40 protein-coding genes (1 of these 40 cut by a window edge) are annotated in these 43157 nt (G+C 64.6%); 11 read left to right on the top strand and 29 right to left on the bottom strand.

The window, feature by feature from the left end:
• Positions 1 to 221, top strand: a 221-nt coding sequence (locus LD110_RS17970; protein ID WP_225500691.1) for a hypothetical protein, incomplete at its 5' end; no start/stop codon positions are given.
• A gap of 234 nt (positions 222 to 455) precedes the next feature.
• Here the strand turns inward: LD110_RS17970 and tyrS are convergent.
• Together tyrS and LD110_RS17960 are read right to left on the bottom strand one after the other, a co-directional pair.
• Positions 456 to 1766, bottom strand: a complete 1311-nt coding sequence (gene tyrS, locus LD110_RS17965) for a tyrosine--tRNA ligase (RefSeq protein ID WP_225500689.1) — start codon at positions 1764 to 1766, stop codon at positions 456 to 458.
• A gap of 57 nt (positions 1767 to 1823) precedes the next feature.
• A complete protein-coding gene (locus LD110_RS17960) occupies positions 1824 to 4052 on the bottom strand; it encodes an AAA family ATPase (RefSeq protein WP_225500687.1) in 2229 nt (742 codons plus the stop codon).
• Positions 4053 to 4212: 160 nt separating this feature from the next.
• Here LD110_RS17960 and LD110_RS17955 point away from each other — a divergent pair, with 160 nt between their 5' ends.
• Positions 4213 to 4806 (top strand): GNAT family N-acetyltransferase, encoded by a 594-nt coding sequence (locus tag LD110_RS17955; protein WP_225500685.1) that lies wholly within the window; start codon positions 4213 to 4215, stop codon positions 4804 to 4806.
• Positions 4807 to 4948: 142 nt separating this feature from the next.
• Here the strand turns inward: LD110_RS17955 and LD110_RS17950 are convergent, their stop codons facing one another.
• Positions 4949 to 5578, bottom strand: a complete 630-nt coding sequence (locus LD110_RS17950; RefSeq protein ID WP_225500719.1) for a DNA-3-methyladenine glycosylase — start codon at positions 5576 to 5578, stop codon at positions 4949 to 4951.
• 146 nt (positions 5579 to 5724) lie between these two features.
• Here LD110_RS17950 and LD110_RS17945 point away from each other — a divergent pair, with 146 nt between their 5' ends.
• Complete coding sequence (locus tag LD110_RS17945) at positions 5725 to 7389, top strand: DNA-3-methyladenine glycosylase 2 family protein (protein WP_225500683.1); 1665 nt, start codon at positions 5725 to 5727, stop codon at positions 7387 to 7389.
• On the opposite strand, the gene LD110_RS17940 is transcribed toward LD110_RS17945, so the two are convergent.
• From LD110_RS17940 to argC, 9 genes are all read right to left on the bottom strand, one after another.
• Positions 7386 to 8123, bottom strand: coding sequence for a maleylpyruvate isomerase family mycothiol-dependent enzyme (locus LD110_RS17940; RefSeq protein WP_225500681.1), 738 nt, complete (start codon positions 8121 to 8123; stop codon positions 7386 to 7388). The genes LD110_RS17945 and LD110_RS17940 overlap by 4 nt on opposite strands.
• Before the next feature lie 112 nt (positions 8124 to 8235).
• Positions 8236 to 9699, bottom strand: coding sequence for an argininosuccinate lyase (gene argH, locus LD110_RS17935; RefSeq protein WP_225500717.1), 1464 nt, complete (start codon positions 9697 to 9699; stop codon positions 8236 to 8238).
• Positions 9700 to 9704: 5 nt separating this feature from the next.
• On the bottom strand, positions 9705 to 10910 hold the full coding sequence (locus LD110_RS17930; RefSeq protein ID WP_225500679.1) for an argininosuccinate synthase: 1206 nt from the start codon (positions 10908 to 10910) through the stop codon (positions 9705 to 9707).
• 71 nt (positions 10911 to 10981) lie between these two features.
• The gene (locus tag LD110_RS17925) at positions 10982 to 11518 is read right to left on the bottom strand and encodes an arginine repressor (protein WP_225500677.1); all 537 of its coding nucleotides are present in this window, start codon (positions 11516 to 11518) and stop codon (positions 10982 to 10984) included.
• A complete protein-coding gene (gene argF / locus LD110_RS17920; RefSeq protein WP_225500674.1) occupies positions 11518 to 12510 on the bottom strand; it encodes an ornithine carbamoyltransferase in 993 nt (330 codons plus the stop codon). Before argF ends, LD110_RS17925 begins: the two co-directional genes overlap by 1 nt.
• On the bottom strand, positions 12507 to 13784 hold the full coding sequence (locus LD110_RS17915) for an acetylornithine transaminase (RefSeq protein WP_225500672.1): 1278 nt from the start codon (positions 13782 to 13784) through the stop codon (positions 12507 to 12509). Before LD110_RS17915 ends, argF begins: the two co-directional genes overlap by 4 nt.
• The gene (argB, locus tag LD110_RS17910; RefSeq protein WP_225500670.1) at positions 13781 to 14752 is read right to left on the bottom strand and encodes an acetylglutamate kinase; all 972 of its coding nucleotides are present in this window, start codon (positions 14750 to 14752) and stop codon (positions 13781 to 13783) included. Before argB ends, LD110_RS17915 begins: the two co-directional genes overlap by 4 nt.
• A gap of 10 nt (positions 14753 to 14762) precedes the next feature.
• The gene (gene argJ, locus LD110_RS17905; protein WP_225500668.1) at positions 14763 to 15929 is read right to left on the bottom strand and encodes a bifunctional glutamate N-acetyltransferase/amino-acid acetyltransferase ArgJ; all 1167 of its coding nucleotides are present in this window, start codon (positions 15927 to 15929) and stop codon (positions 14763 to 14765) included.
• Positions 15926 to 16957, bottom strand: a complete 1032-nt coding sequence (gene argC / locus LD110_RS17900) for an N-acetyl-gamma-glutamyl-phosphate reductase (protein WP_225500667.1) — start codon at positions 16955 to 16957, stop codon at positions 15926 to 15928. The genes argJ and argC overlap by 4 nt, the downstream gene beginning before the upstream one ends.
• Positions 16958 to 17175: 218 nt before the next feature.
• On the opposite strand from argC, the gene LD110_RS17895 reads away from it, so the two are divergent.
• The 3 genes from LD110_RS17895 to LD110_RS17885 all read left to right on the top strand — a co-directional run bounded on the left by LD110_RS17895 (position 17176) and on the right by LD110_RS17885 (position 23755).
• Positions 17176 to 18141, top strand: coding sequence for a quinone oxidoreductase (locus tag LD110_RS17895; RefSeq protein WP_225500665.1), 966 nt, complete (start codon positions 17176 to 17178; stop codon positions 18139 to 18141).
• Positions 18142 to 18279: 138 nt separating this feature from the next.
• Positions 18280 to 22266 carry a Pls/PosA family non-ribosomal peptide synthetase gene (locus LD110_RS17890; protein WP_225500663.1) on the top strand — a complete coding sequence of 1329 codons (3987 nt, stop codon included), beginning with the start codon at positions 18280 to 18282 and terminating at the stop codon, positions 22264 to 22266.
• A 157-nt stretch (positions 22267 to 22423) separates the two neighbouring features.
• Positions 22424 to 23755, top strand: a complete 1332-nt coding sequence (locus tag LD110_RS17885; RefSeq protein WP_225500715.1) for a M1 family metallopeptidase — start codon at positions 22424 to 22426, stop codon at positions 23753 to 23755.
• A 25-nt stretch (positions 23756 to 23780) separates the two neighbouring features.
• On the opposite strand, the gene LD110_RS17880 is transcribed toward LD110_RS17885, so the two are convergent.
• Genes LD110_RS17880 through pheS form a run of 3 tightly spaced genes read right to left on the bottom strand, consistent with a single transcriptional unit; the run spans position 23781 to position 28104 of the window.
• The gene (locus LD110_RS17880) at positions 23781 to 24470 is read right to left on the bottom strand and encodes a 4'-phosphopantetheinyl transferase superfamily protein (protein WP_374200364.1); all 690 of its coding nucleotides are present in this window, start codon (positions 24468 to 24470) and stop codon (positions 23781 to 23783) included.
• A 26-nt stretch (positions 24471 to 24496) separates the two neighbouring features.
• On the bottom strand, positions 24497 to 27040 hold the full coding sequence (gene pheT / locus LD110_RS17875) for a phenylalanine--tRNA ligase subunit beta (protein WP_225500659.1): 2544 nt from the start codon (positions 27038 to 27040) through the stop codon (positions 24497 to 24499).
• Positions 27041 to 27042: 2 nt separating this feature from the next.
• On the bottom strand, positions 27043 to 28104 hold the full coding sequence (pheS, locus tag LD110_RS17870) for a phenylalanine--tRNA ligase subunit alpha (protein ID WP_225500657.1): 1062 nt from the start codon (positions 28102 to 28104) through the stop codon (positions 27043 to 27045).
• Between the two features lie 308 nt (positions 28105 to 28412).
• Here pheS and LD110_RS17865 point away from each other — a divergent pair, with 308 nt between their 5' ends.
• On the top strand, positions 28413 to 29042 hold the full coding sequence (locus LD110_RS17865) for an SIMPL domain-containing protein (protein ID WP_225500655.1): 630 nt from the start codon (positions 28413 to 28415) through the stop codon (positions 29040 to 29042).
• Here the strand turns inward: LD110_RS17865 and LD110_RS17860 are convergent.
• Positions 29008 to 29649: a pyroglutamyl-peptidase I gene (locus LD110_RS17860; RefSeq protein WP_225500653.1), complete on the bottom strand. Its 642-nt coding sequence runs from the start codon at positions 29647 to 29649 to the stop codon at positions 29008 to 29010. The genes LD110_RS17865 and LD110_RS17860 overlap by 35 nt on opposite strands.
• Before the next feature lie 117 nt (positions 29650 to 29766).
• On the opposite strand from LD110_RS17860, the gene LD110_RS17855 reads away from it, so the two are divergent.
• Positions 29767 to 30909, top strand: coding sequence for an Rv2578c family radical SAM protein (locus LD110_RS17855; RefSeq protein WP_225500651.1), 1143 nt, complete (start codon positions 29767 to 29769; stop codon positions 30907 to 30909).
• 43 nt (positions 30910 to 30952) lie between these two features.
• Here LD110_RS17855 and LD110_RS17850 read toward each other — a convergent pair whose 3' ends face one another.
• Positions 30953 to 31387, bottom strand: coding sequence for a (deoxy)nucleoside triphosphate pyrophosphohydrolase (locus LD110_RS17850; protein WP_225500649.1), 435 nt, complete (start codon positions 31385 to 31387; stop codon positions 30953 to 30955).
• Between the two features lie 216 nt (positions 31388 to 31603).
• Between LD110_RS17850 and LD110_RS17845 the strand changes: the two genes are divergently transcribed.
• Positions 31604 to 32818, top strand: a complete 1215-nt coding sequence (locus LD110_RS17845; RefSeq protein ID WP_225500647.1) for an MFS transporter — start codon at positions 31604 to 31606, stop codon at positions 32816 to 32818.
• A 3-nt stretch (positions 32819 to 32821) separates the two neighbouring features.
• On the opposite strand, the gene LD110_RS17840 is transcribed toward LD110_RS17845, so the two are convergent.
• A complete protein-coding gene (locus LD110_RS17840) occupies positions 32822 to 33739 on the bottom strand; it encodes a cation diffusion facilitator family transporter (protein ID WP_225500645.1) in 918 nt (305 codons plus the stop codon).
• A 276-nt stretch (positions 33740 to 34015) separates the two neighbouring features.
• Here LD110_RS17840 and LD110_RS17835 point away from each other — a divergent pair, with 276 nt between their 5' ends.
• Positions 34016 to 34282, top strand: coding sequence for a GlsB/YeaQ/YmgE family stress response membrane protein (locus LD110_RS17835; RefSeq protein WP_225500643.1), 267 nt, complete (start codon positions 34016 to 34018; stop codon positions 34280 to 34282).
• A 107-nt stretch (positions 34283 to 34389) separates the two neighbouring features.
• Here the strand turns inward: LD110_RS17835 and LD110_RS17830 are convergent, their stop codons facing one another.
• The 4 genes from LD110_RS17830 to infC form a co-directional block, all read right to left on the bottom strand.
• Positions 34390 to 35307 carry an RNA methyltransferase gene (locus LD110_RS17830; RefSeq protein WP_225500641.1) on the bottom strand — a complete coding sequence of 306 codons (918 nt, stop codon included), beginning with the start codon at positions 35305 to 35307 and terminating at the stop codon, positions 34390 to 34392.
• 26 nt (positions 35308 to 35333) lie between these two features.
• On the bottom strand, positions 35334 to 36005 hold the full coding sequence (gene rplT / locus LD110_RS17825; RefSeq protein WP_225500639.1) for a 50S ribosomal protein L20: 672 nt from the start codon (positions 36003 to 36005) through the stop codon (positions 35334 to 35336).
• A gap of 119 nt (positions 36006 to 36124) precedes the next feature.
• Entirely contained in the window at positions 36125 to 36319 is a 195-nt protein-coding gene (gene rpmI / locus LD110_RS17820) for a 50S ribosomal protein L35 (protein ID WP_225500637.1), read from the bottom strand.
• Between the two features lie 116 nt (positions 36320 to 36435).
• On the bottom strand, positions 36436 to 37398 hold the full coding sequence (gene infC, locus LD110_RS17815) for a translation initiation factor IF-3 (RefSeq protein ID WP_374200363.1): 963 nt from the start codon (positions 37396 to 37398) through the stop codon (positions 36436 to 36438).
• A 447-nt stretch (positions 37399 to 37845) separates the two neighbouring features.
• Between infC and LD110_RS17810 the strand changes: the two genes are divergently transcribed.
• Complete coding sequence (locus LD110_RS17810; RefSeq protein ID WP_225500635.1) at positions 37846 to 38232, top strand: DUF1844 domain-containing protein; 387 nt, start codon at positions 37846 to 37848, stop codon at positions 38230 to 38232.
• 78 nt (positions 38233 to 38310) lie between these two features.
• Here LD110_RS17810 and LD110_RS17805 read toward each other — a convergent pair whose 3' ends face one another.
• The 7 genes from LD110_RS17805 to LD110_RS17775 form a co-directional block, all read right to left on the bottom strand.
• Positions 38311 to 39696 carry an MFS transporter gene (locus LD110_RS17805; protein WP_225500633.1) on the bottom strand — a complete coding sequence of 462 codons (1386 nt, stop codon included), beginning with the start codon at positions 39694 to 39696 and terminating at the stop codon, positions 38311 to 38313.
• Between the two features lie 55 nt (positions 39697 to 39751).
• Positions 39752 to 40690, bottom strand: a complete 939-nt coding sequence (locus LD110_RS17800; protein WP_225500631.1) for an SseB family protein — start codon at positions 40688 to 40690, stop codon at positions 39752 to 39754.
• Positions 40690 to 41436 (bottom strand): bifunctional 1-(5-phosphoribosyl)-5-((5-phosphoribosylamino)methylideneamino)imidazole-4-carboxamide isomerase/phosphoribosylanthranilate isomerase PriA, encoded by a 747-nt coding sequence (gene priA / locus LD110_RS17795; protein WP_225500629.1) that lies wholly within the window; start codon positions 41434 to 41436, stop codon positions 40690 to 40692. The genes LD110_RS17800 and priA overlap by 1 nt, the downstream gene beginning before the upstream one ends.
• 72 nt (positions 41437 to 41508) lie before the next feature.
• Positions 41509 to 41670, bottom strand: coding sequence for a hypothetical protein (locus LD110_RS17790; protein ID WP_225500627.1), 162 nt, complete (start codon positions 41668 to 41670; stop codon positions 41509 to 41511).
• Positions 41671 to 42423, bottom strand: a complete 753-nt coding sequence (gene hisH / locus LD110_RS17785) for an imidazole glycerol phosphate synthase subunit HisH (protein WP_225500625.1) — start codon at positions 42421 to 42423, stop codon at positions 41671 to 41673.
• The gene (hisB, locus tag LD110_RS17780) at positions 42420 to 43046 is read right to left on the bottom strand and encodes an imidazoleglycerol-phosphate dehydratase HisB (protein WP_225500623.1); all 627 of its coding nucleotides are present in this window, start codon (positions 43044 to 43046) and stop codon (positions 42420 to 42422) included. Before hisB ends, hisH begins: the two co-directional genes overlap by 4 nt.
• Positions 43047 to 43092: 46 nt before the next feature.
• Positions 43093 to 43157, bottom strand: the final stretch of a protein-coding gene (locus LD110_RS17775; RefSeq protein WP_225500621.1) for a histidinol-phosphate transaminase. 1054 nt of this gene lie beyond the right edge of the window; only the last 65 of its 1119 coding nucleotides appear in the window; its start codon lies beyond the right edge, outside the window — the gene reads right to left on this strand; it ends in the stop codon at positions 43093 to 43095.

Here is a 43157-nt window from a genome sequence, read left to right as displayed (position 1 = left end):
GCCCAGCCATTTCAACCAATCAAAAAATCGGTATCAACAAACATGGCACACTATTGAGTTCTCAAACAACAGGCACATTCGAATTATTATCCGGAATTCAATTTCATTTTCCGGTTTTCATCGCTGCGGTGTTTCAAGCATATTTCATCCGAATTCACTTTGCAAATCGAAGAAATTCTCCGAATGTTCATGAGCCCGAATGGATTCCTCCATTTATTTAGATTCCAATGAAAGACACAAATGTGCTTCTTCCTAAAAGGAATTTCGACAAATTGGAGGATTTCCGTCGCCGCCCTATCGGCGGCGCCCAAGAAACATTACACGCTCCTTCACGGGCGCGCAAGTCGTCCGTGAAGGAGCGTGCCGAAGGATGTGTGGTTGTCATGGCAGGGTGTGCCTCCATCCCCTAGCACGGCCCCCGGAGGCTGGGATTGGGAGGCTGGGGCGGAACCAGCCTAGGGAGCTACTTCCACCGTTGCCAGGCTCTTCTTGCCGCGCCGCAGCAAGAGGTACTTGCCATGAAGGAGCTGGTCGGCGCCGATCACTGCATCCGGGTCTGAAACCTTGGCGTTGTTGACGTACGCACCGCCCTCGCCAATGGTCCGCCGGGCTGCAGACTTGGAATCAGACAGCCCTGAAGCAACCAACAGGTCAATGATGCCCAGCTCAGACGGCTCGACAGTTGCCGACGGCAATTCCGCGGTGGCAGCTGCGAGGGTCTTCTCGTCCAGGGCGTGCAAGTCTCCACTTCCGAAGACGGCAGCCGAAGCGGCGATGACCTTTTCCGTCGCCTCGACGCTGTGCACCAAAGACGTGACCTCATAGGCAAGGCGGCGCTGCGCTTCGCGTGCAAACGGACGGTCCGCCACCTGTGCTGCCAGTTCCTCAATTTCGGAGCGGCTTAGGAAGGTGAAGATCTTGAGGCGGTCGATCACGTCAGCGTCGGCGGTGTTGAGCCAGAACTGGTAGAAGGTGTACGGGGTGCACATTTCGGCGTCGAGCCAGATGGCGTTGCCCTCGCTCTTGCCAAACTTTGTTCCATCAGCATTGGTGATCAGCGGCGTTCCGAAGGCGTGAACCACTTTCCCGTCCACCTTGCGGATCAGTTCCGTACCGCTAGTGAGGTTGCCCCACTGGTCAGAACCGCCGGTTTGCAGCACGCAGCCGTATTCACGGTTGAGCTGGAGGAAGTCCATACCCTGAAGGATCTGGTAGCTGAACTCGGTGTAGCTGATGCCTTCATCCGAGCTGAGCCTGGATGCCACGGCGTCCTTGCGCATCATGGTTCCAACACGGAAGTGCTTACCGATGTCCCGCAGGAAGTCGATGGCGCTTAGGGGCGCGGTCCAGTCAAGGTTGTTCACCAGGCGTGCGGCGTTGTCTCCATCGAAGCTGAGGAACCGCTGCACCTGCGACTGCAGGCGACCAACCCACTCGGAGACAGTTTCCTTGGTGTTCAGGGTGCGCTCAGCTGTGGGCCGCGGATCCCCGATAAGCCCGGTGGAACCACCCACAAGGCCCAGTGGCTTGTGTCCGGCAAGCTGAAGGCGGCGCATTAGCAGGAGCTGGACAAGGTTGCCGAGGTGGAGTGACGGCGCCGTGGGATCGAAACCGCAGTAATAGGTCACAGGCTCACCCGAGAGCAGCTTTTCCAGTTCAGTTTCGTCAGTGGAAACGTGGACCAGGCCGCGCCATTTGAGTTCCTGCCAAATGTTTGCAAAGGCAGAATCGTTGTGCTGGGACTCGAGCGTATTTACATGTGACACGGCTTCTAAGTTAGCAGGCTTGGACGCGGCGGCTTTGTCGCCGCGTCCAAGGCGAACTTAACGCTCGATGCCCGCCGGTATCTTGCCTGATGCGATGAGCCGCAGGCGTTGGGTGGGTCGCGTCATGGCCACGTAGAGGTCGCCGACCTTTCCGTGCTCATGGTTGAGCATTGTTGTAGGCTCCAGAACCACAACGCCGTCGAACTCCAGGCCCTTGGCTTCCTGCGGGCTGATCACCACGATGTCCTGTTCGTAGCTGCCGGCACCGGCTCCGATCCTGTGCCCGTACACCTTCCGCAGTGCCGCTGCGGCCTCCCCGCGCAGGTCACCGTCAGCGATGACGGCCAGCAGGCCGCCGTCGACGGCTTCCAGCTCTTCGGGCAGCACGGCGACCAGCTGCTCCACCAGGGAGTCCTGGGCGACGCGATCGATGACCGGCGCCCAGCGGCCCTCACGCACAGCCTTCGGAGCGGAAACCACCAGGCCTGCACGATTGGCCATGCGAACTGCTGCCTCCGCGATCTGCGACGGCGTCCGGTAGTTAACCGTCAGCTCTTCCAGCGACCAGCGGTCGCCGAAGAACGGCGTCATGGCACCCTGCCATGAGTTGGCGCCAGCGGCTGAACTCGTCTGGGCAATATCCCCAACGATGGTGAATGACTTCAGCGGGCAGCGCCGTACAAGAAGGCGCCACTGCATCGGGGACAGCTCCTGGGCCTCGTCAACCACTATGTGGCCGAATGCCCACGTCCGATCGCTCGTGGCACGTTCAGCGGCAGTCAGGCGAGCCTCGCGCTCCTGGTTCTGCTCCACCAGTTCCTCAGCGGTCATCAGCACGTCAGCGCCCGAGGCTGCCATGTTTGCCAGGGTCTGGCGTGCGTTGGCGAGATCGCGTGCCTTGTCGTGCTCCCGCTGTGCCAGACCGCGGCCTGCGGCGGCGTCCAATTCACCCAACAGCTCTGCGGCCTCATCGAGGAGTGGGACATCGGCCTCGGTCCAGGGCGCATCCACCGGGCGCAGCAGTAGCTGGCGTTGCCCAGGCGTCAGCTGCGGGGTGCAGGCTTCCAGAATGGCGGGCTTGCTGAACAGCTCGGACACCAGTTTTTCCGGAGTGAGCGGCATCCAGCAAAGGTTGAGGGCGATGCGTACGTCGCGGGCGCTGCGGACGTCCTCCGCGAGGTATGCGCGGTCAGCGTTGTTACCCACGTTGGTGGCTTCCACCATCTCGGTGAGCTGTTCAGTTAGCTCCCTCAGCAGGATCTTGACGAACGTCAGGCGGGCCTCGTTGTGGGGCTTGCCCGTTGCCCGGGCCTTCTCCCTGGCGCGCCGCACCTGGCGAACCGTCAGCTTGAGCTTCCGGCCATCGACTTCGAGGATCCGGTCCTCGGCGGGCGTACGCTGCCGATTTGCGACGGCGTTGGCAATAACGTCTGCCATGTCCAGCCTGCCCTTGAGGGCCGCTACCGCATGGTCCTGCTCTGGGACGGCATGGATACCCGGCATCAGCCGTCCGAGGCTGGCCATCACGACGCCGGTCTCGCCGAGGGACGGCAGCACACGTTCGATGTAGTGCATAAACGACGACGACGGACCGACCAGCAGGACGCCAGCCGACTTGAGCCGGTCACGGTGGGTATAAAGAAGGTAGGCGGCACGGTGGAGGGCGACGGCCGTCTTACCGGTTCCAGGACCGCCCTGGACGACCAGCGCACCAGACATCGAGGAGCGGATAATGCGGTCCTGCTCGGCCTGGATGGTGCCGACGATGTCCGACATGCGGCCGGTTCGCTTGGAGTTCAGCGCCGCCAGGAGGGCCCCCTCGCCCTGGAGGGACTCGTCGCTGGACAGCATGGTGGTGTCCAGGACGTCGTCCTCGATCGCCTTGACCTCGCGCCCCTGCAGAATCAGATGACGACGGCGGCGCACGCCTTGGCGGTCGAACGCCGTCGCCTGATAGAAGTGGCCGGCTTCGGGGGCGCGCCAGTCCACCATGAGACGCTGTAGCTCGGCCGTGGAGAGGCCGATACGGCCAATGTATCGGGCCTCGCCGGAATCCAGGTCCAGCCGCCCGAAAACGAGGCGGTCATCGACGGCGTCGAGTTGGGCCAGGCGGTCCTCGTAGAGGGCCGCGAAGGCGTCCCGCTCGGAAACGTTCTGCATGGTTCCGACGGCTCCGGCACGCCTCACCTGGGCTAATTGGGCCCGTTTCTCCTCGCGTAATTCATCAAGACGCGCATAGAGACCAGCAACGTATGTGCGTTCATGGACCAAATCAGCGTCGTGCATCAGAAACGTACCCCTATCGCAGAAGACCGACCGTCCATTCTACCGCTATTTTGGCCACCGCACATGGGCTCACGGGGCCCCGCATCACGTAACCCAATGTTCATCCACGGCGCGCCGACTACCCATGTTCGACGGCCCATCTCGGTGCTTCAATACTGCAATGCAGCACGATGTTGCCCTTTACGGACACGGGATCCGCCTTGTGCCCCTGTCCCCTTTGCACGCCGGTCCACTGTTCGATTTTGTGGATTCGGGAATATGGGCTGGAATGGCCGCCAAGCAGCCACTTTGCCCTGAGGAACTGGCCCAATTGTTCGCGGCCCGGCTGGACGACGCCGCCTGCATTCCCTTCGCCGTGACGGACGACCTGACCGGCTCCCTGCTGGGAACAACGTCCATCTGCGATTACGAACCAAAACACCAGCGGCTGGAAATTGGCGGAACCTTCTATGGCCGACAGTTCTGGGGCAGCCATGTGAATCCGGCCAGCAAGCGCCTGCTCCTGGAATATGCGTTCGAGGTACTCGGCATCCATCGCGTGGCCTTCCGCTGCGACGCACGCAATACGCGCAGTGCCAGCGCCATCTCACGGCTCGGTGCAACGTATGAAGGAACCCTCCGTGGCAACCGCCCGTCCCACGACGGCGGGTGGTCGGACACGGCTGTCTTCTCCATCTTGGAGAACGAGTGGCCAGCCCTACGCGGGTTGCTGCAGGAACGCCTGACGGTATCCTCCGCTGGCTGGGCGGCCTGACCCCAACAAGCTGGCCGGACCCGGCTGTCTTCTCCGTCTTGGAGAACGAGTGGCCAGCCGTACGCGGGTTGCTGCAGGAACGCCTGGCGGTATCCTCCGCTGGCTGGGCGGCCTGACCCCAACAAGCTGGTCGGACCCCGGCTTACGTCGCAGGTCCGGATCTGGGGCGGGCAGCTTTGTAGCGGGAGACGGTAGGGTCGCCGTCGAGCCAGAAACGCCAGGGATAGTCCATGGACCCACCCTCGCCAGCCACACCGACGCGCGGACCGGAGACCACGACGTCGTCCGGCGCGGGTTCCCTGGCTAGCTCGAGGCCGAATGGTGGCGCCAGGACATCACGGCCGCTGTCCGCCGTCGTTAGTCCCAGGGCTGAGGCGAGGCGGGCAGGGCCGCTGGCGAGGTCGCTGTGCCTGCGGGAAGCACTGCGCCGGCTCGCGGCAAGGCTGCTTCCTGCCACAACTTCTCCGGCGCGAAGCAGGATCGCGGACGCCGTACCCTCCGGGCCGCAAACGATATTGGCGCAAAAGTGCATGCCGTACGTGAAGTACACGTAGAGATGGCCGGGCGGACCGAACATTGGCCAGTTTCGCGCAGTCTTGCCCCGGTAAGTGTGCGATCCCGGATCGGGGTCGGCTGAATCCCGGGGACCAAAATAGGCCTCGACTTCCGTGAGCCTGATGGTCACACTGCCTTCCGGCGAGTGGTGTGTCACGAAACTGCCCAGGAGCAGCTTGGCGACCTGCCGGCCGTCCTGTGCGAGCGTCTCCCGCAGGGCACGCCCGCTGAGCCCGGAGGCGCCGCCTGCCGGGCGACCGGTGAACGTATGTCCGGTGGCCACGTTTAGACCCTAGCAAAGGACCCAAGGCTGATGTCCGATTTCCGCTAGCCGGGGTCCGGTCCCACTGCGAGGATATTTCCATGGACTTTTGGCAGCGTTACCGCGCCATCGATGCGAGGGAATCCCGCTTTGACGGACAGTTTGTGACGGCGGTGCGTTCCACCGGCATCTATTGCCGCCCGTCCTGCCCTGCCCGCACACCAAAGGCCCGGAACGTGGTCTTCTTCGAGACCTCGGCCGCGGCGCACGAGGCCGGGTTCAGGGCGTGCAAGAGATGCCTGCCTGAGGCCGTTCCCGGGACGCCGGCCTGGAACCTGCGCTCGGACGTCGCGGGCCGGGCCATGAGGCTCATCGGCGACGGAGTAGTGGATCGTGAAGGCGTGGGCGGCCTGGCCACCCGGCTGGGCTACTCGACGCGGCAATTGAACCGCATCCTGGGCCATGAACTGGGTGCCGGACCCCTGGCCCTCGCGCGGGCCAGCAGGGCGCAAACGGCCAGGACCCTTCTGGTGTCCACCGAACTTGGCATTGCCGACGTGGCCTTCGCCGCGGGCTTCAACAGCGTGCGGCAGTTTAACGACACCATTTCCGAGGTGTTCGCACTAACACCATCAGAGATGCGATCGGCGGCTAGCAGCGCGCTGTCACGCTCCCCCTTGGCCATGATCCCCTCGGCCGCGCATCCATCCACAGCGCAGTCCGCTGTCGCCGCGCCACCGTCCGCCGTACAACCGTCCGCCGTGCAACCGTCCGCCGCGCTGACAGTCACCCTGCCCTGTCGGGAGCCCATCGATGCCGGAATCTTCGCGTTCCTTGCAGCGCGTGCCATTCCCGGCATTGAAGATGCCCAAACAGCCGACAGTGGCGACGGCGGGACGGCGCACTACTCCAGAACATTGCGTCTTCCCCATGGCGAGGCGGCTTTTCGCGTCAACTTCAAGCCTGCCCAGGCGGGTTCTCCACTAACGGCTGAACTGCGGACCACGGACCTGCGTGATCTGCAACCCCTGCTGAGCCGGATCAGGAGGTTGTTTGACCTCGATGCGGATCCAGTCGCCGTCGACGATGTCCTTCGCGGCGACCCGCGCCTGAAAAGTTCGGTGCGGCGACATCCGGGCATCCGGGTGCCGGGCGCCGTCGATCCCCAGGAACTGCTGATCCGGGCCATGGTGGGCCAACAAATCAGCGTCCCTGCCGCGCGGACGGCGCTGACGCGGCTTGCCGGATCTGGGTCACCAGCGACGGCGGGAGCGGCACTCGGGGCGGTCAGCGTCGCCGGCCCGGACATCAACGACGGCGGCTCAGTCGAGGAAGCCGATAACTCGCCGGAGCATGTGGACGCGCCGCTCACCCGATTGTTCCCAACTGCCGCCCAGATCGCGGAATTTGGCAGCGAGCTACTCCGCGGTCCGCGACGGCGGACGGAGTCGGTGCTTGCCGTCGCCGAAGGTCTCGCCTCGGGACGACTGGACATTGGGTACGGCGACGAATTGGGCAGCCTGCGGGCCAAGCTCCTGCCTGTACCGGGCATCGGTCCGTGGACAGTGGGCTACGTGGCCATGCGGGTCCTCGGAGCACCGGACGTGTTCCTGGCTAACGACGCGGCCGTTCGCAACGGTGCCAGGAGGCTGCCCTTCCAGGAGTCACTGAGCCCCGAATTCGAAGAGTGCAGTCCGTGGCGGTCATACGCCACGATGCACCTGTGGCGTGCAGCCAGCGGCGCCGTCGCAGCCGAGCGGAGCTAACTGGCTGCAGGCACTCCGGCAGGCCAGGGAAGCAGCTCAGGCAACTCGACGCCGTCGGCCGCGGCAGAAGCGCGCAGGCTGCCCAGTGATGGCGTACGGCCGGCCAGCCAGGCCGCGATGTCTGTCAGCATGCCAGTAACCACAATCGAGGTGTGGCCGGTACCGATAGTGCTCTGGGGCAGGCCCGTTGGCTGCAACACCAAGCGGTAGTCGGCTGGGACCCGCGCTTCAAGGAAACGCACAAGGTGTCCGCAGAAGGTGCGGCTCCATGTCTCCGGGCCGCGCCCAGTCCCCAAGTCGCTGGCATGGATGACGAGTTCACGCCAAAGGGCCAGTCCGCCGTCGAACACCGTGCCGTCACAATAGCTGATTGGCCTGTTCCAGCCAGATTCATCCAGGGCGTCGAAGGCGTTCAGCGCGCGGGATATGCCTTCTGAAACAGCCGCCCGGTGCTCCTCGAGACTGTGCCCCGCGGCGAGCTCAATGGCTTTGGTCCGCCCTTCATAGCCGCCGTCGTATAGCTCTATCCGTTCTCCGCGCGCAGCGAACTCCAACTGGCGCGCCATGGCGTTGGAGATTCCCGCGATATGGGCGAGCACGTGGCCACGGGTCCAGCCGGGCAATTCGGAGGGGGCTTTGATGGCATCATCGTCGAGTTTGCCGACGATGCTGATGACGACGCTGGCAGCTTCGTGGAGCGCGTCACGGAGGGCGGTGCGTGTGATCTCAGTCATGCGGCCATCCTAGCTGGCACTGGACAGCGGCATGCCGGTCAACGGAAGAGCGCTTCGCGGCAGTGTTTGGGGGCAAACACTGCCGCGAAGTGCTCACTCGCGGTGGGCTGCCTTAGCCGGCGTATTCCCGGGCCGATTCCAGTTCCGCCTCAAGTGCCGCGAACTGGCGGTCGACGGCGGCAGGCGCCGTTCCGCCCTGTGACTTGCGGCTGTTGAGCGACCCCTCCGTGCTGAGGACGGTGCGAACCTCAGGCGTCAGGTGCTCCGAAATTGCCGCGTATTCCTCGTCGCTCAGGTCCCAGAGCTCGACGCCCCGGCCCTCGGCCTGCTTGACGGCGGCGCCCGACAGCTCGTGCGCCTCGCGGAACGGCACACCCTGGCGGACCAGCCATTCTGCGATGTCCGTTGCGAGGGCAAACCCTTGCGGCGCCAGCGATGCCATGCGTTCGGTGTTGAACGTGAGCGTAGCGATCATGCCGGACACCGCAGGAAGCAGAAGCTCCAGCGTGTCGGCGGCGTCGAACACCGGCTCCTTGTCCTCCTGCAGGTCGCGGTTGTACGCGAGCGGCAGGCCCTTGAGCGTCGCCAGCAGGCCGGACAGGTTGCCGATCAGGCGTCCTGCCTTGCCGCGGGCGAGTTCGGCAACGTCCGGGTTCTTCTTCTGCGGCATGATCGACGATCCCGTGGAGTACGAGTCGTGCAGGGTCACGAAGGAGAACTCCTTGGTGGCCCAGAAGATCACCTCTTCGGATATGCGGGACAAGTCCACGCCGATCATGGAGCACACCCAAGCGAACTCGGCGAACACGTCACGCGAGGCAGTGCCGTCAATCGAGTTGTGCACGGCAGAGTAGAAACCAAGGTCCGCCGCGACGGCCTCGGGGTCGAGCCCGAGCGACGATCCTGCCAGGGCACCGGAACCGTACGGGGAAACACCCGCGCGCTTGTCCCAGTCCTGCAGCCGCTGCACATCACGGAGCAGGGCCCAGGCATGGGCAAGCAGGTGGTGGCTCAGCAGGACGGGCTGGGCGTGCTGCAGGTGTGTCCGACCGGGCATTGCCACACCATGGTGGGCCTTGGCCTGGGCCACCAGGGCGTCGATGGTGTCCAGTACGCCGCGGGCGATGACTCTTGCGTGCTCTCGCAGGAACATGCGTCCGAGCGTGGCCACCTGGTCATTGCGGGAACGTCCGGCGCGAAGCTTCCCGCCCAACTGGGGCCCTGCACGCTCGATCAGGCCGCGTTCCAGGGAACCGTGTACGTCCTCATCCGATTCGGCCGGCTGGTAGGCTCCGCTGGCAACGTCCTCGTCCAGCTGGCTGAGGGCTTTGAGCATGCCTTCCAACTCGGCGTCGTCAAGGAGTCCAGCCTTGTGCAGCACCCGGGCGTGAGCCTTGGAACCGGCAATGTCGTACCGGGCGAGCCGCCAGTCGAAGTGGGTCGACTTGCTCAGCGCCGCCAACGCATCAGCGGGGCCGCCTGCAAACCGGCCTCCCCAGAGGGCGCCTTCGTTGGTTGCCGAACGCTCCCCAACCTCGCTTGGCTCGGCCGGGGACCCCGGTGTCCGTGGGTCCACGGAAGTCACTTGCCCTCAACCCGCAGGTCACGGCCGGAAGCAACCTTGGACGCCATGCCCCAAATCTCGATGAAACCCTTGGCGTTGGACTGGTCGAACGTGTCGCCGGTGTCGTAGGTGGCCAGGGAGAAATCGTACAGCGAGGTCTCGGAACGGCGGCCGTTGACGATGGCCTGGCCTCCGTGGAGGACCATGCGGATGTCGCCGGAGACATACTTCTGGGTGTCGTCGATGAACACGTCAAGTGAGCGCTTCAGCGGGGAGAACCACTGGCCGTCGTAGACCAGTTCGGCCCAGCGCTGGCCCACCGTCGCCTTGAAGCGGGCCTGCTCGCGCTCGATGGTCACGTCCTCGAGGTGCTTGTGGGCGGTGATCAGCGCCATTGCACCGGGTGCCTCATAGATTTCGCGGGACTTGATGCCTACCAGGCGGTCCTCGACAACGTCGATGCGGCCAACACCCTGGGCACCGGCGCGGCGGTTGAGCTCCTGGATGATCTGCAGCGGAGTGTGTTTGACGCCATCTACGGCTACGGGGACACCGGCCTCGAAGGAGATGGTGACCTCGTCTGGTGCCGGCGGGAATTCCGGTGTGGCGGTGTAGTCGTAGATGTCCTTGGTGGGGGCGTTCCAGATGTCTTCCAGGTAGCCGGTTTCAACCGCGCGGCCCCATACGTTCTGGTCGATGGAGTACGGGTTCTTTTTGGTGGTCTCGATCGGCAGTCCCTTTTCCTCTGCGAAGGCAATGGCCTTGTCGCGGGTCAGGGCCAGGTCACGAACCGGTGCGATGCACTTCAGGTCCGGTCCCAGGGTCTGGATGCCGACTTCGAAGCGGACCTGGTCGTTGCCCTTGCCGGTGCAGCCGTGGGCCACCGTGCTGGCGCCGAATTCGCGGGCGGCCTTAACCAGGTGCTTCACGATGACCGGGCGGGAGATAGCGGACACCAGCGGGTAGTGGCCCTGGTAAAGGCCGTTGGCCTTCAGGGTCGGCACGCAGTACTCGTTGGCGAACTCGTCACGGGCGTCGGCAACGTAGGCCTCGACGGCGCCGCAACCGAGAGCGCGCTGGCGAATCGTCTCCAGCGACTCGCCGCCCTGTCCGACGTCGACGGCAACGGCGATGACCTCGGCGCCGGTTGCTTCACCGATCCAGCCGATGGCCACAGAAGTATCAAGGCCACCGGAGTAGGCCAGAACAATGCGCTCAGTCACAGGAGTGCTCCTTTGTTGTTTCTTTGGACTTGTTGATTATCAATGCTCAGGTGCGGCTGCGGCACAGCCGGCTACGCGCCGGTGCCGGCTTCTTCGGCAAACCGCAGGAAGCGCGCCGCCAGGTCCGCTCCGCCGTCGGGGTCCCGGGCGACCAGCAGGATGGTGTCATCCCCCGCTATGGTTCCCAATACGCTTGGCATCACCGAGTGGTCGATGGCCAGGGCCAGGAAGTTAGCCGCGCCGGGCGGTGTGCGCAGGACCACCATATTCCCCGATGCTTCGGCGGTCACCAGGAGCTCTCCGCACAGCCGGCTGAGCCGCGCGTCCAGGATTTCCTGGGTGACGCCACTCCGCGCGGCGCGTTCGCCGCCTTCCCCCGGGACGGCGTAGACGAGTGCGCCATCTTTTCCGCGAACGCGAACGGCACCGAGTTCCACGAGGTCCCGCGACAGTGTCGCCTGGGTGACCTGGACGCCGTCGTCGGCAAGCAGCGCCGCGAGCTCGGCTTGCGACCGCACGGACTCACCGGTCAGGATCGCGGTGATCCGCGCCTGCCGCGCCGTCTTGGTGGCCGGGCTGGCTCCCGGCGTCGCCGGTTGGGTAGTCACTACTGGGCGCTCTCCTGCACAAGCTCAACCGGCGCGAGGCCTTCGACGACGGCCAGTCCGGAGTGGTGCATCAGCCAGGCCATCAGTGCCTTCTGGGCGTGCAGGCGGTTTTCCGCCTCGTCCCAAACGATGGACTGCGGTCCGTCGATGACACCGGCGGAGATTTCGTAGCCGCGGTATGCGGGCAGGCAATGCAGGACAACAGCATCAGGTGCGGCCTGGGCCATGGCGGACTCGTCCACTGAGTAGTCGCGGAATAGCTGCAGCCGGGTCTCCTTTTCCGCCTCCTGGCCCATGGACACCCACGTGTCCGTCGCAACCACGTCGGCACCTGCAAGGGCCTCGGCAGGGTCCGTGGTGATCAGCACCGAGCCGCCGGTCTCCGCCGCGCGCGCTTCCGCGGCTGAGACGATATCCGTTGCCGGCAGATAGCCTTCCGGTCCGCAGATCCGGACGTGCATACCAGCTGTGACACCGGCCAACAGGTACGAGTTGGCCATGTTGTTGGCAGCGTCGCCGAGGTAGCTCATAGTGAGGCCCGTAAGGCGGCCTTTGTATTCCTTTACCGTGAGCAGGTCCGCGAGCAGCTGGCAGGGGTGGTAGTCGTCGCACAAGGCGTTGATCACGGGCACGCGGGAGTTCGCAGCCATGTCCACCAGACCCTGGTGCGCGCCCGTCCGCCACACGATGGTGGACACCATGCGCTCCAGCACCTTGGCCGTATCTTCGACGGACTCCTTGTGCCCGATCTGCGCCTCGCCCGGGTTGATGATCAAGGCGTTGCCACCCATCTCCGCGATGCCGGCGGCGAACGACACCCGCGTCCGGGTTGAGGTCTTGTCGAAGATGACGGCAACGGTCTTGCGCCCGGCGCCGTCCGCCGCGAACGGCTGCACGCTGTAAGGCGCCGCCTTCATGCGGGCTGCGAGGTTCAGGACCTCCTCCTGCTCGGCGGGGGTCAGGTCCGTGTCCTTGAGGAAGTGGCGGGTCACTTGGCGTCCTTTGTGGTCTGGGCTTTCGCCGTAGCGATCAGTTCCGGCAGGGCCGCCAGGAAGCGGTCCGCTTGCTCCTGCGTCAGGATGAGCGGCGGGGCGATCCGGATTGTCCGCGGCCCCGGGCTGTTGATGATGAAGCCGGCTTCCAGGCCGGCGGTCACCATGGCGGGGGCGATGTCGGCGTCCAGGTCGAACCCGATCAGGAGGCCGTCACCGCGAACTTCCGTGACGCCGTCGACGTCGGCAAGCTCCCTGCGCAGATACGCACCGACCGTGCGGACGTTCTCCAAGACGCCCTGGCTTTCGACGGCGTGAAGCGTCGCCAGAGCAGCGGCTGTGGCCACCGGGTTTCCGCCGAAGGTTGTGCCGTGCTGCCCCGGCGTCAACAGCGACGACGTCTTCTCGCCGAACGTGATGAGGGCACCGATCGGGAAGCCGCCGCCGAGTCCCTTTGCCAGCGTGATCGCGTCCGGAACGATGCCGGAATCCTCGCTGGCCAGCCATTTGCCGGTGCGGCCGATGCCCGTTTGGACTTCGTCCAGGATGAGCAGCGCACCGGCGGCAGTGGTGACCTCTCGGGCGATCTTCAGGTACTCCGTGCTGAGCGGCCGGACGCCGGCCTCACCCTGGATCGGCTCCAGGAAAACTGCCGCGGTGGTGTTATCGACGGCGGCACGCAGGGCATCGATGTCGCCGAACGGGATGTGTACCACACCGCCGGGAAGTGGTTCAAACGGCGTCCGATAGGCCTCCTTGGCCGTCAGCGCGAGGGCTCCCATGGTGCGGCCGTGGAAGGCGCCCTCCAAGGCAATGATCTTGGTGCGAGGCGTTCCGCCCGACTCCCCCGCACCACCGTTGCGACGGGCAAGTTTAAAGGCAGCCTCGTTTGCCTCGGTTCCGGAATTCGCGAAGAACACCTTGGAACCGGCTGGCGCGTTGCTGATGGCCAGCAGCTTCTCGGCGAGCGCCACCTGCGTGGGGCTGGTGAAGAAGTTGGACACATGGCCCAGGGTGGCCAACTGGCTGGAGATGACCGAGGTCACGAAGGGGTGGGCGTGGCCGAGCGCGTTCACGGCGATACCGCCGAGCAGGTCCAGGTACTCCTTGCCGTCCGCGTCCCATACGAGGCAACCAGCGCCACGGACCAGCACCCGCTGGGGTGTGCCGAAAACCCCCATCAGGGAAGAGGAGTAGCGGGCAAGCCATTCGGATCCTGCATGCCCGGTGGTTTCTACCAGTTCGGTCACCGGCGACTTTTCTATGGTGTTCATGCGTCAACTTCCTCGTCGGGGACCACCTGTGTGCCTATCCCGGCGGTGGTGAAGGTTTCCAGCAGCATTGAGTGCGGGAGGCGTCCGTCAACGATGTGTGCGCGCTCCACGCCCTCGTCGATAGCTTTCAGGCACGCCGCCATCTTGGGGATCATGCCGGACTCCAAGCGCGGGAGCATCTCCCGAAGCTCCGAGGCGGTCAGGGAGGAGATCAGCGACGACTTGTCCGGCCAATTGGCATAGAGACCTTCGACGTCGGTCAGGATCACCAGCTTGGACGCGCCCAGGGCGGAGGCGACGGCGGCTGCCGCCGTGTCGGCATTGACGTTCAGAACCTGGCCCGTGGTCTGGAATCCGTGGCCCGCGGGTGCCCCGGAGGTGGCCGTCACGCTGTCCTCCGTGATTTCCGGGGCGACCGTTGAAATCACCGGGATGCGCCCGGCGTCGAGGATGTCCACGATCCCCGCAGGGTCTACGCCGACCACCTCGCCCACGAGGCCCAGGTCTACCGGCTTACCGTCAACGATGGTTCCCGTCCGGACCGCGCGGAGCAGGCCGCCGTCTTCGCCGGACATCCCGACCGCATACGGGCCATGGGAGTTGATGAGTCCGACAAGTTCCCGGCCCACCTGTCCAGTGAGCACCATACGGACCACGTCCATGGCTTCCGGTGTGGTGACGCGCAGGCCGCCCTTGAATTCGGATTCGATGCCGAGCCTGCCGAGCATCGAGTTGATCTGCGGGCCGCCGCCGTGCACCACCACGGGGTGGATTCCAACGTGGTGCAGGAACACGATGTCCTCGGCGAAGGCACGGCGGAGCTCGTCATTGACCATGGCGTTTCCGCCGTATTTGATCACCATCGTGGTGCCGGCAAAGCGCTGGATCCAAGGCAGCGCCTCTATGAGGGTGCTTGCCTTCGCCTGGGCGTCCGCCATGGAGGTTGTTTCCCGGGTCTGGGTGCTCATGGTTTCCCGTTCAGCTTGAGTACGCGCTGTTTTCTTCGACGTAGTCGTGGGTGAGGTCGTTGGTCCAAATGGTGGCCTCGGCGTCGCCCGCCTGCAGGTCGATTTCCACCAGGACTTCGCGCTGCTTCAGGTCGACCAGGCTGCGGTCCTCGCCGATGCCCCCGTTCCGGCAGATCTGCACGCCGTTCATGGTGACATTCAGCTGGTCTGGCTCGAACACCGCGTCGGTGGTGCCAACGGAAGAGAGGACGCGGCCCCAGTTGGGATCGTTGCCGAAGATTGCGGTCTTGAACAGATTGGAACGTGCGACGGCGCGGCCCACGATCTCTGCGTCACGCTCGCTGGCCGCGTTGAAAGTACGGATGGCGATATCGTGGCTGGCTCCTTCGGCGTCACCGATGAGCTTTCGTGCCAGCTCCGCACATACCTGCGTGACCCCCGCGCCGAGGGACTCCGCGTCGGGTACTGCACCGGAAGCTCCGGAGGCCAGCAGCACGACGGTGTCGTTGGTTGACATGCAGCCGTCCGAATCGGTGCGGTCAAAGGTGACCCTGGTGGCGTCGCGCAGGACGACGTCCAGGAGCTCTGGCTCAACCTCGGCGTCCGTGGTCAGGACCACGAGCATGGTGGCGAGACCCGGTGCCAGCATGCCGGCTCCCTTGGCGATGCCGCCCACGGTGAACTCCGTGCCTTCAGCGTCAGTGCCCGTAAAGACGGCCTGCTTGGCAACGGTATCCGTGGTCATGATCGCCGTAGCGGCAGCGGGCCCGCCTTCAACGGACAGCGCTTCCGCCGCAGCGTCGACGCCCGGCAACAGCTTGTCCATGGGCAGCTGCTCACCGATCAGCCCGGTGGAGCAGACTACAACATCTCCCGCGGACAGGCCGAGCACGGCGGCCACCTTCTCCGCTGTGGCGTGGGTGTTCTGGAAGCCCTGCGGGCCTGTGCAGGCGTTGGCTCCGCCGGAGTTGAGGATCACGGCGTCGACTCTTCCGTCCGCGACCACCTGCCGGGACCAATGCACCGGCGCAGCGGCCACGCGGTTGGAGGTGAAGACCGCGGCTGCTGCTTTCAGGGGGCCGTCGTTGACTACGAGTGCCAGATCCGGGTTGCCTGCGGCCTTGATGCCTGCCTTCACGCCTGAGGCACGGAAGCCCTTGGGGGTTGTAATGGTCACGGTGCGACTCCCTGGAAGTTCAGGCCGGCGGTTTCGTCCAGGCCGAGGGCGATGTTCATGGACTGCACGGCACCGCCTGCGGTGCCCTTGGTCAAATTGTCGATGGCACACGTGACGATGACCCGACCGGTGTGCTGGTCGAACGCGAGCTGCATCACAGCGTGGTTGGATCCCATCACGGCCTTGGTGGCAGGCCATTGCCCTTCGGGCAGCAAGTGCACGAACGGCTCATCGTCGTAGGCCTCCGCCCAGGCGCGCCGCAGTTCGGTGACGCCGACGCCGTCCCGGACTTTCGCCGTCGCCGTCGTCAGGATGCCACGAGCCATCGGGGCAAGGGTCGGCGTGAAAGACACGGTCACCGACTCGCCTGCCGCCTTGGACAAGCCCTGCTCGATCTCCGGGGTGTGGCGGTGTCCGCCACCCACGCCGTAGGGGCTCATCGAGCCCATGACCTCTGAGCCGATCAGGTTGACCTTGGCCGCTTTGCCCGCGCCGGAGGTGCCGGAGGCCGAAACGATTACGACGTCGTCGGGGGCCAAGAGCCCTGCCGCGAAGCCGGGCGTCAAGGCGAGCAGGGCCGACGTCGGGTAGCAGCCTGGTACGGCGATGCGCTTGGCGCCCTTGAGGGCGTCGCGCTGGCCTGGAAGTTCGGGAAGCCCGTAGGGCCATGTCCCGGCATGGGCAGAGCCGTAGAACTTCTCCCAGGCAGCGGGGTCTTCGAGGCGGTGGTCAGCGCCGGCGTCGATCACCACGGTTCCCTCCGAGAGCTGGGCAGCAATCTCGGCCGAAGCGCCATGGGGCAGCGCGAGGAACACAACGTCGTGACCCGCGAGGTTCTCCACCGAGGTGTCTTCGAGAATCCGGCTGGACAAGCCATGGAGATGCGGCTGCAACTCGCCTAGTCTGGAACCGGCGTTGCTGTGTGCCGTAATGGCGCCGATGGTGACATTGGGATGCCCGGACAGGAGGCGCAGCACCTCGCCCCCGGCGTAGCCGCTGGCCCCGGAAACGGCAACAGAAATAGTCATGGCTAGAACTATACAGCAAGAATATTCATTCTTGCCGATATTTATGCATGCTCGGCGCCTAATGGCTCAGCCCCTAAAGGTTCGCCCTCATGGCTTAGCCGCGGATTGCCCACCCCAGCGCAGCGTCGAGCGGTATGCCGCTCCCGGAATCCGTCACGGGCTATCCCTAGGATGGTCAAGGAGACCAGGCCGGATCCACGACCTGGGGAAGGAGAACCATGACTCACGCCATCATTGCCCCGCAAGCGGGAGGGCCGGAGGTCCTCGAGGCCGTTGAGCTTGAGACGCCGGAACCCGGTCCGGGCGAACTGCTCGTCAGGGTCTCGGCGACAGGCGTCAACTTCATTGAGACCTACCAGCGCAGCGGTCTCTATAAGGTCCAGTACCCCTTCGTGCCGGGGGCCGAGGCGGCCGGCACCGTGGAGGCCGTCGGCGATGGCGTGGTCGATTTTGCTGTGGGCGACCGGGTGGCAACCGGCGAAGGTTCCCACACATATGCCTCCCACACCTTGGTGGCGGCAGAAAAGGCGATCCGCGTGCCGGACGGAGTGGACGACCACACGGCCGCGGCGCTGCCGCTGCAGGGCATGACGGCCCATTACTTGATCAACTCGTCATTCCGCGTGGAACCCGGGCATACAGTGCTGACCCACGCTGGAGCCGGCGGTGTGGGGCTCCTCCTCATCCAGCTCCTGAAAGCCCGCGGGGCCCGGGTCATCACTACTGTCTCCAACGACGAAAAGGCGGAACTGGCCCGCGCAGCCGGAGCCGACGATGTGTTGCCCTACGCGGGATTCCCGCACAAGGTGAGGGAACTGACCCATGGCGAGGGCGTCAACGTGGTTTATGACGGCGTCGGAAAGGCAACATTCGACGGCTCCATGTCGAGCCTTCGCACGCGCGGAACGCTGGTGCTCTTCGGCGCTGCCTCCGGACCGGTGCCACCGCTGGATCCACAGAAGCTCAACGCTGCAGGCTCTTTGACCCTGACACGGCCCAGCCTGGGCCATTTCCTGCTCAACGCCCGGGAAAGGCACTGGCGCGCCACGGAGATCTTCGAAGCAGCAGCCAACGGCTCACTCAAGGTCCGGATCGGCGCCACGTACTCCCTCCGCGAGGCAGCACAGGCACACAGGGACCTTGAAGGACGCCGGACCACAGGCAAAGTATTGCTTATCCCCTAACGGAAATACGCCATAAACCTTCTGGTAGCCCTAGTGGAAAAGCCGGGCCCGGGTCCAAAATTTGATGGATCCAGATTTTGGTGGACGTAAAGCATCCCAGGACACAGACCGTTCACCTGTCTTCGAAATGATTGAGACGTGACACAGCACCCCGAACTTGGTGATCCGCTGCCTGCCTCCAGCGCGGCCACCGTCCACGCGCCCCAACTTCCCGGCGCCGAAGCAGCACCGCCCGCCCGTACGCTGATTGACATTCTGGATGAGACAGCCCGGCTGTTCCCTGAAGCATCGGCGTTGGACGACGGCCACCATTCGCTCAGCTATGCCGAGCTCGTGGCCGCAGTCCGCAAGATGGCGGTGCATCTGCACCGGGCAGGCCTTGGCGCCGGCCACCGAATCGGTGTCCGGATCCCCTCGGGAACCACCGAGCTGTACATTGCCATTTTGGCCATCCTCCGGGTGGGGGCGGCCTACGTTCCGGTCGACGCGGACGACCCGGACGAACGCGCCCGCCTGGTCTTCGGGGAAGCTGGTGTTTCCGCGGTGGTCGGGGCAGGCCTGGCGATACGGCCACTTGTGCCGCTGGACTCGCCGCACTCCGAGCCGCGGCAGCCCCACGTAGGAGACGACGCCTGGATCATCTTCACCTCCGGATCCACCGGAACACCCAAGGGCGTGGCCGTGCGGCACCGCTCTGCCGCGGCCTTTGTGGACGCTGAAGCACGCCTGTTCCTTCAACAAGAGCCACTTGGCACCCAGGACCGCGTACTTGCAGGGCTCTCGGTGGCCTTCGATGCCTCCTGCGAAGAGATGTGGCTCGCATGGCGACACGGAGCCTGCCTGGTGCCTGCTCCACGCTCGCTGGTGAGAACCGGGATGGACCTGGGCCCATGGCTCATCAACCACGGCATCACAGCCGTTTCCACCGTCCCGACCCTCGCCGCCTTGTGGCCGACTGAAGCGCTGGAAAACGTCCGGCTGCTCATCTTCGGCGGCGAAGCCTGTCCGCCCGAGCTTGCCGCCCGATTGGCCGTGGACGGCCGCGAGGTGTGGAACACTTACGGGCCCACCGAAGCGACTGTCGTGGCCTGCGCTGCTCCGTTGGGCGGCCCCGGACCCGTTCGGATCGGCTTCCCCCTGGATGGCTGGGACCTTGCGGTGGTGGATTCCGACGGCGTCCCCGTCCCGGAAGGCGGCATCGGGGAACTGATCATCGGCGGCGTTGGCCTGGCTAGATACCTCGACCCCGCCAAGGACGCGGAAAAGTATGCTCCGATGCCAACCCTTGGCTGGCAGAGGGCGTATCGCTCGGGTGACCTGGTCCGCTTCGACCCGGACGGCCTAGTGTTCATGGGCCGCGCCGATGACCAGGTCAAACTGGGCGGACGTCGGATTGAACTCGGCGAAATCGACGCAGCCCTCCAGGCATTGCCGGGCGTTGCGGGCGCCGCCGCAGCGGTCCAGACAACGGCCGCCGGCAACCAGATTCTGGTGGGCTACCTCGTTCTGTCTGACGGTGGCGAACTGGACCTCGAAGTGGCACGAAACCTTTTGGGCAACACCCTTCCGGCGCCACTCATTCCCTTGCTGACCGTGACGGACTCGCTGCCCACGAAGACCAGCGGAAAAGTCGACCGGCACGCCTTGCCATGGCCGCTCCCCGGAGCTTTCGCCGCAGAGGCTGACGCCGCCCCGCTCAACCTGCCCGAGGACGCCCAGTGGATTGTCGACCAGTGGGAGTCCGTGCTGGGTGCTTCAGTCAGCTCACTTGACGCCGACTTCTTCGCCTACGGCGGCGGCTCGCTGGCGGCGGCTCAACTCGTGTCAGCCCTCCGCGTCCGTTACCCCACCATCACCGTGGCCGAGATTTACGCCACGCCGCGGGTTGGTGCCCTCATCGAGGCCGCACGCCAGTCGCTTCCCGAAGGTGCCGAGGCCAAACCCGCGGCGGAGCGCACCGTCAGACCGACCACTCGCCGGTCACAGATCTCCCAGACTCTCCTGAGCATCCCGCTCAACGTACTCGTGGCCATGCGCTGGTTGACCTTTGTTATGGCAGCCAACCGGCTATTGGCAGACTTTGCCGGTTTCACGGCAGCCCCTACCGTGTCTTGGTGGTGGATCGGCGCATCCTGGCTGGTCTTCGTCAGTCCGCTTGGCCGAATGGCCCTCTCCGTTGCCGCGGCGCGACTGCTGCTGCGCGGCATCCGGCCCGGAACGTACCCACGTTCCGGAACAGTGCACATGCGGCTGTGGCTCGCCGAGAAAATCCAGGACATGGCTGGCGCCGTAGGGCTGGCAAGTGCACCCTGGGTGCCTTACTACGCACGTGCCCTCGGCGCGAAGGTAGGCAGGGACGTCCACCTGCACTCACTCCCGCCCGTAACCGGCCTTCTTTCCCTGGGCAGCGGCGCCAGCATCGAGCCTGAGGTGGATCTGTCCGGCTGGTGGATCGACGGCGACAAAGTGCACATCGGATCCATCCACGTAGGCGCGGGCGCAACGGTGGGCGCACGGAGCACACTGATGCCCGGTGTCAGCATAGGCGCCGGGGCCCAAGTGGATGCCGGGTCCGCCGTCCATGGCAAGGTGAAGTCCGGCCACTTCGTGGCAGGGTCCCCGGCAGAGCGACGCGGAAAGGCAAAGCCGAGCTGGCCGGAGGCTCCAGCAACGGGGTCATTCGCTGCCCGCCTGTGGTTCGCAGCGTTCGCGTCGGCTTCCGCTGTCCTGGCCCTGCTGCCGCTGCTTTCAGCGGCGGTGGCGTGCACCGTCGTCGTTCCTTTTATTGCCGGTCAGACGTCGCTGCACAGCGCCCTGCCGCAAGTGCTCCTGGCACTTCCGCTGGCCGCCCTGGCCTGGTTCCTGACCAACATGTTCCTCGTTGTCCTGGCCACCAGGCTGCTCGGCATCGGCGTGCGGGAAGGCTACCATCGTGTTCGCAGCCGCGTCGGGTGGCAGGTCTGGGCCACGGAGCGCGTCCTGGACCTTGCCCGGGACCTCCTCTTCCCCATCTACGCAAGCCTCTTCACTCCTGCCTGGCTCCGCTTGCTTGGGGCCAAAGTGGGCAAGAACGTCGAAATCTCCACGGTGCTTCTCCTCCCCCGCATGACAACCATCGGCGACGGAGCCTTCCTGGCCGACGACACCATGGTTGCCTCCTACGAACTCGGCGGCGGCTGGATGAAAATCGCCCCCGCAAAAATCGGCAAACGGTCCTTCCTGGGGAACTCGGGCATGACTGCTGCCGGCCGCAGCGTACCCAAGAACTCACTCGTTGCCGTGCTGTCTGCCACGCCGCAAAAGGCCAAAGCGGGAACGTCCTGGCTGGGCAGCCCACCCGTGAGGCTGCGGCGCACTGCCGTGGAATCCGACCAGAGCCGCACTTTCAACCCGCCAGCGTCGCTCAAGACTGCCAGGGCGTTGTGGGAGCTCTGCCGAATGATTCCAGTCATCCTCACGGTGGCCGTTGCATTCGGCGTGGTACTCGGACTTGATTGGATCGCCTCCGGCGCCGGATACTGGGTCGCCGCGCTGCTGGGCGGCCTGGTGATGATGGCCGCCGGTGCAGCTGCCTCGGGAAGCGCCGTGGCCGCGAAGTGGATCCTGGTGGGTCGGATCTCTGCAGGGGAGCACCCTCTCTGGAGTTCCTTCATCTGGAGGAACGAAGTGGTGGACTCGTTCATAGAGATGGTTTCCGCGCCGTGGTTCGCCCGGGCTGCCTCTGGAACACCAGCGCTAATTCTGTGGCTCCGTGCCCTGGGCGCCCGGATAGGCCGTGGCACATGGTGCGAAAGCTATTGGCTTCCAGAGGCTGACCTGGTAACCCTCGGGGAAAGCTCAACCGTCAACCGGGGCTGCGTTGTGCAGACCCACCTATTCCACGACCGTGTCATGAGTATTGACACAGTTGTGCTGGAGGACGGTGCAACCATCGGTCCCCATGGGGTCATCCTGCCCAAGGCAGAAATCAGTGCCGGCGCCACTGTGGGACCGGCGTCACTAGTGATGCGCGGTGAAACGGTCCCCTCAGGAACGTACTGGATGGGCAACCCCGTAACGCCGTGGTCGGGTCCACGGACGGTGGAAAGCAGCAAGGCCGCAAAAGAGGCCGCGCCCGCCACGTAGCCCTGCGTCTGCATTCCTCCTGCCTGAAGTACATTGGCAGGAGGGAACGCTTTTTCACCCGTATTGACGAGCCTTCACACACCATAAGGAGCCGGTGCACCATATGACTCCCAAGCCCGATGCCCGAAAGCCGTCGAAGGTCGCAAAGCACCCCGCCATGGACGATGTCTCCCCCAACGAGGACCCGTACGCCCTTCACCACGGAACCACGACCTTCCTCGTAGAGCGTTATGAACTGGACATCGATTACCGGGTGCATAACAACCGGCTGTCGGGTGTGGCCCTGCTGCACTGCCGGGCACTGGAACCAACGGACAAGGTAATTCTTGACCTAGTTGGCCTCCGGGCGCTCAAGGTGCAGCTTGACGGACGCCGGGTCCCCAAATTTGGGCCCCGGGGAGAGCACCTGGTCATCCAAACACCGGAAAAACTGGTAGCGGGCCAGGCGTTTAGGGTGCAGGTCCGCTACGAAGGTAATCCGCGGCCCCGGCGAGGTCTGTGGGGCGAGGTCGGCTGGGAAGAACTCACGGACGGTGTCCTCGTTGCGGGCCAGCCAAACGGAGCCGCATCGTGGTTCCCGTGCAACGACCACCCCAGGCACAAGTCGACGTTCCGAATCTCCGTCACCACGGAAGAAAACTACCGGGCAGTCTGCAATGGCCGCCTCGTTTCACAAACCCGCAGGTCCAGCACCGAAACGTGGACCTACGAGCAGGACGAGCCCATGGCCCCTTATCTCGCCACCGTCCAGATAGGCCGCTACAAGATCCTCCATCTCAACGCCTCAGACACCCATCACCGCGTACCGCTCTACGCCGCCGTCACACCCGGCCTCGCCGAGGAAGCACTGTCAGGGCTACGGAGGCAGGCGGCCATGATGCGGACCTTCGAATCGTGCTTTGGCCCGTACCCGTTCCCCGCGTACACCGCAGTAGTCACCGAGGACGAGCTCGAAATCCCGCTGGAAGCCCAGACCGTGTCCATCTTTGGGCGCAACCACATGCGCCAAGCGTGGGAGGCTCAGCGGCTGATCGCCCACGAACTGTCGCATCAATGGTTTGGCAACTCCCTGACGGCCGCAAGCTGGCGGGACATCTGGCTGCATGAGGGCTTCGCCTGTTACGCCGAATGGCTTTGGTCCGAGGAATCGGGAGCAATGTCCGTTGGAGACAGGGCGAAGGCGGCCTGGCAGAAACTCGCCGCGTCCCCGCAGGACATTATTGTGGGCGACCCCGGTCCCGCGCGTATGTTCGACGACCGGGTTTACAAGCGGGGCGCACTTGCGCTTCATGCGGTGAGGCTGGCCTGCGGCGACGATCCCTTCTTCCGGGCCCTGCAAGCGTGGACGGCGTCTTTCCGGCACAGCAGCGTTTCAACAGCCGATTTCGTTGCGGTGATGGACGGCGAAGTCCCAGGACTGGACACCGCCTCGGTCCTCTCACCGTGGCTTTACCGGCAGGAACTCCCCCGGCTGCCGCAGGCTGCCTGACCCACGGCTTACAAGCGACCCGTCGCTAGGGACCGGTCACGGCAATAGCCGCCGCAAAACCAGTCGGCAGCCCAACGCTTCGCCACTGACCGAGGTCCAGATCGGCCAGCCCGGGACGCTCCAGCACGTCCAGGTCCTCAGGCCGGCTCCGCAGTCCTGAGCCTGTCATCTTGAGCCAGGCTTCCTTGCGGGCCCAGAGCCTGGTCCTTTCCAGGTCACGCACTTCCAGCGGCAGCCCCTGCACCCTCCTGCGTTCAGCCTCGGTCAGCGCCACCCCATCGAAGCCGGGAAACAGAGTACCGTCCACGTGCTCCAGGTCCGCGCCGAGCGCCATGCCCACTGGCGCGTCAAGGAGGGCTGCAAGCAGGAACCAGCCGCCCGCCTGGGAGACGCTGAGCAGCAGTGGCGCCGGGACGCCGTCGAGCAGGTAACCAGGCCTCCCGTGCGCCACCTCAACCCCCGCTCCGCAGTTCGGGCAGGAATAGCAGGCCTGAAGGGCCGACGGCGGGACGTCCAGCAGCGCCGCAGCGAAAGTCCGTTGGGCCAGGCGGCGGGAAACAAAGGCAACCCGGGCCTGGGGCGCCATGGCCCGCGCACGCTCTTGTTCCGCGGGCGACAACACTCCGGACGCGGCGGCTTCCGAACCTTCGGCTGCACGCGACCCGACGGGCTGGAGCGCTACTGCCAGCCCGCCGTCGAACGCCAATCCCGGCACAATCCGTGCCGCCGAATCGTGGAGAGTCAGCGCTGGACTGCCCCGAACCGCTCTGCGGCGACGGCGACAGCCGATTCCCGGGCACTCGACGCCTCATCAGCGGTGAGGGTACGGTCTGCCGCACGGAACCGAAGTCCAAACGCGAGGGACTTCTTGCCGTCCTCGATGCCCTTGCCGACGTAAACGTCAAACAAGGCCACATCCTCCAACAATTCGCCGGCACCTTCACGCAAGGCCGCCAGGACAGCGTCGGCCGGAACATCCTGCGGCACCACCAGCGCAACGTCCTGCGTGGCAACCGGGAAGCCGGAGATGTGCCGGGCCACAATCACATCAGCCGCTGCATCGAACAGTGCGTCAGCGTTGAGTTCCACGGCTACGGAGCGTGCCGGCATGTCGTGCGCCGCCAGCAGCTTCGGGTGGAGTTCACCGGCATAGCCAACAACTTCGCCCGAACGCAGCGCCAACTGCGCGGCGCGGCCCGGGTGGAACGCCTGGTGGCTGCCCTGGCTCACCACAAGGTCGACGCCAAGGACATCACCCATAAACCGGGCAACGTCAAGGGCATCCGCCCAGTCCCATGCGCGAGGCGCGTGTGCCGCGGCGGCCGGCGAGTCATTGCCGGTCATAATCGCGGCAACATGCAGCGGCTGGTCCGGGACGCCGTCGTACAGTGCATCCAGCACCTCATCGGACGGCCTGACGCCGAGCGGCGGGATGGAAGGTGTACCCATCGTGTCACCCGGCAGGAAGACGGAACCGGCCTCGAACAGTGCCAGATCACGGAAGCCGCGCGAGTGGTTTCGGTGGGCCACCTCGATGAGTCCAGGCAGGACAGAGGTGCGGAGGAAACCGTGCTCTTCGCTGATGGGATTGGCCAGTTTGACGGCCTGGCGGGGTGCGCCTTCCTTCGCGACGCCGAAGGTGTCGTTGGCAGCCTTGGAAACGAAGGGGTAGGACAGCACCTCGGTCAGGCCAGCGTCGGCAAGTGCCTGGATGAGGCGACGGCGCTGCTGCTGGCGGCGGGTCAGGCCGCGGCCGGGAGGTGCCACCGGCAGGGTAGAAGGGATGTTCTCATAACCGACCAGCCGGGCAATTTCCTCTGACAGGTCTTCCTTGGTCTCGAGGTCGTTCCGCCAGCTTGGCGGCGTAACCGTCCAGCCGTCGTCGGACTTGTCCAGGACGGCGCCCAGGTCCTCCAGGGAGGTGACCACCTGTTCTTCGCTGAAGTCGATGCCGATGCGCTCCGTGGCGAAGCCCGCCGGCAGTGGAATGGTCACCTGCGCGGGCATAGTTCCGACGTCGGTGCCTGCCTCGTCGGCCGTGCCGCCGGCGAGCTCAACCAGGAGGTCCACCACGCGTTGGGCGGCCACGCCGGCCACATGCCAGTCGACCCCGCGCTCGAAACGCTTGGAGGCCTCGGACGGCAGCTTGTGTCGCCGGCGCGAGCGGGAGATGGACACCTCATCGAAGTGCGCCGCCTCGACGAGCACGTTCACGGTGGAGTCGGAAACCTCGGTGGTTTCACCGCCCATCACCCCGGCGATACCGATGGCTCCGGACTCGTCGGCGATGAGGAGGTCCTCGGCGTCCAGGTCACGCACTTTGCCGTCGAGGGTGGTGATCTTCTCCCCTGCTGCTGCCCGGCGCACCACAATGTCGCCGGTCAGCTTGTCCAGGTCATAGCAGTGGGTTGGCTGGCCCAGTTCCAGCATCACATAGTTGGAAATGTCCACCGGCAGGGAGATGGAGCGGATGCCTGCCAGACGCAGCCTGGAAGCCATCCACGTCGGTGTAGGCCGGGTCGCGTCCACGCCGCGTACCGTTCGGGCCACGAAGCGGTCGGCTCCCGGCTTGCCGTAGATCGGGGCATCGTCGGCGATCCGAACTCCGTAGCCACCGCTAAGTTCGGCCGGCGCGGAGACCTTGGACGCAGGATCGGTGAATACCGTGCCAGTGGCGTGCGCGTACTCCCGGGCCACGCCGCGGATCGAGAAGGCGTAGCCGCGGTCAGGGGTGACGTTGATTTCCGCCGCCTCGTCCTTCAGCCCAAGGAGTTCCAGGGCATCAGTACCGATTTGGGGGTCGAGACCGATCCGGGACAGCACCAGGATGCCGTCGTGGTCCTCGCCGATGCCGAGTTCACGGACCGAGGCGATCATTCCAGCGGACATGTGGCCGTAGGTCTTCCGCGCAGAGATATGGAAGTCACCGGGCAGCACAGCGCCGGGCAGGGTCACCACCACCTTGTCGCCCTCGACGAAGTTATGGGCACCGCAGACGATGCCCTGCACTCCTGAGGGATCGATGCCCTTGCCCGTCAGCGACTGTTCCTGGCCTTCGGGCACCACGCGAACCTGGCACCAGTTGATGGTCTTGCCGTTGCTCTGGGGTTCCTTGACGATGCTGAGCACCTGGCCGACGACAATCGGTCCCCGGATCGTGTCTGAGGGGCGGTGCACGGCCTCTTCTTCAAAGCCGACCTTGACCAGTTCGGCCATAACGTCTTCGGCGGTGGCGCCGGACGGGACCTCTGCGAACTCTCGCAGCCATGAAAGGGGGATACGCACTGTTAGATCTCCATCCCGAAGTGCTCGCTGAAACGGACGTCGCCTTCGATCATGTCCCGCATGTCGCTGACCTCATTGCGGAACATGAGGGTGCGCTCGATGCCCATGCCAAAGGCAAACCCCGAATAGACCTCGGGATCGATGCCGGCGGCTCGCAGGACGTTGGGGTTGACCATGCCGCAGCCACCCCATTCGATCCAGCGCGGGCCTCCCTTTGCTCCCGGATGGAAAATATCCAGCTCGGCTGAGGGCTCCGTGAAGGGGAAGTAGTTGGGCCGCAGGCGAATCTGGGCATCGTCGCCGAACATCTGCCTGGCGAAATGCTCCAGGGTGCCGCGGAGGTCCGCCATGCTGAGGTTCTTGTCGATCGCCAAGCCCTCGAATTGATGGAACACCGGGGTGTGCGTGGCGTCCAGCTCATCCGTGCGGAACACCTTGCCCGGGCAGAGGACGTAGATAGGCACCTCGCGTTCCAGCATGGAACGCACCTGGACCGGCGAAGTGTGCGTGCGCATCAGCAGGTGGGACTCGGGCGGCTCCACGAAGAACGTGTCCTGCATTTCGCGGGCCGGGTGGTCCGGCTTGAAGTTCAGCGCGTCAAAGTTGAACCATTCCGACTCGACCTCAGGCCCTTCGGCAATCTCCCAACCCATGCCAACAAAGATGTCGGCCACCCGGTCCTGCAATGTGGACAGGGGGTGGCGGGCACCGGCCCGACGGCGGCGCGGGGCAGCCGTGACGTCGACGGTCTCCTCGATAAGGATCCGGGCATCGTTTTCGGCCTCGAGTTCAGCATTCCGGGCGGCGAGCGCCTGGTTGACCCGGCCGCGAGAAGCTCCCATGAGCTTTCCGGCCGCGGCCTTCTGGTCCTTGGACAGCGAGCCGATCTGGCGGTTCGCCAGGCTCAGCGGCGACTTCTCGCCCGTGTGGGCCAGGCGCACAGCTTTCAGGTCATCAAGGGTCGTGGCGGCGGCGATGGCCGCGATGGCGTCTTCCACGGCTGCGGAGATGGCGGCTTCATCCAGCGGGTTCGGGATGGCGGCGCCCGGCAAGGTCTCAGTCATCTACTGTTCTTAGCTACGAGTCGGAAGTTGCCGCGGACGCACACCCACCAGGGCACGGGGCCGGAGATGCAGTCTGCGAGCTAACGAAGGCCAGCGCCCCACGGCGAAGACCGGGAGGCACTGTCTTTCAGTCTAATTGACCGGACGGGGCATGGTTTACCGGAACGGGCACTTGTTATTCGTGGCCGTTATGGATGGTTTCAGGCAGGCCGCCGTTAGACAGGGCCGTTGCGCAGTGCCGTTAGAGTTGCGCAGTGCCGTTAGACAGGGCCGCATGGGTCCTCGGACCCGGGGACTAGCATTGGCCTATGACCGGAACCATCACAGTCAAGGGCGAGGGCACGGCGAACGCGGTTCCAGATCTCTTGGACCTCTTGATTGGAATTGAAACACGCAGGGCGGGAGCTGCAGAAGCATTCAGCGAACTGGGCCGAACTTCCCAAGCGGTTGTTGCCGTCCTTAGGGACAGCGGCGTTGGAGACAGGGACCTCCGCACTGGAGGGCTGGGGTTGCGCGCGGAGATCGTTTGGCAGGATGGGGTTCAGCGTGTTTCGGGCTATGTTGCCTCGACGCAGCTATCGGCCAGGCTCCGCACCTGGGAGTCGGCGGCGGCCATCATCGGCTCCGTTGTGTCGGCCGGCGGTGACGACACCCGGATCAACGGCCTGGAACCCGGGTTTGCGAATCCAGCTGCCGTCGCCCTCCGGACAAGGGAGCTCGCGTGGGCAGACGCCTTGGCAAAGGCCGAGCAGCTTGCGTCACTCGCAGGTTCCCGCCTCGGCCGGGTGGTGACCATTGACGAAGGCCCTCCTGCGCCGTCGCCCGTCCCCGTGGCCCTTGCCCGGGCTGCTGCCGTGGAGTCAGTGGACCTTGAGGCGGGCGAAGCGTCCGTCAGCGCAACTGTCACCGTGTGCTGGGAACTCCACGCAGGGCCGTAAGTTCGCGGGCTTTGGCGGCAGTTTGGGCCACCACAGCTATGCCCTGGGCCATCCCTGACAACTCCATGGTTGGACTGAGCCCGCTGGGCCGCTGGGAACGTTCGTAGGGAACATGGACAAAGCCCCCGATGGTGCGGGGGCGATCCGCTAGTTGGTGCATCAGGGCATAGAACACGTGGTTGCAGACATACGTTCCCGCGGACTGTGAAATCGATGCCGGGATTCCGGCTTCCGCGAGGTTGCGCAATGCCGCCCTGAGGGGCAACGTAGCGAAATATCCAGCTGGTCCCCCGTTCACCACTTCCCGGTCACTGGGCTGTGCCCCGGCGTTGTCTGGGATGTCCGCATCATCGCAGTTGATGGCAACACGTTCCAAGGACAGCCCGGTGCGGCCGCCGGCCAAACCGGCGCACACCACAACGTCGGGATCAAGGCGGTCCAGTGCATCCAAGAGCATCATGGACGCCGCACCGAAGACGACAGGAAGTTCGAGAACCTCAACGTTGTGGCCGTCTGCGCGGAGCAATTCCGCGGCAAGCAACACAGCTCCCCATGACGGGTTGGCGGCGTTGCCCGCGAACGGCTCGAAGCCGGAGAGCAAAATCATGGGCACAGCGTACCAACGCCATCGCGGCCATTGAGGGAACTGATGTCAGTCCGGCTTAAGCTTCGACTGGGCTGCGCCACCCTTGACATTGGATCGAACATATATTCGAATGTTCCTATGAGATGGGACGCACAGTCATTGGGCAGGGGTCGGAATCCAATCCCTGGCCAAGGCAATGGCCCGGACAGTCCTGCGGCCGCCCCAGCCTCGGACGCCCTCCTGCCCCTTGCCGGACTTGTGCGTTCCATCTCGACGCCCGAGTTTGCCGGGATCACCTTCCACGAGGTCACTGCGAAATCGGTGCTCAACAAGGTGCCTCCCGGTTCGCGCATGCCTTTCGAGTGGACCATCAACCCTTACCGCGGCTGCAGCCATGCCTGCGTCTATTGCTTTGCCCGAAAGAGCCACACGTATCTGGACTTCGACTCTGGACTGGACTTTGACAGTCAGGTGGTTGTGAAGGTGAACGCGGCGGAGGTCCTTCGGCGGGAATTGTCGCGTCCCGGCTGGGGCCACCATCATGTCGCCCTTGGCACCAACACCGATCCGTACCAGCGGGCAGAGGGCCGCTACCAACTCATGCCCGGCATCATCAGGACCCTTGCGGATTCGGGGACACCTCTTTCCATCCTCACCAAAGGCACCCTGCTCTCGCGGGACATCCCGCTGCTCAAAGCGGCTGCCAGCCAGGTGCCCGTAGGGGTGGGGATCTCCCTCGCCATGCTGGACGAAGAGTTGTCTGCAACCATTGAACCTGGAACCCCGACGCCACGGGCACGGCTGGCGCTTATCCGCCGGTTGAGGAATGCGGGCTTGGAATGCAACGTCATGGCCATGCCTATATTGCCGTGGCTTACCGACGGCGAGGAGTCCTTGCATTCATTGTTCCAAGCGTTGTCCGAGGCCGGAGCCACGGGCGTGACGGCGGGTGCGCTCTACTTGAGGCCGGGAACGCGGGAGTGGTTTATGCAGTGGCTCGGCAAGCACCACCCGGAGTTGGTGGGCCGCTACCGCAGTCTCTACGGACAGGGTTCGTATGCGTCCAAGGAATATCAAAAATGGCTGGCGTCTCGAGTCGTAGCCGTCAAGGCCCGCTACGGCTTCACCGGAACCCAGGGCTTCAGCCATAGGAAAAAGGCAGCAAAGTTGCCCGAATCCGGTCATCAGGTCGCCGCCCGTTCCGCGGCTCAACAAAGGCTACTGCCAGGGGCTGAATACGAGGTTGAACTCCCGGCTGGACAGCAGGCTGCACTCTTTTAGGCACCCTGCCATTGTTGACCGCCAGGCCACAGGAGCAACTACCTCAGGCCAGGGCAGCCACGCGGTCCAAGAGTGCCTTGACAATGGGCTCGTCGGCCGGAATCCACGGCAGGTCCAGGGCCGCGGCACGGTCTTCCAGGGGTACCCAAAGCAGTTCGTCATGGTCCTGGAGCGGGCGAGGAGTGCCGCCGCGCAACTCTGCGAACCAGACCCGCATCACTGCGCGTTCGTTGAGCGGCCACCCATCCGGCTGTGATGACTCCAGCTCGTCGCCCAGTCGAATCCGAACTCCGAGTTCTTCGAGCAGTTCCCTGTGCAACGCATCCTCGCAACTCTCGCCCGATTCCACCTTGCCTCCCGGGAATTCCCACATACCGGCGAACCGCGGGGGTGCCGTGCGGCGGGCAGCAAGAAGGCTTCGGGGATTCTCGAGTGAGTCCACAATAGCGGCGCCCACCACGTTTATGCGTCCAGTCACCCCGCCAGTCTACGGGCGAACACTCAGGGGGACTCACGCCCCGCAGCATGTGGTGGTGGCCACATAACGATCAAGGTAGTTGCACGCGCCAGTAAACTTTGGACACCGGGCTTTTCGCTCCAGTGGCAGGCCCGCTTCGGATGGCCCGACGATGCGCTGCCCACCCTGATCCGTCCGTCAGTGCGGATTCCGTCGCCATCTCCAAGAAACAGGCACATGACTACCACAGCCATTTCCCGTCCCGTCCGGAAAGCCGCTCCCAGCTCCGTCGCCTGGGCAATCGTTGCCCTCGCAATGGGTGGCTTCGCCATCGGGGTGACCGAGTTCACCATCATGGGCCTGCTCAAAGAAGTCGAAGCGGGCCTGTACGTCAGTACGCCGGAGGCGGGAAACCTCATTTCCGCCTATGCGTTGGGGGTGGTCATTGGGGCCCCGCTATTTGCCGCCTTTGGGGCCCGACTGCCACGTAAACATCTGGCGCTGGGACTCATGGCTGTGCTGAGCCTGGCGAACCTTACGTCGTTCCTGGCTCCGGACTACGGGTCCATGATCCTGACCCGTTTCGCCTCGGGCCTCCCGCACGGTGCCTACTTTGGCGTCGCCGCGGTTATTGCAGCGTCCCTGGTGGCGCCTACGCGGCGTGGTTGGGCAATCTCCATGGTCATGGCGGGGCTGACAGTTTCAAATGTAGTTGGTGTGCCGGCGGCCACCTGGCTGGGCCAAACCTTCGGCTGGCGGCTGTTGTTCGTTGTGGTCGGCTTGATCGGCTTCACGACGGTTGGCCTTGTGTGGAAGTTTGTACCGTTTGAGCCGGCCCACCCAGAGGCTTCGATCCGGCGCGAACTCGGTGCCCTGAAGAGGGTCCAGGTGTGGCTGGCACTCTTGATCGGAATTATTGGCTTCGGCGGTTTCTTCGCCACTTACACGTACATCGCACACACTATGACAACGGTCGCTGGCATGCCCGAGTCCATTGTCCCTGTGGTTGTGGCCCTGTATGGCCTCGGCATGGTGGCGGGCAACGTCCTCGGTGGACGGATCGCGGATAAGTCCGTTATGGGAACCATCTACCGCGTCCTCCCGGGGATTGCCGCCGCACTGGTGCTCTACGCCGTGGCCGCCCATTGGGCTTGGAGCGCCCTGTTTATGGCTTTTGTGGTGGGTGCCATCGGGTCGATGCTTGTCCCGCCCTTGCAGACGCGACTGCTGGATGCCTCCCCTGACGCTCCATCCCTGGCGTCTTCCTTGAACCACTCCGCCCTGAACATCGCGAACGCCCTCGGGGCGTTCCTTGGAGGTGTGGTCATCGCCTGGGGCTGGGGATATGTTGCTCCAGCCTTGGTCGGGGCGTTCCTAGCCCTCCTAGGCCTCGGCGTCGCCGTCGTAAGCGGCCTCCTGGAGCGCAGGAGACCACTCACGGCATCCCAGTGACCTTTAGACCTGGACTCGCTCGATGTCGGGTTCCAGATAGATAACCCTGGCGATCGGTACGGCGGCGCGGATGCGTGCTTCCGCCTCATCGATGGCCCTGGCGATCTCCTCGCCTGATTCAGCTGCACCCACGGAGATCTTTGCGGCAACCAAGAGTTCCTCCGGACCCAGATGCATCGTTTTGATGTGGATAATGCGCGTCCCATCGGCCTGGATGGCTTCCTGGATCCTGTTGACGTCGTTCCGATTCGCGGATTCGCCAAGCAGCAGCGATTTTGTCTCAATTGCAAGGATGACGGCGATCGCCACAAGGAGCAGGCCGATCATGCCCGTACCCACGGCATCCCAGACACCATTCCCCGTGATCAACGTCAGCCCCACACCAAAGAGGGCAAAGACCAGGCCGAGCAATGCGCCCAGGTCTTCGAGGAGGATGACCGGCAGTTCCGGCTGCTTGGCGTTGCGTACGAACGAGACCCAGGTCTGCTTCCCGCGAATGTGGTTCGACTCTACGATCGCGGTGCGGAACGAGAAGCCCTCCGCGATGATGGCACCGACGAGGACCGCCAGGGGAACCCACCAGAACATACCCTCGATGGCGTGCGGATGCTGCAGCTTCTCCCAGGCTTCATACAGTGCAAACAAGCCACCGACGCTAAAGAGCACAATCGACACGATGAATGCGTAGATGTAGCGTTCCCGGCCGTAGCCAAATGGATGCTGCGGACTGGCCGCGCGCTGGGACCGAATGCCGCCAACCAGCAGGAGCACCTGGTTGCCAGAGTCGGCAACGGAGTGGATGGCCTCAGCCAGCATGGACGACGACGCCGTCAAAATAAAGGCCAGAAACTTAAGGACCGCGATGGTCAGATTGGCCGCGAGGGCCGCCACGATCGCCTTTGTACCGCCTTGTGCAGCCACGAAGGTTCACCTCTTCAGTTTGGGATAGCGAGAACGTCGGGATCCGTGGCTTCAGCGGCACGTCCCGCACTCCATACCGTACCTGTCGGCTCATGGCCCCCGCACGTGCGATGACACGCCGATCAGCCAACAACGGGCCAACGACCTCCTAACGACACGCCTAACGACACGCCAATGACACGAAAGTAAGCCTACTGACAACCTTTCGCCAAAGTGTTAACGTGAGGGCTATGGAAGGGGTCGGCACAACCGGCCCCCCGAACACAAGGAGGAGACATGGGCCTACTCGCCTGGATTGTTCTCGGACTTATTGTTGGTGCAATTGTCAAAGCCATCATGCCCGGAAGGGTAGGCGGAGGATGGGTGACCAGCCTCATTCTGGGCGTCGTCGGCGCATTGGTCGGCGGTTGGATCGGCAGCTTGTTGTTCAACAGGGGCGATCTGGCCTTCTTTGACCTCGGAACATGGCTTCTTGCCATCGTCGGCGGGCTTCTTGTCGCCGGTATCTACGGCGCAATCACCGGACGCAACCGGACAACGTAACTCCTGACCGCTAACTTCCAGCAGCAGTGGGCGGGCGCACCAACTGGTGCACCAGCCCCTTGCCTATTCAGCTATTGGTCAACGTCCGGCGCCCTGTGCCGCATGATTCAGCGCCGCTGTGCCCGGGCACTGGCGTAAAGGCAAACCGTTGCCGCAGTCCCAAGATTGAGGCTTTCCGCCGAGCCGTACACCGGGACAGCTACGCGATGATCCGCCAGCGCGAGTTCGTCGTCGCTCAGCCCCTGGGCCTCGTTCCCGAACAGCCACGCGGTGGGGCCTTCCAAGGCGAACGGAGCCTTTCCGGACGCCCCACTGGCGGATTCCTCCGCTGACCCGCCCAGCCTGCGGCGGGCGCTCTGGTCTTGCAGTGCGTCAAGATCCACGTCGCCGTAGCCATCTGCGGCCAAAATCCCCAAGCCGTTGCCACGAAGTCTCGCCACCAACTCTTCGACGTCGGCACCGAGCACCACAGGCACGTGGAACAGCGAACCCGCAGTAGAGCGAACCGCCTTGGGGTTGTAGATATCCACGCTCGACGACGTCAGCACCACCGCATCAGCCCCGGCCGCGTCAGCGGCACGCAGGACGGTACCCGCATTACCGGGGTCACGGACTTGGCAAAGTACGGCAACCAGGCGGGGACCGGCGTCGAGCACTTCGTCCAAGGCGACGTCCACGAAGCTGCACACCGCCACAATCCCCTGCGGGTTGACGGTGTCCGCCATGGCGGTCAGAACGTCATCGCTTGCCAGCCGCAAGAGGGTGCCGGCGGCCAGTTCCGCGAGTTCCGGCAGCCGGTCGAGGCAGGCCCTGCTGGCGTAAACCTCATGGACAACCGGCTCCTGGCCCTGGGCCAGGCGCGAACGATTCATCACCAGGGCCTCGCGGACCGCCTGTGGTCCTTCGGCGAGGAAGCGCTGCTTCCTTAAACGCGCCGGGCGCCCGGCAAGCTTAGCCACGTCCCGTACCCGATCTGCTCGGGGATTGGACATTGGTTCTGCTTGCGGGCGCCCGGTTTCGTTCATACAAGAAACCCTAGCGGCTCGCGCGACTAGTTCTTGATCTGCTGGCGGGCTTCGCCGCCTGCCGGCTCGAAGCCAGCAGCCTTGGCAGCCTCAACGGTGGAGAACCAGTATTCGGCGGCGGTGGCGTCGTACCAGGTGGAACCCGGAACGTGGTACTTCTTGGACTCGGCGTTGCCCTTGATGGCGTAGCCTTCGGGAGCGTCCTCGCCCTCAACGGCGACAACAGCACCTTCGATGGCCGGCTTCTCTGCAACAACGGCCTTGACGGCCGTAGCGGTGGCGGCGGCAGACGTAGCCTTTGCCTTGGGCGCCTCAGCCTTGGCGGCAGGAGCGGAAGTGTCGGACGGCAGGGCGTCCTTGGCCACCTGGACCAGGGCGGCGAAAGCGTTGGCGTCGGAGACGGCAAGCTCAGCCAGCATGCGGCGGTCAACCTCCACCTCAGCGGCCTTCAGGCCCTGGATGAGGCGGTTGTAGGTGAGGCCGTTGGCGCGGGATGCAGCGTTGATGCGCTGGATCCAAAGACGGCGGAAGTCACCCTTGCGCTTGCGGCGGTCGCCGTAGCTGTAAACAAACGAGTGCAGCAGCTGTTCCTTGGCCTTGCGGTAAAGGCGGGAACGCTGACCGCGGTAACCCTTGGCGCGTTCGAGGATAACCCGGCGCTTCTTGTGGGCGTTGACCGCCCGCTTCACACGTGCCACGTGCGTACTCCTTCAGAATTTCTTGATCCCAAGCTGCTACTGCCGGTTTCCCGGCTGGCCTGAGAAGGCTTGGTTGTAGTCGACGGTTGCCGGTTGGCAACTCGCCGGAGGACTTGGAATTAGAGGCCGAGCATCTTCTTGATGACCTTGGCGTCGCCCTTGAAGACGATGCGGTCGCCGGCGAGGCGGCGGGTCAGGATGGAGGACTTGTGCTCCAGGTAGTGACGGCGGTTGGCCTGCTGGCGCTTCAGCTTGCCTGTGCCGGTCAGCTTGAAGCGCTTCTTGGCACCGCTGTGGGTCTTCATCTTCGGCATGAGAACCGATCTCCTAACGTATCCGCAGAACTAATCTGCAGTTCTTGACGCAGCCAATCCCTGCGGGACGGCATGCTGCTTGCTTGCCGCGCGGAGTAATCCGCTACGGCTGTGTACTAGTTGGTCTTCCTGGCAGGCGGCTTAGGCGTAGCCTTGGGTGCTGCGGGCCGGGCCACTGGCTTGGGCGCGGCCGGCTTTGCCACCGGCTTGGGCGCCGCAGGCGCAGCGGGCTTCGGCGCAGCGGGCTTCGGCGCCTCTGCAGGCGCAGCCGGAGTTGCCGGAGCCGCAGGAACTGCTGCGGCAGGGGCCACCGGGGCGGACTCCTCGACGACGGCAGGCGCCACCGGGGCGGACTCCTCGACGACGGCAGGCGCCACCGGGGCGGACTCCTCAACGACGGCAGGCGCCACCTCAGGCGCTGCAGTCTCCACAGCACCCTCGTCAGCGGCTTCAGCAGACAGGAAGCCTTCCGGAAGCAGGTCGCCCAGCGACTGCGTCATCGGTGCCTTGTCGCTGGAAACGTCAACGCGGGCTGCAGCGGCCTTGGCCTCATTCTGGGCCTTGGCTTCGGCACGCTGTGCGGCGCGCCGTGCCTCAGCTTTGGCTTCGGCCTTGTTCTTCAGCGGTCCGATGACCATGACCATGTTGCGGCCGTCGATCCTGGGGCTGGATTCGACGACACCAACTTCGGCCACGTCGTCCGCGAATCGCTGCAGCAGGCGAATGCCCATTTCGGGACGCTGCTGTTCGCGACCACGGAACTGGATCATGGCCTTAACCTTGTCGCCGGCACCCAGGAAGCGAAGCGCGTGCCCGCGCTTCGTCTCGTAGTCATGGGTGTCGATCTTCAGGCGGAAGCGAATCTCCTTCAGAACCGTGTTGGTCTGGTTCTTCCGGGCTTCACGGGCCTTCACCGCGGCTTCGTACTTGTACTTTCCGAAGTCCATCAGCTTGCACACCGGCGGCTTGGCCTGCGGCGCAACTTCAACGAGATCCAAATCTGCCTCGGCTGCCAAACGCAGGGCATCCTCAATACGGACGATGCCTACCTGTTCGCCGGCAGGGCCGACCAACCGCACTTCCGGGACGCGGATACGCTCATTGATTCTTGGCTCGCTAATGTCAAAGCTCCTGTGATTGTGATGGTTGTGCCGGCAAACAGAGAAGGCCCCCAATTGCCGGTGCAATCGAAGGCCTCAATAGTCGGGGCATCCGCAACTGCCACCCTCTACGGGCAGCCCGTCGCGGCTACGCGCATTGCCATGGGCCTGGGCCCTGCAATGTCCGACCGGTTACCCGGCAACCTTGGCCCCTGGAATCGTTCACCAGGGAAACGGCTGACGCGGGTGGGAGAGAACTCCGCTTGCAAACTGAAAATCAATTCTACAGAAAACCGCCCCTGTCCGCACATCGGCGACACGGGTGCTTGCCCTGGTGCGTTTAGCCGTTCGCTTTACTTCGCGAACTGAAGCACAGGGGACAATCCGAATAACGACTTCCAGTCGGTCTGTGCCAAGCTTACCCACATGAGCACTTCTGACAGCAATCAGCACATCCACGAGTCCGACGGCGACGACGCCGTCCTCGCCCAGCAGATCCGGGATATCTCCGAGGTCCCGGCCGTGGAAGTCATCACCACGGGAGCCGTCCATCTCATGAGTGCCGCCGCAGTCAAGGTGGGTCTGGCGGACGACCCCAACGCCGAAGACCTCAAGGACCTGGACGAGGCGCGCAAGCTGATCACTGCGTTGGCTGGACTTGTAACGGCTGCTGCTCCGGAAATCGGGTCCCAGCATGCCGGCCCTTTGCGCGACGGCCTCCGTTCCCTACAGCTCGCCTTCCGGGAAGCCTCCCTTATTCCTGACGAGCCCGGCAAGGGCCCCGGAGAGAAGTTCACCGGACCGGTCAATTAGGAGGGTGCAGGCAAAGCCGATCTCGCGACGACCAACTCAGGCCCCTTGCGTGGCCAGGAAGGCAAGGAAGTCGCTCACTTAGGCGGGGCCGGTCATTGCCCGGCCTTCCTTTTTGCCGCTGTGCCTCCCGCGGTGGAACGCTACCGCTGCCAAGCACAGCACAACTCCACCGGCGCCCACCGAAACGAAGCCTCCCCAAGGTCCAACGGCATCGATGAAGACGCCGGCCAGCGGCGAGCCGAGGGCAACTCCGGCGGTGAGAGCGGAACCGTACCAGCCCATCGCTTCACCCCTGCGGTCCTCATCAACCAACTCCGCAACTTTCTCTGAGGCAGCTGAAAGCACCGGTGCGCACAACAGACCTGGCAGCACAGACAGGAGCGCCACGGTCCAGGTGTCATGGGCGAAGCCCATGGGGACTGTGAGCGCAGCCATGCCGAACAACAGGATCGCTGGCGGCAGCGGACGATGCATCGCCCCGTACAGGACGCCACCCACAACCGACGCCGCGCACCAGAAGAAGAAGACAATGCCGATGTCTGCTTGCCTTCCGCCCCGTTCCAGCAGGGCCACAATGCCGACGTCGGTCCCGCTCAGCACTACGCCGGAACCCGCGGCGACGGCGAAGACCGCTGCCACCGCGGCCGTGAACCAGGCGAGGCTTCGCGCCAACCTGCCTGGAGGCTGTTCATCGCGGCCCGGAACACGTGGACTTTCGCCAGCGCCTTCTCCCCCAGATCGGTGCCGCGAAGGTGTCAAGGCAGAACCGCCGACGTCGGCCGGGTCATGAAGCTGGGCCGGAGCCGTGGCGACCAAAGCCGCATCAGCGGCGTCAATTCCAGCCGCCCCATGGGCGCCCGACTCCTCCGCCAAGCCACCCTGCGCACTTCGGGTGGGTGGGTTGAACCACAGCAGGAAGAGCCCCGCAAGGGACGTTGAGACACCCACGATGGTCAGTCCCGCTGTCGAGAGCCCTGCTGTTGCCGCAACCGCGCCAACCGCTGGGCCGATCATGAAAACGACTTCCGTAGTGATCGAATCGAGGGCATATGCAGTCCGCCGCTGCTCAGTGTCTGCCAGGACGCCCAGGGACTGGCGGATGACGCTGAAGATGGGCAGCGTGAAGAGGCCACCGATGAAGACGAGCGGCAGGATCCACTGGTAGCTGACGTATGGAACCACGGACCAAATCACGGATTCGGAGACGATTGATGGAATCAGCGCCTTGCGCAGGCCAACAGTGTCCACGCGCCGGCCACGCCAGGGCGCACCGAGGGCGATGCCGATGGTCATGATGGCCGCAGCGGTGCCGGCGGCGGCGTAGCCCTCCCCGAGAGACAGCACGATGTGCAGGGTGAGAAGGACACCGGCCGCCGAATGGGGAATCCTTGCGATCATGCCCACAAGGAGAAGACGGCGAATGGGTCGGTGCGTCAGCAGTTCCCGGTATAGGGCGAAGTTCACGCTCACATCCTTTTTGCCAGCTTGGGGCATTCCAGGATGTTTTCCGTGCGCCCCTCTACTCTGCCGCGCGCCGCAGCTTGACTTCGATCGAGTCAACGCGCTCGGCGCACAGTTCATTCCGTGCCCAGTCCGCATTGACAGCAGTTACCAGCGACTGAACGCCGGCAGCATCGAGGCCGTCTTCCAAATAGAGGATGACGGAGAGCTCGGGTCCCGCGCCGCCGCCCGGCATGGTCCTCCCGGAAGCGGTGGCCGTGGCCACGCCAGCCCCTGGCATCGTCTGAATGCGCCGAACAGCGGAGTGCCGAACGGCGAGCGAACTGAGAGTGGACTCCAGTTCATCATCCAGATACGACGGCGTCCAGTCCCGCTGCTGTGCCAATGACCACATCGCCGGTCTACGAACCACAAAGGTCACCTCGGAGCCTGGGTCCAGGACGAGCAGCTCCGCTCCCTCGGACACGGCCGACAGTGCTGCCCTCGCCGCGTAGACGGCGACGGGCCGGGCTTCCGGGTGCCAGGCTTCGAGCGCGGCGACGGAGGTGAAGACCGGCATGGCTTTCCGGCCGTCAGGGGCCTTGAGTGTGACGAGCGCCATGTCGGCCTCTTTGTCGGCGTGAAGGCCGCCGACACCTTCGGCCTCCTGTGCCAGCTGGGCAACGACCGGTACGAACACCCGGGCGGTCGCCAGTGCGGCCACAACGTTGGCCTCTGCACCGGTACCGGAAAGCAGCTCCCCAATTGCGGCGAGGTAGCCCCTGTCCGCGGTGCCGTCGTCGTCGTCGAAATTGTGGATCTTGGCGGCGTCCCCGCTGAGGTCCCGACCCGCCCAAGGCCGTCCCGCGGAGTCTGTCAGTCCCCCAGCCTTGGCCAGTGCCGCGGCGATGTGGCCTGGGAGTTCACGCGACGGCGTGGCTCCCCCAGCGTGCTCGCGACCCGGGCGCCGCGCGCCGTCGCCATTCTGCTGCTCCTGGGGCTCCTGGTGGCCGTGCATCACCGGCGACCGGCGACGTCCAGCGCCTCAGGCAGCGTGAAGGCCCCTGCATACAGGGCTTTGCCGACAATTGCGCCCTCCACGCCCAGGGGCACAAGCTCACGAAGAACGCGAAGGTCGTCCAGGCTGGAGATGCCGCCCGAAGCCACAACGGGTTTGCCGGTCCGCTCCACCATCTGCTTCAACAGTTCGACGTTTGGACCCTGGAGAGTGCCATCCTTGGTGACGTCCGTCACGACGTACCGTGCGCAACCGGCGTCTTCGAGTCGGGCGAGGACATCCCACAGATCGCCGCCTTCCTTGGTCCAGCCGCGGCCAGCGAGCGTTGTGCCGCGAACGTCAAGCCCGACGGCGATCTTGTCACCGAAGCGATCGATGGCCCTGCGGGTCCAGTCGGGGTTTTCGAGGGCGGCCGTTCCCAGGTTGACTCGGGCCACACCGAGGGCAAGTGCTCGCTCGAGGGATTCGTCGTCGCGCAGGCCGCCGGAAAGTTCTACTTTGAGGCTTAGCTGGGACACCACGTCGCTAATCAGCTCCGCGTTGTTCCCCCGACCGAAAGCGGCATCCAAGTCCACCATGTGCACCCACTCGGCGCCGGCCTCCTGCCAGTTCAGGGCGGCTTCCAGCGGTGTTCCATAGCTGGTTTCGGAGCCGGCCTCGCCTTGGAGCAGGCGGACCGCCTGCCCGTCCACGATGTCGACGGCGGGCAGGAGTTCAAGAACGGGAAGTTCAGAAGCGGTGGTCATCGATGTCCTTGTTAGGGGTGCTTTGGAGTTGGTGGGGCGCGTAATGTTCCACGGGCGGTGCAACCCGGGGCGCTAGGCGCCCGGGAGTGTGAGGAGGTAGGCAGCGAGCAACGCCATGGCCGCCAGCGCAAAGAAGGAGATGTAGACCCACACGGGCCGCTTCTGTTGGCGGAAGGAGATCCCTCCGCCAACCAGCAGGCCAGCGAGCCCCATCAGGGCAACAGACCACCACATTCAGTCGGATTCCCCGGCATCGCTTGCTGTGCTGCCACCGTGGTGGGCGCCCAGGCCCCCCACCCAGTTCCGCAACAACCGCGCACCGGCGTCACCGGACTTCTCCGGGTGGAACTGCGTTGCGCACAGCGGACCGTTTTCCACGGCGGCAATGAACGGCGCACCGTGCTCGGACCACGTCACCAGTGGCGGCGTCATACGCGGCTGGGCAACATCGAAGTTCCACTCCTGCACCCCGTAGGAGTGCACAAAATAGAACCGCTGGTCCTCAATGCCTTCAAACAGCCGCGATCCTTCGGGGACCTTGACAGTGTTCCAGCCCATGTGCGGAACAACGGCGGCAGGGAGCAACTCGACCTTTCCGGGCCATTCCCCCATCCCCTCGGACTCCGTGCCGTGTTCCACACCGGCCTCGAACAGGACCTGCAGCCCGACGCAAATCCCAAGGACAGGCCGTCCTCCCGCAACGCGGCGGCCAATCATACGAATAGCATCCACGGACCTGAGTTCCCGCATCACCGTTTCAAAGGCGCCGACGCCGGGGACAACCAGCCCATCAGCGTTCAAGACATCTTCGGGACGCGAGCTCAGGGTGACTTCAGCGCCGGCTCGCTCAAGGGCCCGCACGGCCGAGCGCACGTTACCGGAGCCGTAATCCAGCACAGTGACGGTCGGCTTGCCTTCGGCTGAGACCGGCTTGAAGGACGCTGCGGGGTCCGACACCGCGCCGTCCTTAAGGACCTGGCCGCTCACAGTGCTCCCTTGGTGGAAGGGATTCCCTCAACACGGGGGTCCGGCTCCACGGCAGCGCGGAGGGCCCTGGCGAACGCTTTGAACTGTGCCTCGACAATGTGGTGGGGATCCCGGCCAGCCAAAACGTTCATGTGCAGGCAGATACCTGCGTGCAAGGTGATGGCCTCAAAGACGTGACGGGTCAGGGAGCCCGTGAAGTGGCCGCCGATCAGGTGGTACTCCTGCCCCGCCGGTTCGCCGCCGTGCACCAGGTAGGGACGGCCGGAAACATCGACGACGGCGTGTGCCAGTGCCTCATCCAGGGGAACCGTGGCCTCGCCAAAACGGCGGATTCCGGACTTGTTGCCCAAGGCCGTCCGGAGCACTTCGCCGAAGGTGATGGCGACGTCCTCAACCGTGTGGTGGACGTCGATGTGGGTGTCCCCCGTCGCCTTGACCGTCATGTCAATCAACGAGTGCTTGCACAGGGCGTTGAGCATGTGGTCGTAAAAGGGCACCGACGTATCGATGTCCGCGACCCCCTTGCCATCCAGGTTGATTTCAACCAGGACCGAGGATTCGCTCGTGGCACGCTCCATGCGCGCGGAACGGCCTGCGGCGGTGATGGCGCCGTTTTCACTCATAGGTATGTCCTTGAAAAATGGGAGGGGCAGGGGGTCTTCTTCCAGTCTAGGCCGGTAGCGCTGCCTGCCTGGACAGGAGGGACTCCAGGGCCTCCAGGAAAGCTGTGGTCT

The organism is Arthrobacter sp. M4 (assembly GCF_020251205.1).
Taxonomy (GTDB): Bacteria; Actinomycetota; Actinomycetes; order Actinomycetales; family Micrococcaceae; genus Arthrobacter.
The sequence above is the reverse complement of the archived record's forward strand: the minus strand, read 5'-3'. Positions and strand labels throughout refer to the sequence as shown.

What these genes read in the sequence shown, in the direction of transcription:
- LD110_RS17960 (WP_225500687.1), bottom strand. Translation starts at nt 4,052, where the DNA reads ATGCACGACGCTGATTTGGTCCATGAACGCACATACGTTGCTGGTCTC.
- LD110_RS17955 (WP_225500685.1), top strand. Translation starts at nt 4,213, where the DNA reads ATGCAGCACGATGTTGCCCTTTACGGACACGGGATCCGCCTTGTGCCC.
- LD110_RS17945 (WP_225500683.1), top strand. Translation starts at nt 5,725, where the DNA reads ATGGACTTTTGGCAGCGTTACCGCGCCATCGATGCGAGGGAATCCCGC.
- LD110_RS17940 (WP_225500681.1), bottom strand. Translation starts at nt 8,123, where the DNA reads ATGACTGAGATCACACGCACCGCCCTCCGTGACGCGCTCCACGAAGCT.
- LD110_RS17915 (WP_225500672.1), bottom strand. Translation starts at nt 13,784, where the DNA reads ATGAACACCATAGAAAAGTCGCCGGTGACCGAACTGGTAGAAACCACC.
- argB (WP_225500670.1), bottom strand. Translation starts at nt 14,752, where the DNA reads ATGAGCACCCAGACCCGGGAAACAACCTCCATGGCGGACGCCCAGGCG.
- argC (WP_225500667.1), bottom strand. Translation starts at nt 16,957, where the DNA reads ATGACTATTTCTGTTGCCGTTTCCGGGGCCAGCGGCTACGCCGGGGGC.
- LD110_RS17895 (WP_225500665.1), top strand. Translation starts at nt 17,176, where the DNA reads ATGACTCACGCCATCATTGCCCCGCAAGCGGGAGGGCCGGAGGTCCTC.
- LD110_RS17885 (WP_225500715.1), top strand. Translation starts at nt 22,424, where the DNA reads ATGGACGATGTCTCCCCCAACGAGGACCCGTACGCCCTTCACCACGGA.
- pheS (WP_225500657.1), bottom strand. Translation starts at nt 28,104, where the DNA reads ATGACTGAGACCTTGCCGGGCGCCGCCATCCCGAACCCGCTGGATGAA.
- LD110_RS17865 (WP_225500655.1), top strand. Translation starts at nt 28,413, where the DNA reads ATGACCGGAACCATCACAGTCAAGGGCGAGGGCACGGCGAACGCGGTT.
- LD110_RS17860 (WP_225500653.1), bottom strand. Translation starts at nt 29,649, where the DNA reads ATGATTTTGCTCTCCGGCTTCGAGCCGTTCGCGGGCAACGCCGCCAAC.
- LD110_RS17855 (WP_225500651.1), top strand. Translation starts at nt 29,767, where the DNA reads ATGAGATGGGACGCACAGTCATTGGGCAGGGGTCGGAATCCAATCCCT.
- LD110_RS17845 (WP_225500647.1), top strand. Translation starts at nt 31,604, where the DNA reads ATGACTACCACAGCCATTTCCCGTCCCGTCCGGAAAGCCGCTCCCAGC.
- LD110_RS17835 (WP_225500643.1), top strand. Translation starts at nt 34,016, where the DNA reads ATGGGCCTACTCGCCTGGATTGTTCTCGGACTTATTGTTGGTGCAATT.
- LD110_RS17830 (WP_225500641.1), bottom strand. Translation starts at nt 35,307, where the DNA reads ATGAACGAAACCGGGCGCCCGCAAGCAGAACCAATGTCCAATCCCCGA.
- rpmI (WP_225500637.1), bottom strand. Translation starts at nt 36,319, where the DNA reads ATGCCGAAGATGAAGACCCACAGCGGTGCCAAGAAGCGCTTCAAGCTG.
- LD110_RS17810 (WP_225500635.1), top strand. Translation starts at nt 37,846, where the DNA reads ATGAGCACTTCTGACAGCAATCAGCACATCCACGAGTCCGACGGCGAC.
- LD110_RS17800 (WP_225500631.1), bottom strand. Translation starts at nt 40,690, where the DNA reads ATGCACGGCCACCAGGAGCCCCAGGAGCAGCAGAATGGCGACGGCGCG.
- priA (WP_225500629.1), bottom strand. Translation starts at nt 41,436, where the DNA reads ATGACCACCGCTTCTGAACTTCCCGTTCTTGAACTCCTGCCCGCCGTC.
- LD110_RS17790 (WP_225500627.1), bottom strand. Translation starts at nt 41,670, where the DNA reads ATGTGGTGGTCTGTTGCCCTGATGGGGCTCGCTGGCCTGCTGGTTGGC.
- hisB (WP_225500623.1), bottom strand. Translation starts at nt 43,046, where the DNA reads ATGAGTGAAAACGGCGCCATCACCGCCGCAGGCCGTTCCGCGCGCATG.